This window comes from Amycolatopsis anabasis, from assembly GCF_009765355.1.
Classification (GTDB): domain Bacteria; phylum Actinomycetota; class Actinomycetes; order Mycobacteriales; family Pseudonocardiaceae; genus Amycolatopsis; species Amycolatopsis anabasis.
The window spans coordinates 1-55,733 of record NZ_VTHK01000052.1 but is presented as its reverse complement, the minus strand read 5'-3'; the positions used below and the strand labels follow the sequence as shown (position 1 = coordinate 55,733).

At 70.0% G+C, this 55,733-nt stretch carries 54 protein-coding genes (1 of these 54 running past the window's edge); 34 read left to right on the top strand and 20 right to left on the bottom strand.

Going from position 1 to position 55,733, the window contains the following annotated elements; translation table 11 throughout:
* On the top strand, nt 1-278 hold the end of the coding sequence (locus FXO23_RS40730; protein ID WP_158892510.1) for a dTMP kinase. It extends 370 nt beyond the left edge of the window; only the last 278 of its 648 coding nucleotides appear in the window; its start codon lies off the left edge, out of view; its stop codon occupies nt 276-278.
* A 98-nt stretch (nt 279-376) separates the two neighbouring features.
* Nucleotides 377-619 (top strand): DUF6221 family protein, encoded by a 243-nt coding sequence (locus FXO23_RS40725; protein ID WP_158892508.1) that lies wholly within the window; start codon nt 377-379, stop codon nt 617-619.
* Here FXO23_RS40725 and FXO23_RS40720 read toward each other — a convergent pair.
* The 4 genes from FXO23_RS40720 to FXO23_RS40705 form a co-directional block, all read right to left on the bottom strand.
* Nucleotides 574-1,734 (bottom strand): aromatic ring-hydroxylating oxygenase subunit alpha, encoded by a 1,161-nt coding sequence (locus FXO23_RS40720; protein ID WP_158892506.1) that lies wholly within the window; start codon nt 1,732-1,734, stop codon nt 574-576. The genes FXO23_RS40725 and FXO23_RS40720 overlap by 46 nt on opposite strands.
* Before the next feature lie 169 nt (nt 1,735-1,903).
* Nucleotides 1,904-3,040, bottom strand: coding sequence for an N-methyl-L-tryptophan oxidase (gene solA, locus FXO23_RS40715; RefSeq protein WP_158892504.1), 1,137 nt, complete (start codon nt 3,038-3,040; stop codon nt 1,904-1,906).
* A gap of 1 nt (nt 3,041) precedes the next feature.
* On the bottom strand, nt 3,042-5,492 hold the full coding sequence (locus tag FXO23_RS40710; protein ID WP_158892502.1) for a GcvT family protein: 2,451 nt from the start codon (nt 5,490-5,492) through the stop codon (nt 3,042-3,044).
* A 134-nt stretch (nt 5,493-5,626) separates the two neighbouring features.
* On the bottom strand, nt 5,627-6,421 hold the full coding sequence (locus FXO23_RS40705; protein ID WP_158892500.1) for an IclR family transcriptional regulator: 795 nt from the start codon (nt 6,419-6,421) through the stop codon (nt 5,627-5,629).
* Between the two features lie 159 nt (nt 6,422-6,580).
* On the opposite strand from FXO23_RS40705, the gene FXO23_RS40700 reads away from it, so the two are divergent.
* The 8 genes from FXO23_RS40700 to secA all read left to right on the top strand — a co-directional run bounded on the left by FXO23_RS40700 (nt 6,581) and on the right by secA (nt 17,433).
* Nucleotides 6,581-6,898 carry a bifunctional 3-phenylpropionate/cinnamic acid dioxygenase ferredoxin subunit gene (locus FXO23_RS40700; RefSeq protein WP_158892498.1) on the top strand — a complete coding sequence of 106 codons (318 nt, stop codon included), beginning with the start codon at nt 6,581-6,583 and terminating at the stop codon, nt 6,896-6,898.
* Nucleotides 6,895-8,040 carry an NAD(P)/FAD-dependent oxidoreductase gene (locus FXO23_RS40695; protein WP_158892496.1) on the top strand — a complete coding sequence of 382 codons (1,146 nt, stop codon included), beginning with the start codon at nt 6,895-6,897 and terminating at the stop codon, nt 8,038-8,040. Before FXO23_RS40700 ends, FXO23_RS40695 begins: the two co-directional genes overlap by 4 nt.
* Nucleotides 8,041-8,101: 61 nt before the next feature.
* On the top strand, nt 8,102-8,779 hold the full coding sequence (gene mtrA / locus FXO23_RS40690; protein ID WP_094862327.1) for an MtrAB system response regulator MtrA: 678 nt from the start codon (nt 8,102-8,104) through the stop codon (nt 8,777-8,779).
* A gap of 7 nt (nt 8,780-8,786) precedes the next feature.
* Complete coding sequence (mtrB, locus tag FXO23_RS40685) at nt 8,787-10,502, top strand: MtrAB system histidine kinase MtrB (protein ID WP_158892494.1); 1,716 nt, start codon at nt 8,787-8,789, stop codon at nt 10,500-10,502.
* Nucleotides 10,499-12,262, top strand: coding sequence for an LpqB family beta-propeller domain-containing protein (locus FXO23_RS40680; RefSeq protein ID WP_158892492.1), 1,764 nt, complete (start codon nt 10,499-10,501; stop codon nt 12,260-12,262). The genes mtrB and FXO23_RS40680 overlap by 4 nt, the downstream gene beginning before the upstream one ends.
* 155 nt (nt 12,263-12,417) lie before the next feature.
* On the top strand, nt 12,418-13,092 hold the full coding sequence (locus FXO23_RS40675; protein ID WP_158892491.1) for a ComF family protein: 675 nt from the start codon (nt 12,418-12,420) through the stop codon (nt 13,090-13,092).
* A 592-nt stretch (nt 13,093-13,684) separates the two neighbouring features.
* Nucleotides 13,685-14,386: a ribosome hibernation-promoting factor, HPF/YfiA family gene (hpf, locus tag FXO23_RS40670; protein WP_158892489.1), complete on the top strand. Its 702-nt coding sequence runs from the start codon at nt 13,685-13,687 to the stop codon at nt 14,384-14,386.
* A gap of 233 nt (nt 14,387-14,619) precedes the next feature.
* Entirely contained in the window at nt 14,620-17,433 is a 2,814-nt protein-coding gene (gene secA / locus FXO23_RS40665) for a preprotein translocase subunit SecA (protein ID WP_158892487.1), read from the top strand.
* A 414-nt stretch (nt 17,434-17,847) separates the two neighbouring features.
* On the opposite strand, the gene FXO23_RS40660 is transcribed toward secA, so the two are convergent.
* The gene (locus tag FXO23_RS40660; protein WP_158892485.1) at nt 17,848-18,360 is read right to left on the bottom strand and encodes an Rv3235 family protein; all 513 of its coding nucleotides are present in this window, start codon (nt 18,358-18,360) and stop codon (nt 17,848-17,850) included.
* A 166-nt stretch (nt 18,361-18,526) separates the two neighbouring features.
* On the opposite strand from FXO23_RS40660, the gene FXO23_RS40655 reads away from it, so the two are divergent.
* Complete coding sequence (locus FXO23_RS40655; protein ID WP_158892483.1) at nt 18,527-18,910, top strand: HAD-IA family hydrolase; 384 nt, start codon at nt 18,527-18,529, stop codon at nt 18,908-18,910.
* On the opposite strand, the gene FXO23_RS40650 is transcribed toward FXO23_RS40655, so the two are convergent.
* Entirely contained in the window at nt 18,879-19,658 is a 780-nt protein-coding gene (locus tag FXO23_RS40650) for a TrmH family RNA methyltransferase (RefSeq protein ID WP_158892481.1), read from the bottom strand. The two genes, FXO23_RS40655 and FXO23_RS40650, sit on opposite strands and share 32 nt — an antisense overlap.
* Nucleotides 19,659-19,693: 35 nt before the next feature.
* On the opposite strand from FXO23_RS40650, the gene FXO23_RS40645 reads away from it, so the two are divergent.
* The 4 genes from FXO23_RS40645 to FXO23_RS40630 all read left to right on the top strand — a co-directional run bounded on the left by FXO23_RS40645 (nt 19,694) and on the right by FXO23_RS40630 (nt 24,047).
* On the top strand, nt 19,694-21,103 hold the full coding sequence (locus FXO23_RS40645; protein ID WP_158892479.1) for a WS/DGAT/MGAT family O-acyltransferase: 1,410 nt from the start codon (nt 19,694-19,696) through the stop codon (nt 21,101-21,103).
* Nucleotides 21,100-21,597: a DUF6912 family protein gene (locus tag FXO23_RS40640; protein ID WP_158892477.1), complete on the top strand. Its 498-nt coding sequence runs from the start codon at nt 21,100-21,102 to the stop codon at nt 21,595-21,597. The genes FXO23_RS40645 and FXO23_RS40640 overlap by 4 nt, the downstream gene beginning before the upstream one ends.
* A 75-nt stretch (nt 21,598-21,672) precedes the next feature.
* Nucleotides 21,673-23,301: an L-glutamate gamma-semialdehyde dehydrogenase gene (gene pruA / locus FXO23_RS40635; protein ID WP_158892475.1), complete on the top strand. Its 1,629-nt coding sequence runs from the start codon at nt 21,673-21,675 to the stop codon at nt 23,299-23,301.
* 140 nt (nt 23,302-23,441) lie between these two features.
* Nucleotides 23,442-24,047 carry a GNAT family N-acetyltransferase gene (locus FXO23_RS40630; protein ID WP_179957023.1) on the top strand — a complete coding sequence of 202 codons (606 nt, stop codon included), beginning with the start codon at nt 23,442-23,444 and terminating at the stop codon, nt 24,045-24,047.
* Nucleotides 24,048-24,070: 23 nt separating this feature from the next.
* On the opposite strand, the gene FXO23_RS40625 is transcribed toward FXO23_RS40630, so the two are convergent.
* Nucleotides 24,071-24,964 (bottom strand): SCO4651 family lipoprotein, encoded by an 894-nt coding sequence (locus FXO23_RS40625; RefSeq protein WP_158892473.1) that lies wholly within the window; start codon nt 24,962-24,964, stop codon nt 24,071-24,073.
* Between the two features lie 107 nt (nt 24,965-25,071).
* Nucleotides 25,072-26,079, bottom strand: a complete 1,008-nt coding sequence (rsgA, locus tag FXO23_RS40620; protein WP_158892471.1) for a ribosome small subunit-dependent GTPase A — start codon at nt 26,077-26,079, stop codon at nt 25,072-25,074.
* 126 nt (nt 26,080-26,205) lie between these two features.
* On the opposite strand from rsgA, the gene FXO23_RS40615 reads away from it, so the two are divergent.
* Both FXO23_RS40615 and FXO23_RS40610 read left to right on the top strand, forming a co-directional pair.
* Nucleotides 26,206-27,003 (top strand): SOS response-associated peptidase, encoded by a 798-nt coding sequence (locus FXO23_RS40615; protein ID WP_158892469.1) that lies wholly within the window; start codon nt 26,206-26,208, stop codon nt 27,001-27,003.
* Nucleotides 27,000-27,608, top strand: coding sequence for an alpha/beta hydrolase family protein (locus FXO23_RS40610; protein ID WP_158892467.1), 609 nt, complete (start codon nt 27,000-27,002; stop codon nt 27,606-27,608). The genes FXO23_RS40615 and FXO23_RS40610 overlap by 4 nt, the downstream gene beginning before the upstream one ends.
* Before the next feature lie 127 nt (nt 27,609-27,735).
* Here the strand turns inward: FXO23_RS40610 and ybaK are convergent, their stop codons facing one another.
* A complete protein-coding gene (gene ybaK / locus FXO23_RS40605; protein ID WP_158892465.1) occupies nt 27,736-28,212 on the bottom strand; it encodes a Cys-tRNA(Pro) deacylase in 477 nt (158 codons plus the stop codon).
* Between the two features lie 227 nt (nt 28,213-28,439).
* Here ybaK and FXO23_RS40600 point away from each other — a divergent pair, with 227 nt between their 5' ends.
* Both FXO23_RS40600 and rsrA read left to right on the top strand, forming a co-directional pair.
* Nucleotides 28,440-29,078, top strand: a complete 639-nt coding sequence (locus tag FXO23_RS40600) for a sigma-70 family RNA polymerase sigma factor (RefSeq protein ID WP_158892463.1) — start codon at nt 28,440-28,442, stop codon at nt 29,076-29,078.
* Nucleotides 29,075-29,389, top strand: coding sequence for a mycothiol system anti-sigma-R factor (gene rsrA / locus FXO23_RS40595; RefSeq protein WP_158892461.1), 315 nt, complete (start codon nt 29,075-29,077; stop codon nt 29,387-29,389). The genes FXO23_RS40600 and rsrA overlap by 4 nt, the downstream gene beginning before the upstream one ends.
* Nucleotides 29,390-29,451: 62 nt before the next feature.
* Here the strand turns inward: rsrA and FXO23_RS52770 are convergent, their stop codons facing one another.
* Nucleotides 29,452-29,526 carry a 50S ribosomal protein bL37 gene (locus FXO23_RS52770; protein WP_098515123.1) on the bottom strand — a complete coding sequence of 25 codons (75 nt, stop codon included), beginning with the start codon at nt 29,524-29,526 and terminating at the stop codon, nt 29,452-29,454.
* A gap of 176 nt (nt 29,527-29,702) precedes the next feature.
* Between FXO23_RS52770 and FXO23_RS40590 the strand changes: the two genes are divergently transcribed.
* Together FXO23_RS40590 and FXO23_RS40585 are read left to right on the top strand one after the other, a co-directional pair.
* A complete protein-coding gene (locus tag FXO23_RS40590) occupies nt 29,703-29,918 on the top strand; it encodes a biotin/lipoyl-binding carrier protein (protein WP_158892459.1) in 216 nt (71 codons plus the stop codon).
* A gap of 12 nt (nt 29,919-29,930) precedes the next feature.
* Complete coding sequence (locus FXO23_RS40585; protein WP_158892457.1) at nt 29,931-31,427, top strand: sensor histidine kinase; 1,497 nt, start codon at nt 29,931-29,933, stop codon at nt 31,425-31,427.
* A 159-nt stretch (nt 31,428-31,586) separates the two neighbouring features.
* On the opposite strand, the gene FXO23_RS40580 is transcribed toward FXO23_RS40585, so the two are convergent.
* Nucleotides 31,587-31,841: a WhiB family transcriptional regulator gene (locus FXO23_RS40580; protein WP_158892455.1), complete on the bottom strand. Its 255-nt coding sequence runs from the start codon at nt 31,839-31,841 to the stop codon at nt 31,587-31,589.
* 285 nt (nt 31,842-32,126) lie between these two features.
* The gene (locus FXO23_RS40575) at nt 32,127-33,038 is read right to left on the bottom strand and encodes a diacylglycerol/lipid kinase family protein (protein ID WP_158892453.1); all 912 of its coding nucleotides are present in this window, start codon (nt 33,036-33,038) and stop codon (nt 32,127-32,129) included.
* Between the two features lie 323 nt (nt 33,039-33,361).
* Here FXO23_RS40575 and FXO23_RS40570 point away from each other — a divergent pair, with 323 nt between their 5' ends.
* Complete coding sequence (locus FXO23_RS40570) at nt 33,362-33,850, top strand: hypothetical protein (RefSeq protein WP_158892451.1); 489 nt, start codon at nt 33,362-33,364, stop codon at nt 33,848-33,850.
* A gap of 395 nt (nt 33,851-34,245) precedes the next feature.
* Here the strand turns inward: FXO23_RS40570 and FXO23_RS40565 are convergent, their stop codons facing one another.
* On the bottom strand, nt 34,246-34,728 hold the full coding sequence (locus tag FXO23_RS40565) for a GNAT family N-acetyltransferase (RefSeq protein WP_158892449.1): 483 nt from the start codon (nt 34,726-34,728) through the stop codon (nt 34,246-34,248).
* Nucleotides 34,729-34,739: 11 nt separating this feature from the next.
* Complete coding sequence (locus tag FXO23_RS40560) at nt 34,740-35,324, bottom strand: acid phosphatase (RefSeq protein ID WP_158892447.1); 585 nt, start codon at nt 35,322-35,324, stop codon at nt 34,740-34,742.
* Between the two features lie 59 nt (nt 35,325-35,383).
* Between FXO23_RS40560 and FXO23_RS40555 the strand changes: the two genes are divergently transcribed.
* Nucleotides 35,384-35,854 carry a hotdog fold domain-containing protein gene (locus FXO23_RS40555; RefSeq protein ID WP_158892445.1) on the top strand — a complete coding sequence of 157 codons (471 nt, stop codon included), beginning with the start codon at nt 35,384-35,386 and terminating at the stop codon, nt 35,852-35,854.
* Nucleotide 35,855: 1 nt separating this feature from the next.
* Here the strand turns inward: FXO23_RS40555 and FXO23_RS40550 are convergent, their stop codons facing one another.
* Nucleotides 35,856-36,542, bottom strand: a complete 687-nt coding sequence (locus FXO23_RS40550; RefSeq protein ID WP_158892443.1) for a hypothetical protein — start codon at nt 36,540-36,542, stop codon at nt 35,856-35,858.
* A gap of 137 nt (nt 36,543-36,679) precedes the next feature.
* Here FXO23_RS40550 and FXO23_RS40545 point away from each other — a divergent pair, with 137 nt between their 5' ends.
* Complete coding sequence (locus tag FXO23_RS40545) at nt 36,680-38,308, top strand: GMC oxidoreductase (protein WP_158892441.1); 1,629 nt, start codon at nt 36,680-36,682, stop codon at nt 38,306-38,308.
* Between the two features lie 147 nt (nt 38,309-38,455).
* Here the strand turns inward: FXO23_RS40545 and FXO23_RS40540 are convergent, their stop codons facing one another.
* A complete protein-coding gene (locus FXO23_RS40540) occupies nt 38,456-39,058 on the bottom strand; it encodes a dTDP-4-dehydrorhamnose 3,5-epimerase family protein (RefSeq protein ID WP_158892439.1) in 603 nt (200 codons plus the stop codon).
* 396 nt (nt 39,059-39,454) lie between these two features.
* Here FXO23_RS40540 and FXO23_RS40535 point away from each other — a divergent pair, with 396 nt between their 5' ends.
* Nucleotides 39,455-40,639 (top strand): NAD(P)-dependent malic enzyme, encoded by a 1,185-nt coding sequence (locus tag FXO23_RS40535; protein WP_158892437.1) that lies wholly within the window; start codon nt 39,455-39,457, stop codon nt 40,637-40,639.
* 90 nt (nt 40,640-40,729) lie between these two features.
* Here FXO23_RS40535 and FXO23_RS40530 read toward each other — a convergent pair whose 3' ends face one another.
* A complete protein-coding gene (locus FXO23_RS40530; protein WP_158892435.1) occupies nt 40,730-42,211 on the bottom strand; it encodes a bis-aminopropyl spermidine synthase family protein in 1,482 nt (493 codons plus the stop codon).
* A gap of 89 nt (nt 42,212-42,300) precedes the next feature.
* On the opposite strand from FXO23_RS40530, the gene FXO23_RS40525 reads away from it, so the two are divergent.
* From FXO23_RS40525 to FXO23_RS40505, 5 genes are all read left to right on the top strand, one after another.
* Nucleotides 42,301-43,395 (top strand): ABC transporter ATP-binding protein, encoded by a 1,095-nt coding sequence (locus FXO23_RS40525; RefSeq protein WP_158892433.1) that lies wholly within the window; start codon nt 42,301-42,303, stop codon nt 43,393-43,395.
* 2 nt (nt 43,396-43,397) lie between these two features.
* Nucleotides 43,398-44,102: an ABC transporter permease gene (locus FXO23_RS40520; RefSeq protein WP_158892431.1), complete on the top strand. Its 705-nt coding sequence runs from the start codon at nt 43,398-43,400 to the stop codon at nt 44,100-44,102.
* A complete protein-coding gene (locus tag FXO23_RS40515; RefSeq protein WP_158892429.1) occupies nt 44,099-44,806 on the top strand; it encodes an ABC transporter permease in 708 nt (235 codons plus the stop codon). The genes FXO23_RS40520 and FXO23_RS40515 overlap by 4 nt, the downstream gene beginning before the upstream one ends.
* A gap of 8 nt (nt 44,807-44,814) precedes the next feature.
* Nucleotides 44,815-45,696 (top strand): ABC transporter substrate-binding protein, encoded by an 882-nt coding sequence (locus FXO23_RS40510; RefSeq protein WP_425484952.1) that lies wholly within the window; start codon nt 44,815-44,817, stop codon nt 45,694-45,696.
* 291 nt (nt 45,697-45,987) lie between these two features.
* Nucleotides 45,988-47,583, top strand: a complete 1,596-nt coding sequence (locus FXO23_RS40505) for a S8 family peptidase (protein ID WP_158892425.1) — start codon at nt 45,988-45,990, stop codon at nt 47,581-47,583.
* Nucleotides 47,584-47,642: 59 nt separating this feature from the next.
* On the opposite strand, the gene FXO23_RS40500 is transcribed toward FXO23_RS40505, so the two are convergent.
* Together FXO23_RS40500 and FXO23_RS40495 are read right to left on the bottom strand one after the other, a co-directional pair.
* Nucleotides 47,643-47,885, bottom strand: coding sequence for a DUF397 domain-containing protein (locus FXO23_RS40500; protein WP_158892423.1), 243 nt, complete (start codon nt 47,883-47,885; stop codon nt 47,643-47,645).
* Nucleotides 47,848-48,747 carry a helix-turn-helix domain-containing protein gene (locus FXO23_RS40495; RefSeq protein WP_158892421.1) on the bottom strand — a complete coding sequence of 300 codons (900 nt, stop codon included), beginning with the start codon at nt 48,745-48,747 and terminating at the stop codon, nt 47,848-47,850. Before FXO23_RS40495 ends, FXO23_RS40500 begins: the two co-directional genes overlap by 38 nt.
* A gap of 119 nt (nt 48,748-48,866) precedes the next feature.
* Here FXO23_RS40495 and FXO23_RS40490 point away from each other — a divergent pair, with 119 nt between their 5' ends.
* Nucleotides 48,867-49,172, top strand: a complete 306-nt coding sequence (locus tag FXO23_RS40490) for a hypothetical protein (protein WP_179957022.1) — start codon at nt 48,867-48,869, stop codon at nt 49,170-49,172.
* A gap of 144 nt (nt 49,173-49,316) precedes the next feature.
* On the opposite strand, the gene FXO23_RS40485 is transcribed toward FXO23_RS40490, so the two are convergent.
* Nucleotides 49,317-53,039, bottom strand: coding sequence for a multifunctional oxoglutarate decarboxylase/oxoglutarate dehydrogenase thiamine pyrophosphate-binding subunit/dihydrolipoyllysine-residue succinyltransferase subunit (locus FXO23_RS40485; protein WP_158892419.1), 3,723 nt, complete (start codon nt 53,037-53,039; stop codon nt 49,317-49,319).
* A gap of 298 nt (nt 53,040-53,337) precedes the next feature.
* On the opposite strand from FXO23_RS40485, the gene FXO23_RS40480 reads away from it, so the two are divergent.
* The 3 genes from FXO23_RS40480 to FXO23_RS40470 are packed head-to-tail and all read left to right on the top strand — an operon-like array spanning nt 53,338 to nt 55,636.
* Nucleotides 53,338-53,898 (top strand): YbaB/EbfC family nucleoid-associated protein, encoded by a 561-nt coding sequence (locus FXO23_RS40480; protein ID WP_246258317.1) that lies wholly within the window; start codon nt 53,338-53,340, stop codon nt 53,896-53,898.
* A gap of 13 nt (nt 53,899-53,911) precedes the next feature.
* Entirely contained in the window at nt 53,912-54,244 is a 333-nt protein-coding gene (locus FXO23_RS40475) for a type VII secretion target (RefSeq protein WP_158892417.1), read from the top strand.
* An 18-nt stretch (nt 54,245-54,262) separates the two neighbouring features.
* Nucleotides 54,263-55,636: an FAD-binding oxidoreductase gene (locus tag FXO23_RS40470; protein WP_158892415.1), complete on the top strand. Its 1,374-nt coding sequence runs from the start codon at nt 54,263-54,265 to the stop codon at nt 55,634-55,636.
* The last annotated feature ends 97 nt before the right edge of the window (nt 55,637-55,733 follow it).

Below are 55,733 nucleotides of genomic sequence, written 5' to 3'. Positions count from 1 at the left end.
AACTGGAGGTCGGCCGGTTCGCGCTGCCGGTGCCGGACGCGCAGATCCTGCTGCGGGTCGCGCCGGAGGTGGCCGCCGCCCGAGCGGAAGGGCGCGCGAAGACGGAGGCCGATCGGGCCAAGGACGCGTTCGAATCCGATGACGATCTGCAGGCGCGCTGCGCCCGCGTGTACGACGAACTCGCCGCGCGGTCGTGGCTTTCCCGCTGGCACGTCGTGGACGGCGCGAGCGGTGTGGACGCGGTCGCGCTGGCCGCCGACCTCCTCGGCACCGGCTGACCCCGCCACCTGGCGGGGGTGGGGATAGGCCTCCGGGAGTAGCCGTGATCATCAGTTGGGCGGACGGCAGTCCGCCGGTTTCGTCCTAGATTCGTGTCATGGCCTGCATTGTGTCCTTTCTGCGCGCCCGGATCCACGAGGACGAAACCCGTGCGGTCCGGGGAACCACCGGCGGCCCGTGGTCGCCGCAACGGGTGCTGGCCGAATGCCGCGCGAAACGCCTGCTGCTGACCGCCCTCGAGGGTGGGCAGGCGGACGAGCGGATGTCCCGGATGCTGCGGGCCATGGCCCTGCCCTACTCCGCGCACCCCGAGTTCGAACGGGAATGGCTGCCCGGTTGAGCGAGCCGGGTCCGCAGCCAGTCGTGGAATTCGCCGAGGTGGTGTTCGGTCGGCATCAGCACCCCGCCGTTCGCGTAGGCGCGGGAACCCATCGCGGGCTGGCAGCGTTCGCAGGCGTCGAAATCCTGCTGGTTCACCCGGTGGAACAGCTCGACCGAACGGGACACGTCCCGGCCCTGCGCGACGACTTCGTCGGCATAGAGCCAGTCGCATTCGACGACCGTGCGATCGGCCGCCATCGGGAACATCCGGTGGAAGATCACGTGATCGGGCACCAGGTTCACGAACACCTGCGGGCGCACGGTGATCGCGAAGTACCGCCGGTCCTGCTCGTGGGCGACCCCGGCCAGTTTCGCGAACCCCGCGCTCCCGTCCACGGTGAAGCCGCCGATCCCGTCGCCGAACTCCGCCCCGTGCCCGACGAAGTACTGCGCGGCGTAGCCCTCGGCGAACTCGGGAAGCACCTCGGTGAGTTCCGGGTGGATCGTCGCGCAGTGGTAGCACTCCATGAAGTTCTCCACGATGAGCTTCCAGTTGGCGCGCACGTCGTACCGGATCCGGCGGCCGACGGACAGGCGATCGATCCGGTAGGCCTCGATCGCCTCGGGCGCGCCGAGCCGATCGGCGATCGCGCGCACCACGGTGTCCGAAAAGGACGGTGGCTCGGCGGCGAGGCAGAGCCAGGCGTAACCGAGCCATTCGCGCAGCGCCACCGGGTGCAGGCCGTAGGCGGCGCGGTCGACGTCGGGGGTGTTCACCAGGTTCGGCGCGGCGATCAGTTTGCCGTCGAGGCCGTAGGTCCAGGCGTGGTACGGGCACTGGAAGGACCGTTTCACCGAACCGGATTCCGCGGCGCACAGCCGCGCGCCGCGGTGGCGGCAGACGTTGAGGAAGGCCCGCAGCCCGCCGTCACGCGCCCGGCTCACGAGCACGCTCTCGCGTCCGATGTGGACGGTCTGGAAGTCGCCCGGGGACGCGAGATCGGCACCGCGCACCGCGCAGAACCAGTCCGCCTCGAAGATCTTCTCCTGTTCGGCAGCGAAGATCTCCGGGTCCGTGTAGTAGCGACCGGGCAATGTGGACAGCAAGCTCGACGGCAACTCGGTGGCGGTCATGCTCGCTCCTTCGCGGGTCCGCGCGCGTCCGCGATCGTGTCGCCAGGGCGCGACTCGTGTTCGCCTCGCACGTCAGCGGGTGGGGCGCCCTGCCGCCCCGATAGCGGGGCCTGTCGGCCGGGGCGCGCGCTGTGGTCGTCTCGAGTGCCGCGACTTGGCACAGAAGGTGTCATGCCGGAGCCCCCTTGAGGCGGGCGGGATCGAACAGCGAGATCGGGTGCCGGGTGGCTCCCTTGGTCACCAGGTCGGCGACCACCTCGCCGACCACCGGCACGAACTTGAAGCCGTGCCCGGAGAACCCGCACGCCACCACGACCCGCGCGTGCCCGGGGTGGCGCGCGATCACGAAGTGCTCGTCCGGGGTGTTGGTGTACATGCAGGTCGCCGCGCGCCGGAACTCCCCGGGCAGCGACGGCATGCGCGCACCGGCGAATTCGGCGATCGCGCGGACCTCGTGCGCGTGCACGGTCCGGTCGATGGTCTCCGGGGTGCAGGTCTGCCCGCCCCGGAAGAACGCGACCTTCACCTCGGGACCGTGGTGCGCCGGGAATCCGTAGAACTGGCGTCCCAGTTCGTTCTCCCACACGTAGATCGGGTGGTCCACGAACGGCTCCGCGCCGCCGCGGGGCGCGAACCAGTACTGCACCTGGCGCTCGATCCGGAACGGGACGCCCAGCCCGGACAGCAGTTCCGGGGCCCAGGCGCCCGGGCAGACGACGAGCTGGTCGGCGACGTAGTAGTTCCGCGTGGTCCCCACCCGGACCCCCGCGGAGTCCGCCGTCCAGGTCAGCACCTCCTCCTCGTGGTGCAGTTCGGCCCCGGCGCGGGTGGCCAGCAGCAGCTGCGCCGCCACACTCGCCTCCGGGACGACCAGGCCCGCGCTCGCCTCGTACAACGCGATCTCGTCTTCGGCCGGGTTCATGGTCGGGAAGCGCCGCCGGATCTCGGCCGCGTCCAGCAGTTCGTGCGGCAGATCCCATTGCCGGGCGCTGCGCACGCTCCCGGCGACCGTCCGGCTGTCCGGCCGCCCGACCATGATCCCGCCGCACCGGTGGAAGATCGCCCGCCCCGAGTCGCGTTCGATCTGCGCCCACATCTCGTGCGCCCGCAGCAGCAGCGGCACGTACGCGGGGTCCTCGAAATAGGCCTGCCGGGTGATCCGCGAGCCGCCGTGGCTCGATCCGCGGTTGTGCACCGGGGCGTACCGATCCAGGCCCAGCACCCGGTGCCCGCGCTGGGCGAGCCGGTACGCGGCGGCGCTGCCCATCCCGCCGAGCCCGATCACGATGACGTCGTAGCGAGGCATCTCAACTCCTCAGGCGGGACATGTCCGGATCGAACAACGGTTCCGCGGCGACCACCGCGGGCACCTTCTCGCCGAAGTACTCGATCTCGACCGGACGTCCGGGAACGGCGGCCGCGGCGGGCAGCCAGGCGTAGGCGATCCCGCGCCCGATCGTGTAGCCGTAGGCCGCGCTGGTCACGTATCCGCAGGCCCGCCCGTCGACGTACACCGGTTCCTTGCCGAGCACCACGGCGGCCGGATCCGCCACGGTCAGGCAGGTGAGCTTCCGGGTGACCGTCTCGGCGGAACGCCCGGTGAGCGCCTCCCGGCCGATGAAGTAGCCCTTGTCCATCCGCACCGCGAAGCCGACCCCGGCCTCGTACGGATCGTGTTCGGTGGTCATGTCGGCGCCCCAGGACCGGTAGCCCTTCTCCAGGCGCATGCTGTTGAACGCGTCCCGGCCCGCGGCGATCACGCCGAAGCGCTGCCCCGCCTCCCACAGCGTGTCCCAGAGCTTGCGGCCGAGATCCGCGCCGGTGTACAGCTCCCAGCCGAGTTCGCCCACATAGGACAGTCGCAGCGCGGTCACCGGCACCTGGCCCACATAGGCGCGCCGGGCCCGGAAGTAGCCCATGGCCTGGTGCGAGAAGTCCGTTGTGGACAGTGGCTGCAGGAGATCCCGCGCGCGTGGCCCCCACAGCCCGACGCAGCAGGTGCCCGCGGTGATCTCGCACAGGTGCACGCTGCCGTCGCCGGGCAGGTGGCGGCGCAGCCAGTCGAGGTCGGTGTTGCCGTTCACACCCACCTGGAACGTCTCCGGGCCGAGCCGGGCGACGGTCAGATCGCTGCGGATCCCGCCGTCCTCGCCGAGCAGCAGCGTGTAGGTGACCGCGCCCGGTTTCCGGGCCAGCTGGTTGCTGGTCAGCGCCTGCAGGAACGCCAGCGCGCCCGGGCCGCTCACCTCCAGCCGTTTGAGCGGGGTCATGTCGAACATCGCCACCCGCTGCCGGGCCACGCACGCCTCGGCCCCGGCGATCGGCGACCAGTACCGCGCCGCCCAGCCGTCGCGGGCGGGGATCCGGTCGACCTCGGGCAGGTTCGCGTTGCTCTGGTACCAGTGCGGCCGTTCCCAGCCACCCGCCTCCAGGAAGTACGCGCCGAGTTCGCGTTGCCGTTCGTAGAACGGGCTGGTGCGCAACGGCCGCGGTTCGGCCATCGGCTGCAGCGGGTGGATGACGTCGTAGACCTCGGCGAACGCCTGGCAGGCGCGGGTGTGCACGTAGTCCGGCGCGAGTTGCACGTCCTCGAACCGGGCCAGATCGCAGCCGTGCAGGTCCAGGCCCGGCTGCCCGTCGACCAGCCATTCGGCCATAGCCCTGGCCACCCCGGCGGAATGGGTGATCCACACCGCCTCGGCGACCCAGAACCCGTCCAGATCGGGATGTTCGCCGAGCAGCGGCATCCCGTCGCTGGTGAAGGAGAACAACCCGTTGATGCCGTGCTCGATCTTCGTGTCCCCCAGCACGGGCAGCAGTTCGGCGGCCGCGGCCCAGGACTCCTCGAAGTCGTCCGGGGTGAACGCCAGTTCCGACGGCATCCCGGGGCCGCCGCGCGGATCGGCGATCTCCCCGGGGCGGACCGGCATCGGCCGGTGGCCGTACGCGCCGATCCCGAGCCGGTCGACGTGCTCGCGGAAGTAGAGGTCGGCCTCCTGGTGCCGCAGGATCGGTTTGCTCGCCTCGGTCAGCTCGTCGTTGTGCCCGGCCAGCACCGGCAGCGGGTTGGTCTTCGCGTACTGGTGGGCCATCGGCACCAGTGGCACGGTCAGATCGACCAGTTCGCCGATCAGCGGGCCCCACATCCCGGCGCAGCACACCACGAGGTCCGCGCGGAAGTGATCGGTCTCGGTGGCGACCCCGGTGACCCGCCCGGCCGCGCGCTCGATCCGGATGACCTGCTGCCGCGCCAGGAACCGCGCACCGCGTTCGATCGCCCGCCGGGCCTGCGCCTCGGCGGCGCGCAGCGGTTTGGCCAGCCCGTCGCTCGGGATGTGGAACCCGCCGAGCAGCCGGTCCGGATCCAGCAGCGGGTGCAGCTGCGCGCATTCGTCCGGGGTGCGCAGGTAGCCGCGCACACCCCACGAGGTCGCCCAGCCGTGGCGGCGTTTCAGATCGGCCCAGCGCCCTTCGGTGGTGGCCACCTCCAGCCCGCCGAGCTGCTGGAAGCACCACTTCCCGTCCAGGGTGAGGCCGGTGTACTTCGCGACGGTGTACTTCGCGAACTCGGTCATGGTCTTGCAACCGGTGGTCTGGAAGACCAGGCCCGGGGCGTGCGAACTGGACCCGCCGGTGGCGAACAGGTCGCCCTGCTCCAGCACGGTGACGTCGGTCCAGCCGCGTTCGGTGAGCTCGTCGGCTAGGGCGCAGCCGACGATACCGGCTCCGATCACGACAACGCGGGGTTTGGCAGCCATCCCTGGGTACCTCCTGTCCACAGTGGACGAATTGAGGTGTGTTGCGGAGAGGGAGACGTGTTCCGTCTTCTGCAACAAAGTGCGGGATGGGAAACCGCGTGTCAATACCTACGCGGCAGTTGCGTCCACGTGGATCAGTCCTGGTAGTAGCCGAGCTGGGCGGAGAGTTCGGCGGCGGCCTCGGCCATCGGCCGCACGACCTGGCGCACCCGCTGCCGGGAGAGCCGGTACGACGGGCCGGACGCGCTGATCGCGGCGACCACCTCGCCGCCGGGCCCGTGGATCGGCACCGCGACCGCGTGCATGCCCAGTTCGAACTCCTCGAAGCACGCGGCATACCCGTCCTCGACGACCCGGTCCAGCTCGGCGGCCAGGTCGCCGGCGTCGGTGACCGTCCGGGGCGTGTACTCCTCGAGCTTGCGGCGCAGCGAGCGGCGCCGCTCGCCGTCGGCCATGTACGCCAGCAGCACCTTGCCGCTGGAGGTCGCGTGCAGCGGGGTGCGCTGGCCGGTCCAGTTCTGCGTGGTGATCGCCGCGGAGCCGCGCGCCTGGCTGATGTTGATCGCGACGCCCTCGTCGGCGACCGCGATGTTCACCGTCTCGCCGAGCGTTTCGGCCAGCACCTGGCAGGTCTGCCGCCCCAGTCTGGCCAGGTCCATCCGGCCGGTCGCGGCGCCCGCGAGGCGCACGATGCCGAACCCGATCGCGTACTTGCCGCGTTCGCCGAGCTGCTCCACCAGTCCGCGCGCTTCCAGGACGCTCACCAGCCGGGAGGCGGTCGACTTGTGCACGCCGAGCTCGCCGGCGATCTCGGTGATCCCGGCTTCTCCGTTGCGGGCCAACAGCTCGAGCACGCTGATCGCGCGGTCCACCGACTGGACCTGACTGGGGGCGGGGTTGCCTGACCGATCTGAATCCTTGTTCCGCACAGCGCAACACTAACGGCTGGCGCCGATTTCGCTCGGCCGTGCGGGCGAATCTCTTGACGTGATCCCGGCACGCGCGGGACTGTTGCGCATAGCACATCGCGTCTCGCATAGCGCAACAACCTTCCCCGAACTTCCGGTAAGTCATTCACGGAGGCCCCGATGATCCGAGCCTGCGCCGTCACCGATCTCCCCGAAGGCGAAGCGATCCGCGTCGACGGCCCGGTGCCGATCGCGGTCTTCCACGCCGAGGACGGCTTCTTCGCGATCGACGACACGTGCAGCCACCAGGACGCCTCGCTGGCCGACGGCTGGCTCGAAGGGTGTTTCGTCGAATGCCCGCTGCACGCCGCGTCCTTCGACCTCCGCACCGGGAGGCCGACCTGCCTCCCGGCGAAGAACCCGGTGCGCACCTACCCGGTCGTCCTCGCCGACGGCGTGGTCTACGTGGACGCCGAGGCGAAAGAAGAAGTCGCATGAGGACTGTGGTGGTGGCGGGCACCGGGCTGGCGGGGTTGCGCGCGGCGCAGGAACTGCGGGCCCAGGGGTTCGACGGGCGGCTGGTGCTCGTCGGCGCGGAGGCGCACCGGCCGTACGACCGGCCGCCGCTGTCCAAGGACTTCCTGCTCGGCCGGGCCGTGGACCTCGAGCTGGCGAGCCCCGAGGAACTGCTCGACCTCAACGCCCACTGGCATCTCGGCGAACGGGCCGAACGGTTCCACGACGGCGTGCTCACCCTTTCCGGCGGCGCCGAGATCGCCGCCGACGGGCTGGTCGTCGCGACCGGCGGCGTGCCGCGCACCCTGCCCGGCGCCCGCGAGGGCGTGCACACCCTGCGCACCCTGGACGACGCGCTCGCCCTCCGCCGCGCGCTCGAGGATGCCGCCCGGGTCGTGGTGATCGGCGCCGGTTTCCTCGGCGCCGAGGTGGCATCCACCTGCCGCGCGCTCGGCCGCGACGTCACCGTGGTCGAGGCGGCGCCGGTCCCGCTGGCCGGGGTGCTCGGCGAGCGGATGGGCCGGGCCTGCGCGCGGCTGCACGCCGAGCACGGGGTCCGGCTGCTGACCGGCGCCGGGGTGGCCGAACTGCTCGGCCGCCCGCGGGTCACCGGCGTCCGGCTCACCGACGGCCGCGAACTCCCGGCCGAAGTGGTGGTCGTCGCCGTCGGCATCCGGCCGGACTGCGAATGGCTTTCCGGTTCCGGCATCGTGGCGGACGACGGTGTGCTGTGCGATTCGGGTTGTGCCACCGCGAATCCGCGCGTGGTCGCGGTGGGCGACGTGGCGCGCCGGCGGGACGGCCGCCGCGGCGAGCACTGGACCTCGGCCGCCGAGCAGCCCCGGGTCGCGGCGCGCAATCTGCTCGCCGGGGCCACGATCGAGCACCACACCCGGCCGGGCTACTTCTGGTCCGACCAATACGGGCACCGGATCCAGTTCGCCGGGACCGCAAACGGTTGCGACGCGGTGCGCGTGGTCGAAGGGGACGTGTCCGAGGCGAAATTCGTAGCCACATATACACGGAGCGGTACCGTGACCGGGGTGCTGGCGATCGACAGTCCCCGGCCGTTCACCCGGATCCGCCGCGGCCTGACCGCTCCGGCGATGGTCCATCCGGGGTAGTTGCAGGTCGGATCGCCGGGTCGTGCGCGCACACGAGGTCAACAGTGCGAACATGTCCTTTATGAAGGCACGTGTCTTGGTGGTCGACGACGACCCTGCCCTTGCGGAGATGCTGACCATCGTGCTGCGCGGGGAGGGGTTCGACACCGCCGTCGTCGCGGACGGTTCCCGAGCCCTGCCCGCGCTGCGCGAGCTGAAACCCGATCTCGTGCTGCTCGACTTGATGCTGCCCGGGATGAACGGCATCGACGTGTGCAAGGCGATCAGGGCCGAGTCCGGCGTGCCGATCGTCATGCTCACCGCCAAGAGCGACACCGTGGACATCGTGCTCGGGCTGGAGTCCGGCGCCGATGACTACGTGGTCAAGCCGTTCAAGCCGAAGGAACTGGTCGCCCGGGTGCGCGCCAGGATGCGGCGCACCGAGGCGGAGCCCGCCGAATCGCTGGCCATCGGCGACCTGACCATCGACGTGCCCGGCCACGAGGTGACGCGGGAGGGCAAGGCCATCCCGCTCACCCCGCTGGAGTTCGACCTGCTGGTCGCGCTGGCCCGCAAGCCGCGCCAGGTGTTCACCCGCGAGGTCCTGCTCGAGCAGGTCTGGGGCTACCGGCACGCGGCGGACACCCGGCTGGTCAACGTGCACGTCCAGCGGCTGCGGTCCAAAGTGGAGAAGGATCCGGAGCACCCCGAGGTGGTGTTGACCGTGCGCGGCGTCGGCTACAAGGCGGGCCCGCCGTGATCCCGAGATGAAACATCGTCTGACCGCTTTGGGTAAGGCGACGGTACGGCTGGCTGGGCGGATCATCGCGTTCGGACGACGGCGCACGGTCGCGTTCGGCGAGTTGTGGCGGCACTCCCTGCAGTTCCGCGTCACCGTGTCGACGCTGGCGCTGTCCTCGGCCGTGGTCTTCGTGCTGGGCATGGTCCTGCAGAACCAGATCACCGAGCGGCTGCTGGACACCAAGCGCCGGGCCGCGCTCGCGCAGACCCAGGCGGTGGTGGGCACCGCCGAGGCCGAACTGGTCGGCATCAGCGATCAGGACGCGCTCGACGACCGGTTGAAGAACGCGCTGAAGAAGATCACCAGCAGCTCGCCGGAGTCGCAGGGGACCGTGGGCTCGGCCGCGGGCGCCTTCGAACCCGTGCTGGCCGGGGGCGGGCCGGACCGCGCGGGCGACTCGACGCCGTCGGCCGGGCCGCTGTTCAAGGTGCCGGAACGGCTGCGGACCTTCGTCGAGGCCAACCAGGTGACCGCGCAGATCCACACGGTCGGCCCGGAGAGCGCGCGCAGCACGTACCTCATCGTCGGCGCGCCGCTGACCAGCACCGCGCGGCCGCTGCAGCTGTACCTGCTGTTCCCGCTGACCGCCGAGCAGAGCACCGTCTCGACCGTGCAGAACACCCTGCTCGTCGGCGGGCTCGTCCTGCTGCTGTTGCTGGCGGGCATCACGAACCTGGTGACCCGGCAGGTGGTGCGCCCGGTGCGCCGCGCGGCCGCGGCCGCCGAGCAGTTCGCCGGTGGCGCGCTCGACCAGCGGCTCGCCGTGCTCGGCGAGGACGATCTCGCGAAACTCGCCTTGTCCTACAACGAGATGGCCGCGAGCATCCAGCGGCAGATCCGGCAGCTGGAGGAGTTCGGCACGCTGCAGCGGCGGTTCACCTCGGACGTCTCGCACGAACTGCGCACCCCGCTGACCACCGTGCGCATGGCCGCGGACGTGCTGCACGCGTCGCGTGAGCAGTTCCCGCCGGGGCTGGCGCGGTCCACCGAGCTGCTGGTCGACGAGCTCGACCGGTTCGAGGCGCTGCTCGGCGACCTGCTGGAGATCAGCCGCCTGGACGCGGGCGTCGAGGAGCTGGCGGCCGAACTGATCGACCTCACCCCGATCGCCGCCCGGGCCGCGGAGCAGGTGCGGGTGCTCGCCGGGAGCGCGGGCAGCGTGATCGAGCTCGACCTGCCGGACGAACCGGCCACCGCCGAGGTCGACGCGCGCCGGGTGGAGCGGATCCTGCGCAACCTGCTGGCGAACGCGGTCGACCACAGCGAGGGCAAACCGGTGCGGCTGCGGGTCGGGGTGAACCGGAACGCGGTCGCGGTTGCCGTGCGCGACTACGGCGTCGGCCTGCGTTCCGGCGAGGCCGATCTGGTGTTCAACCGCTTCTGGCGAGCGGATCCGTCCCGGAACCGGCGCACCGGTGGCACCGGGCTCGGCCTGGCGATCAGCCACGAGGACGCCCGACTGCACGGTGGCGTGCTCGAGGCGTGGGGCGCGCCGGGCGAGGGTGCCTGCTTCCGGCTGACGCTGCCGCGGCGCCAGGGTGAATCGTTCGAGGAGAGCCCGCTGCCGCTGCCGCCGGAGGACGCGCCGCCGACCGGCAACGGCGTGGTGCGCCCGCTGACCGCCGAAACGACGATCCCGGTGGCGGAGCTGACCACCGGGCAGCAGCGGGAGGACCGGTGACCAGGCGCTCGATCCGGCTCCTCGCGGCGCTGTGCTGCGTGGTGTTCGCCGCGGGGTGCGCGAACATCCCGGACGAGTCGGTGCCCGAGGTGATCACGCCGCAGCAGCTCGGCCAGCTCATCAAGCCCGAGGTCCAGGAACCGGCGAAGGATCTGGACGGGCTGACCGTGGTGCGCGATTTCGTGCACGCGAGCGCGCAGCCGATCGCCAACAACGCCTCCGCGCGGATGTACCTGGACGAGACCGCGCGCAAGACCTGGGATCCGGCGCAGGGCCTGACGGTCATCGACGAGACGTTCGGCACGGTGTACGGCACCGGCGGCCAGCAGCCGCCCGATCCGAACGAGCAGCTCGTCATCCTGCGCGGCTTCCAGGTGGGCACGCTCGGCTCGGACAGCGCGTTCATCCCGCGCCGGGATTCCTACGAACTGCCGTTCCGGCTGCGGCGCCAGCCCGACGGGCAGTGGCGGATCGTCAACCCGCCGACCAACCTGGTGATCACCGAAAGCGATTTCAGCACCAACTACTTCCGGGTGCCGGTGTACTTCTTCACCCCGGACTCGAGCGCGCTGGTGCCCGATTTGCGTTATGTGGCGGCGAAACCGCAGTCCGGGCTGCCCGCGCGGGTGGTCCAGCTGCTGCTCGACGGGCCGTCCGACGGGCTGTCCGGCGCGGTGAAGAACCCGTTGCCCGACCAGGCGGGCACCGAGCAGAACGTGACCGGGGGCAAGGACGGCGCGCTGGTGGTGCCGCTGACCGGGGTCGGCGAGCAGAGCCTGGACACCAAGAAACTCATCGCGCACCAGTTCGTGCTGTCCCTGCAGAGCGTCACGACGAGCCGGGTCCGGCTCCTGTCCGACGGCAGCGCGCTGGTGCCCGGGCACGAGGACTGGCTGCCCAGTGACGTGCCCTCCTACGGCGCGCAGGCGACGCCCAGTTCGGGGATGATGGTCGTCGGCGGCCGGGTGCGGTCGCTGCTGGACGGCACTCCGGTGCCCGGCCCGGCCGGGGCGGGGGTCTACGACGTGGCCAGCGCCGCGCAGTCGATGGACGGGCGGCAGCTCGCGGTCGTGGAGAACGCGGACGGGAGACAGTTGCTGCGCGCGGGTGATCTCAGCCGCAGCGAGCTGCCCCGGGTGAGCAACGGCGGCAGCGATCTCGGCGGGAGCACGCTGACCCGGCCGACCTGGCGTCCGGCGTCCTCGGCGGGCGGCACGTCGGGGGAGCTGTGGACGGTCCTCGACGGGAGCCAGGTGATCCGGGTGCCGCGCACCGCGGACGGCAAATGGGTGCCGCAGATCGTCAACGCGAGCGACGTGGTCGCGCTCGGCCCGATCAGCGCGTTGCGGCTGTCCCGGGACGGCGCGCGGGCGGCGATGGTCGTGGGCCAGCAACTCGTGGTGGCTTCGGTGGTGCGTGCGCCCGGGCAGGATTCGGTGACCCTGAAGCAGCCGCGGATCCTGCGCGGCGGGGAACTCATCGGCGTGGTGGACGTGGACTGGCTGAGCCAGGACACCCTGGTCGTCGCCACCTGGTCGCAGTCGCTGCCGGTGGCGCGGGTGCCGATCGACGGCCTGCGGATGGACGCGTTCAACAGCTCCAACCTGACCCCGCCGATGCGCGCGATCACCGCGGCGCCCGGCCGCCAGATCGTCGTGGCCGACAGCGGTGGCATGTGGACCGCCTCCGACATCGGCGAGGTGTGGCGCCCGCACCCCCGCTCGATCGGCGACAAGCAGTACCCCTTCTACCCGGGCTGACCGCCCGCCCGCTCACCAGGCCACGGCGGGAGGAAGGGACCTTCGCTCCCGTTGAACCGGAGCGAGGGACCTTTACTACGGCTGAAGCGGAGTAAAGGTCCCTTCCTCCCGCCGCGAGCCCGAAACTGTCGGTGCCCGGGTGGACGCTGTGCGACGTGCTGACCACTGTCGAACGAGCCCTTGACCTGCTGTTACCGCCGAACTGCGCCGGCTGCGGCGCGCTCGGCGCCCCGTGCTGCCGGGATTGCCTGGCCGTCTGGGAAGCGCCGGGGCCGGTGCCCCGCGGGCCCGCCGCCGCGGCCGTCCCGGCGGTGTACGCCCTGGCGCGCTACCGCGGCACCGCGCGGCGGCTGGTGCTCGCCTACAAGGAGCGCGGCCGCCGCGATCTGGCCGCTCCGCTCGGCGCCGCCCTGGCCGCCGCGCTCCCCGGCCTGCCCGAGATCCGGGCGGCGCCGGACGAGGCGTGGTGGCTGGTGCCGGTGCCGTCGCGGAAACCAGCGGCACGGCTGCGGGGCGGGCAGCACGTGCTCCGCCTGGCCCGCGCCTGCGCGGCGACCCTCGCGGCCGCCGGTCACCCGGCCCGGGTCGCGCCCGCGCTGGCGCTGAGCTCCCGCGCCCGGGACGCGGTGGGCCTGGACCGGGCGCAGCGGGCCGCCAACCTCACCGGCCGGCTCCGGCTCGAACCGCGTGGCCTGCCCCCGCCGGCAACCCCGGTGATTCTGCTCGACGACGTGATCACCACCGGCGCCACGGCGTCGCTGTGCGGGCGAATTCTGTCGGAAAATGGCTTTCCGGTGACAGTTGCGCTCGCCCTGACCGCAGCCGGTTGATCAGGTGTTTTTCCGGGAAAGTCATCCGCCGGTTCCCCGGACGTCACTGCCGCGATGTCACCTACACGGGTGACGTTTGCGGGGAACGCGTGCGCCGGGAAGATCGTTCACCGGGTATGAGGGCGCTCATCGGCGGAGCACCGGAGGATCGCCACTCCACCGGGGTGGCGGTCGCGGAGCGCCCGGTGATCACCCTCGGCGCAGACGTCGGGATTTCCGGCGGCTGTCAAGGTGAAAATTCGTCCCCGGCAATGGTCCGAAAGGGGCGGGTTCGTCCGCGGAACGACGGTTCCCGGATGCGCGCAGTAACTGGCTCTCACGGCTTGACATCCCCCGGCTCGGGGGCTGTTGTGATCGCCGTTACCCGGCTAACGTGCTGCGCTATCAGCTATCCCGGCCAGCAGGGAGGTGATCAGCCCATGACCCTGGCGCCGGAGGACTGCTGAGTCCGTGCTCGGTGGTCCCGATGCGAGACGTCGTGATCGTGTCGCCGAGTTCCCTCACCGCCCGCTCCGGGCGGCGCCGTCCCCCAGCAACACCGGCGCCGTAATGATCCAAGAGCTCGCAGTCATCTCAGCGAGGGAGGTCGTGTATGGACATCGTCGTTAAGGGCCGCAACGTGGAGGTGCCCGATCACTATCGGACACACGTTAGCGAGAAGCTGGCCCGGCTCGAGCGCTACGACAAGAAGGTCATCCGGTACGACGTGGAGCTCTTCCACGAGCCCAACCGCAGGCAGGCCAAGAGCTGCCAGCGCGTCGAGATCACCGGTAAGGGCAAGGGCCCCGCGGTGCGCGCCGAAGCATGCGCCGGAGACTTCTACGCCGCGCTCGATTCTGCGGTGAACAAGATGGAGAACCGCTTGCGCAAGCTGCATGACCGGCGGCGCGTGCACTACGGACGACGTTGCCCGGAGTCGGTCGCGGAAGCGACCTCGGCTCAGGCCGCCGGAGGCGGATCCGCCCCGGTCGCCAACGGCAGGCGTCCCGCCGCGAGCACGGCGGTGCTGGAGGCACCCGCCCCCGAAGAACAGATCAATGGCGTAGTGGCCGCCGATCCGGAGGAGATCGAGCTGCCGCAGCAGCGTTGGGACGATGGTGTGACCGAGTACCAGCCCGGTCGCATTGTCCGCGAGAAGCAACATTCCGCGGAGCCCATGACGGTCGACCAGGCTCTCTATGAGATGGAGCTGGTCGGACACGACTTCTACCTCTTCAATGACTCCGAGGCCGGCCGGCCCAGTGTCGTCTACCGCAGGAAGGGATTCGACTACGGCGTGATCCGGCTGGGCTGAGCTGACGACAATCCGGTCCAACCGCTGCCGACGGCCCGTACGCGCATGCGTGCGGGCCGTCGCCGTCGTTCGTACCTGTAGCGTGTACCCACGGTAGGTGCGGCGACGCTTGCGCCTTCCCTACGATGGGGGGCAGCGCGCGACCGGCCCGGCTGGTTGCGTATACCACACTGCCCGGGGCCCGCTCGGGTGTGATCACGCGTAAATCAGACACAGCTAGTGAGGTCGACGGGATGGTTCTGAATCGCCTGCTCCGCGCGGGTGAGGGCAAGATACTCAAGCGGCTGCGTCACATCGCAGACCACATCAACACCCTCGAAGACGACGTCAAGGACCTCTCCGACGCCGACCTGCGAGCCAAGACCGACGAGTTCAAGAAGCGGTACGCCGAGGGCGAATCGCTGGACGACCTGCTGCCCGAGGCGTTCGCCGTGGCCCGGGAGGCCGCGTGGCGGGTGCTCGGCCAGCGGCACTTCGACGTCCAGGTGATGGGCGGCGCCGCGCTGCACCTCGGCCAGGTCGCCGAGATGAAGACCGGTGAAGGCAAGACCCTGACCTGTGTCCTGCCCGCCTACCTCAACGCGCTTTCCGGCGACGGCGTGCACGTCGTCACGGTCAACGACTACCTGGCCAAACGCGACGCCGAATGGATGGGCCGCATCCACCGGTTCCTCGGGCTCGAGGTCGGCGTGATCCTGTCCGAGCTGAGCCCCGAGCAGCGCCGCGAGTCGTACCGCGCCGACATCACCTACGGCACGAACAACGAGTTCGGCTTCGACTACCTGCGCGACAACATGGCGTGGAGCCTGGACGACTGCGTGCAGCGCGGCCACAACTTCGCGATCGTCGACGAGGTGGACTCGATCCTCATCGACGAGGCCCGGACCCCGCTGATCATTTCCGGACCGGCCGAGCAGTCCGCGCGCTGGTACGTCGAGTTCGCGCGGATGTCCCCGCTGATGAAGCGGGACGTGCACTACGAGGTGGACGAGCGGAAGCGGACCGTCGGCGTCACCGAGAAGGGCGTCGCGTTCATCGAGGACCAGCTCGGCATCGAGAACCTGTACGAGTCGGCGAACACGCCGCTGGTCGGTTACCTGAACAACGCGTTGAAGGCCAAGGAGCTCTACAAGAAGGACAAGGACTACATCGTCCGGAGCGGCGAGGTCCTGATCGTCGACGAGTTCACCGGCCGCATCCTGCACGGCCGCCGCTACAACGAGGGCATGCACCAGGCCATCGAGGCCAAGGAAGGCGTCGAGATCAAGGCGGAGAACCAGACGCTCGCCACGATCACGCTGCAGAACTACTTCCGCCTCTACGACAAGCTCTCCGGGATGACCGGTACCGCGGAGACCGAGGCCGCCGAGTTCCACCAGACCTACAAGCTGGGTGTGGTGCCGATCCCGACGAACCGGCCGATGATCCGCGCCGACCAGGCCGACCTGATCTACAAGACCGAGCAGGCCAAGTTCGAGGCGGTCGCCGAGGACATCGCCGAACGGCACGAGAAGGGCCAGCCGGTGCTGGTCGGCACCACGAGCGTGGAGAAGTCCGAGTACCTGTCGAAGCTGCTGCTCAAGCTGCGGGTGCCGCACGAGGTGCTGAACGCGAAGTACCACGACCGCGAGGCGCTGATCGTGGCCCGCGCGGGCCGCAAGGGCGCGGTCACCGTCGCCACGAACATGGCCGGTCGAGGCACCGACGTCGTGCTCGGCGGGAACCCGGACATCATCGCCGACGAGGAACTGCGGGCGAGCGGCCTGGATCCGGTGGAGAACTCCGAGGAGTACGAGGCCGCGTGGCCGAAGGTGCTCGAAGAGGTCAAGGCCGCGGTGAAGACCGAGGCCGAGGAGGTCAAGGAGGCGGGCGGCCTCTACGTGCTGGGCACCGAACGGCACGAGTCGCGCCGCATCGACAACCAGCTGCGCGGCCGGTCCGGGCGTCAGGGCGACCCGGGTGAATCGCGGTTCTACCTGTCCCTCGGCGACGACCTGATGCGCCGGTTCAACGCGACCATGGTCGAGCGCGTGATGACCACCATGCGGCTGCCGGACGACATGCCGATCGAGCACAAGATGGTCTCCAAGGCCATCAAGAGCGCGCAGACGCAGGTCGAGCAGCAGAACATGGAGATCCGCAAGAACGTCCTCAAGTACGACGAGGTCATGAACGAGCAACGCAAGGTGATCTACGCCGAGCGGCTGCGCGTGCTGGAGGGCGAGGACCTGCGCGAGCAGGTCGAGCACATGCTGCGGGACGTGATCGACGCCTACGTCCAGGGCGCCACCGCCGAGGGCTACGCCGAGGACTGGGACCACGACAAGCTGTGGACCGCGCTGAAGACGCTCTACCCGGTGTCGGTGCGGTGGGAAGACCTCATCGAAGAGCACGACGACCTCGACGCGGAGCGGCTGCACGAGGCGTTGCTGGAGGACGCGCTCGCGTCCTACGCGCGGCGCGAGGCCGAGATCGACGCGAAGGTCGGCGAAGGCGCGATGCGCGAGCTGGAGCGGCGCGTGCTGCTGTCCGTGCTCGACCGCAAGTGGCGCGAGCACCTCTACGAGATGGACTACCTCAAGGAGGGCATCGGCCTGCGCGCGATGGCCCAGCGCGACCCGCTGATCGAGTACCAGCGCGAGGGCTTCGACATGTTCAACGCGATGCTCGACTCGCTGAAGGAGGAGGCCGTCGGTTTCCTGTTCAACCTGCAGGTCGAGCAGGCGGAACCGGAGGAGGCCCAGCCCGAGCAGGCGACCGCGGTGCCCGCCGAGGTCGCGGGCGGGCGGCACGCGCAGCCGACCCCGCCGCAGCCGACTTCGCGGCAGCGCGAGACCCAGGTGCCCTCGGCGCTGCGCGGCAAGGGCCTGGAAGGCGGCGGCCAGCAGGGCCTCACGTTCTCCGGCCCGGCCGAAGGCGGCGGCGTCGCATCGCACGGCGACAGCTCGGACGACGACTCCGGCGCCACCGGCGGCAGCACCCGCCGCGAACGCCGCGCCGCGGCCCGAGCCCAGGCGAAAAAGGGCAAAAAGGGCGCCCGCCGCTGACCACGCGCCTGCAGGAAGGGACCTTTACTCTCGATAAACCGGAGTAAAGGTCCCTCGCTGCTGTTGAACCGCAGCAAACCTCCCTTCCTGCCGCCGCGGCCGCCGGGCGACGGGTCGTGAGTGGCTGGGGCGGTTAGAGCGGACTCTCATTTGGTCACCTACTTGTGACCTGGCGTTTCCGTTCGACGAGCCGCACTTGGCCGACAAAGTGCGAAACCGCGCGGGTGGCCCCGCTGGCGCGTGTCCCCCGTTTCGGACGTGCGAGTCCCTCGTTTCGGTAGGCCGAGTGCCCCATTTCGGTAGATGACCCCCGGGCACCCCAACGAGCACAGCCCAAGCGGCACCTGGACGCCCAGGCCGGTCACCTTCTCTCGTAAGGGAACCAAGTCTGGGGGTCGTGAGCGTTCCAGGCGGCTAGAACCGCCCGGAACGTTCACGAGCCCCCAAGACTCGGCGAGGCGGGGCGAGCAGGTCGAATGCGACACAGCGCCAGCCGTGCGGCGACCGCTCGAACCGGGCCGCGAGGGCGACGGCCCGGTCGCCGGTGCGGACCGTGCCGCACGCTTCGACGGTGTCGGCGGACGGTCGGCAGGTGCGCACCGAGCGGAGCACGCGCCGGGCGCCAGGCACGCGGGCGGCGGTGAGCAGCCGCTGGTAGACGTCCGGGAGCAGGAGCGGCTGGAGCTGCGCGGGCGCGCGGCGGCCGTCGGCGACCTCCAGCATGGCCGCGAGCAGCTGGGGAACGTCCAGCGGTGGCCGTTCGGCGCGTGCGGGCCGCCCGGGCGGAACGGACGGTGCGCGCAGGTCCAGTTCGAGCTGCCCCTGCGGGCCCGCGCGCCGGATGCGCGCGCGGAGCTTGCCCGGGTCGGGCGGTTCGTACCGGGTGAGCGGTCTCAGCCGGGTGTCGCGGTGCAGGGTCTGCGTCATCGGATCCCCCCTCGGATCGGTCCGCGCCGCGTTTCGGCGCCATCCGTTAGAGCCTCCGAACGCCCGGATTCGGTCGAAGAACGCCCATGCCGGTGAAACCACCCGGTTCGCCTGCGCGCGCCCGGCCGATCCGCTAGGGCGGCGTGGCGCGACCTAGGCTGGAGCGATGTTGCGGGGGCTGGTGCTGGACTACGCGGGCGTGCTCACCGATCCGGACGCCACCGAGCTCCTCGCCGCGGTCGACGAGTTGCGCGACCGCGGCATCCGCACGGCGCTGCTGTCCAACGCGGCGGGCGGCGGCAGCGCCCGGCGCAGGCTCGAGCCGTACTTCGACGCGCAGGTCTTCTCCGGCGAGGTCGGCGTCGCGAAACCCGACGCCCGGGTCTACCTGCTGACCGCCGATCTTCTCCGCCTGCCCGCCGCCGCGTGCGTCCTCGTCGACGATTCCCCGGGCAACGTGCGGGGCGCGGTGGCCGCGGGCATGGTCGGCGTGCACCACACGTCCGTCGCGGACACCCTCAGCGAGCTCGGCGCGCTCTTTCCCGCCTGACCAGGTCGAAGCACAGGACCGCGGCGGCCGCCGAGACGTTCAGCGATTCCACGTCCCCCGGCATCGGGATGGACAGCCACCCGGTGACCAGCTCCGCGACCTCGGGGCCGACCCCGGCCGTTTCCCCGCCCAGCACGAACGCGACCCGTGCGGGCAGCTCCGCCTCGAACACCGGCTCGCCCGTGTCGGCGCCGAGCGCGTAGAGCCCGTACCCGGCCCCGGCGAGCATCCCGGCGGCCTCCGGCGCGCTCGCGCACCGCAGGACCGGCGCGCGGAACGCCACCCCGGCCGAAGCCTTCACCACCAGCGGATCCAGGGTGGCCACCCCGCGCCGCGGCACCACGACGCCGTCGATCCCGGCGGCGGTCGCCGTCCGCAGGATCATCCCGACGTTCGCGGGCGTGGTGATCCCGTCCAGCAACAGCACCCGGCGCGGCGGCTCGGGCGCCGCGAGCGCCGCGCTCAGCGGGCGCATCCGGGGCGCGACCACGTCGGCGAGCACGCCCTGGTCCTGTTTGCCGTTGCCCGCCAGCACCTTCACCCGATGCGCGCTGGCCCGCTGCACGCGCACCCCGGCGGCCTTGGCCGCGCGCTGGATCTCCCCGACCGCCGGCCCGCGCGCGGTGTCGGCGAGAATCACCTTGTCGACCTCGAGCGAGGGGTCGTCGAGCGCTTCCAGGACCGGCTTCCGGCCGTATACCGTCAGGAATCGGTCTTTCGGGGATACCGCTGAGTTCGCCTCGTGCACAACGCCATTACAACACCGTGTGTCAGGATCACCTCATGCCCGATCGCCTCTCCGCACTGGATGCGTCGTTCCTGTACCTGGAAGACTCCTCGACGCCGATGCACGTGGGCAGCGTGGCGATCTTCGAACGGCCGCGCGCCGGGTTCGACTACGAGCAGATGCTCGCGCTGGTGAGCCACCGGCTCGGGTACCTGCCGCGCTACCGGCAGCGGGTGGTGAGCGTGCCCGGGCACCTGGCCCGCCCGGTCTGGGCGGACGACGTCGACTTCGACCTCAACTACCACGTGCGGCGGTCCGCGTTGCCCGCGCCGGGCACCGACGACCAGCTGTTCGACCTGGTGGCCCGGCTGATGTCGCGGCGGCTGGCGCCGGAGCGCCCGCTGTGGGAGGCCTACTTCGTGGAGGGGCTCGCCGGCGACCGGGTCGCCCTGGTCACCAAGACCCATCAGTCCGTTGTGGACGGTATCGGCACGATAGAGCTCGGCCAGCTGATCCTGGACACCGCGCCCGCCGAGCCGGAGGACCACGACGAGGACTCCTGGGCGCCGCGGCCGCAGCCGAGCCGGGCCCAGCTCGTGCTGGACGCGGTGAGCGAGACCGTGCAGCGGCCGGGGGAGCTGGTGGAGAACGTCCGCTCGTTCGCCGGGGACGCGGCCGCGACGGTCGAGAAGTTCAGCGGCGCCGTCGGCGGGGTCGCCTCCGCGCTGCGCACGATGGCGCGACCGGCGCCCGCCGGTCCGCTCAACGTGCGGATCTCCGGGGGCCGGGTGTTCGCCGTGGTGCGGACCCGGCTCGAGGACTTCCGCAAGATCCGGGCCGAGCACGGCGGCACGGTGAACGACGCCGTGCTCGCGGTGATCACCGGCGCCCTGCGGGAATGGCTGCAGTCCCGCGGCGTCACCCCGACCGGTGAGACCACGATCCGCGCCCTGGTGCCGATGGCGGTCCGGGACGCGGATTCGGTGGGCTTCTCCCCGGCCGGGCTGGTCGGGAACGAGGTCGACGCGTATCTGGTCGACCTGCCGGTCGGCGAGGCGAATCCGCGGCTGCGGCTGCAGCACATCGGGCACGCGATGACCGACCACCTCGACTCGGGGCGGTCGGTGGCGGCCCGCGCGCTGCTGCGGGTCGGCGGTTTCGCGCCCGCGACCCTGCACTCACTCGGGGCGCGCGCCGCGGGCTCGTTCTCCGGGCGGATCTTCAACCTGGTCATCACCAACTCGCCCGGCCCGCAGCAGCCGCTGTACGCGGGGCGGGCGAAGATGACGGAGATGTACCCGGTCATTCCGCTGGTGCGCAACCAGGCGCTGGCGATCGGCGTCACCTCCTACCACGGCGGTGTCTACTTCGGACTCAACGGCGACCGCAAGGCGTTGTCCGATGTGGACGTGCTCGCCGGAATGATCGAGGATTCCTTGGAAGAACTGAAGGGGGTGAACCGGTGAGGGTCTATCTGCCCGCCACCATCGGGATGCTGCGTGAGCTGGTCGCCGGGGGAAAGCTGACCCCGGTCAGCGGTACCGGCTTCGCGCTGACGCCCGCGCTGCGGGAGTCCTACACCAGCGGCGACACCGAGGAGCTCGAGTACGCCGCGCTGCTGGACGCGGCCCGGGCCTCGCTGCGGCTGATCGCCGCCGGGGAAGAGGGCGGAGAACCACCCAGACGAGTGGTCGTGTCCGCGGACGTCGAGAACGCGACCCCGCGACCGGATCTCGACCCGGCCGTGGTGCGCCTCGCCGGGCCGGTGGTGCTCGAGGAGATCGCCGCGGTGCACGTCGACACCGAGGACGCCGAGGAAGCGGTCCGCGCGGCCGCGGACGTGGTCGACGCGGCCGACCTGGGCGACGCGGACGCGGAGTTCGTGCTCGGGGACGCCGAGGATCACGAACTCGCCTGGTACGCCCCGCAGGAGCTCCCGTTCTTGCTCGAACTCCTCTAGCGGCTCTGTCAGGATGGGGTCCTGAGAGCCCGCTCACAAGGCGGGTGCCGAGCAGACCCCAGGAGGCGAGCACTCATGGACGCCGTGACATCCGTTCCCACGCCGGTGAACGAGCCCGTGCACACCTACGCGCCGGGCACCGCCGAGCGGGAGTCGCTGCAGCGCAGGATCGCCGAACTCGAGGCGGAGAAGCACGAGCTGCCGCAGACGATCGCCGGGCTGCGCAGCCTGGGCCGGGGCGAGGCCTTCGACGTGGTGCAGCCGCACGATCACGCCCACGTGCTCGGCGTCGCGGCGCAGAGCACCGAGGAGGACGTCGCCGACGCGGTGGCGGCCGCGAAGAGCGCCAAACGGGAGTGGAGCGAGCTCCCCTTCGACGAGCGCGCCGCGGTGTTCCTGCGCGCGGCCGACCTGATCGCCGGACCGTACCGGGACACGTTGAACGCGGCGACCATGCTCGGCCAGTCGAAATCCGTGCAGCAGGCGGAGATCGACGCGGCCTGCGAGCTGATCGACTTCCTGCGCTTCAACGTGCACTACGCCCGCCGCATCCTCGCCGAGCAGCCGAATTCGGTGCGCGGGGTGTGGAACCGGCTGGAATACCGGCCGCTGGACGGTTTCGTCGTGGCGATCACCCCGTTCAACTTCAGTGCGATCGCGGGCAACCTGCCCAGCGCGCCCGCGATCATGGGCAACACCGTGGTGTGGAAGCCGACGCTGACCCAGCAGCTCGCCGCGCACTACACGATGCAGATCTTCGAGGAGGCCGGGCTGCCGCCGGGCGTGATCAACATGGTGACCGGGCACGGCCAGCCGGTCGGCAAGGTCGCGCTCGCCGACCCGGGGTTCGCCGGGCTGCACTTCACCGGCTCCACCGCCACGTTCAAGGGGCTCTGGCGCACGATCGCGGACAACCTGGACGGCTACGGCAGCTACCCGCGGATCGTGGGCGAGACCGGCGGCAAGGATTTCGTCGTCGCGCATTCCTCGGCGCGCCCGGAGAAACTGGTGCCCGCGCTGGTGCGGGGCGCGTTCGAATACCAGGGGCAGAAATGTTCGGCCGTCTCCCGCGCGTACATTCCGCGTTCGCTGTGGGACGGCGGGGTGCGGGAGCAGCTGGCCGATCTGACCCGCACGGTGAAATACGGCGACATCACCGACTTCTCGCTCTTCGGCGGCGCGGTCATCGACGCCCGCGCGTTCGCGAAGCACCAGCGCCTGCTGTCCAGTGTGGACGGTGACTCGGCGCTGACCACCCTGGTCGGCGGGCACTGCGACGACGCCATCGGCTACTTCGTCGAACCGACCGTGCTGGTCTCCGAGGATCCGGTGCACGACGTGCTGGCCACCGAGTACTTCGGCCCGATCCTCGCCGTGCACGTCTACGAGGACAACCAGTACGAGCGGCTGCTGCAACTGGTGGACGGCACCGCGCCGTACGCGCTGACCGGGGCGGTGTTCGCCGACGACCGGACCGCGATCCAGCAGGCGCACCGCGCGCTGCGCTACACGGCGGGCAACTTCTACGTCAACGACAAGCCGACCGGGTCGATCGTCGGCCAGCAGCCGTTCGGCGGTTCGCGGGCTTCGGGCACGAACGACAAGGCCGGGTCGATGTTCAACCTGCTCCGCTGGACCAGCCCGCGCTCGATCAAGGAAACCTTCGACGCCCCGGAGTCCATCGGCTACCCGCACATGGACTGATCCCCCGGCGCGCGGCGGCAGGAAGGGACCTTTACTACGGCTGAACCGGAGTAAAGGTCCCTCGCTCCCGTTCAACCGGAGCGAAGGTCCCCTCCTGTTTTCTCCGCGACGAGGGGTAGGCGGCGGCGATAGGGTGCGGTGTGGAGCGTGAAATCCGGCCCGCCACCAGGGCGGACATCCCCGAGCTGGCGCGAGTCCTGGCGCTCGCCTTCCACGACGATCCGTTCATGCGGTGGATCCTGCCCGGTGACGAACTGGTTCGCCGCCGGTTGCCGACCCTGTTCGGCGTGCTGATCCGGCACCAGCACTTCCGGCACGGCGCCTGCGAAGTCGCGGTCGAGGGGCGGCGGATCGTGGGCGGCACGCTCTGGGACCCGCCGGGGAGTTGGCGGCAGCCGCTGTGGCGGACCCTGCTCGCCGCGCCCGGGCTGATCCGGGCGTTCGGGCGGCGCACGGCGGCGGCCGCGGAAGTCGCCGCCGCCCTGGAGAAGGCGCATCCGTACGAGCCGCACTGGTTCCTGGCCGTCGTGGGCACCGATCCGGACCTGCGGGGCAAGGGCATCGGCGGCGACCTGCTCCGGTCCCGGCTGGACCGGTGCGACGCGGCCGCGATGCCAGCCTATCTGGAGTCCAGCAAGGAAAGCAACATCGGGTACTACGAGAAGTTCGGGTTCGCGGTGACCCGGGAGATCACCGTGCCCGGTGGCGGGCCGACCGCCTGGGCGATGTGGCGCGAGCCGCGCTGACGCCACACCGCCCGGGCGGGGGACTACCGGGTGGGCTTCGGCGCGCCCGGGATCTCCGGCATCTTCAGTTCCTTGACCTGGTCGGCCGGGGGAACCTGCACGTCGACCGCGCCACCCCAGTCGGTGTACTTGATGGTGGCCTTCATCTCCTGCTGCCCGGCGGGGGCGCCGGCGGCCTTCGCGATCTCGCTGGAGTCGACCACGATCTGCACCGGCAGCTGCTCGGAGTTCAGCCACACCTGCATCGGCATGGTGATCTTCTTGCCCTTGAGCTCCTTGTCGAGCTTGTCCTTGACCTGGGCGACGATCTCCTTCGGCATGCTCTCCAGGGACTGGTCCATGGCCTTGGCCAGGTCCACGTCGAGGTGGTAGAGCGTGGTCGCCTGGCCGTCGAGCTGGGCCGGCTCGCTCTTGGTGATCGTGCCCGCCTTCTGCATCTGGTCCAGCAGCTTGGTCGGATCGCTCTGTTTGGCCGCCTGGTCCATCATGCCGCCGAGCAGCTTGGACAGCGGGTCCTGGCCGTCCAGCGAGAGCTTCGCCCACGGTTTGCCGGGCTCGGCCGCCTCCGGCGCCTTCACGTAGAAGGCCCGGTCGATAAGGCGCACCTCCAGGTTCTGGCCGCCGGCGTCCATGACCATCGCCATCTCGACGTTCTCGCCGGCGATGCGCAGCTGGCCCTGCGCCTTCATCGTCTGGCCGCCGCCACCGGCTTCCATGCTGAACTTCGCGGTCTTGCTCTGCGTGGTCTTGGCGGAAGCCGCGCGGACCAGGTCGGTGGCGCTGGTGAACGGACCGTCGGCGGCCGCTGCGGGCGCGGGTTGCGGCGCGGCCTGCCCGCCGTCGCCGCTCCCGCCACCGCACGCGGTGAGCGTCAGGATCAGGGCGAGCCCGGCACCGGCCAGGGTCGTCTTCCGCATCGGGATACCCCTCTTCGAGTGAGTCATGTCGGCCCCGTCATCGACGTTGGGCTAGCTGGAGTTACCTGAATGGCGGTATCTGCCCCCCGTACGGGGGAGAAACTACCTCACACCTGTTTGCCGGCGTGCGACGCCAGTAGCCGCCGCAGCGACCGCAACCGGCCCGGCCGCGCCGCGCCGGTTGCCACCACGTCGTCCAGCATGCAGCCCGGATCGGCGGGTGGGCCGAGATGGCCGCAACCGGACGGGCACTCCTCGGCGGCCTCGGCGAACTCCTCGAACGAGTTCACGATGTCGTCACTGGTCACATGGGCCAGGCCGAAGGACCGGACGCCGGGCGTGTCGATCACCCAGCCGTCCCGGCCGGGAAGCGGCAGGGCGATCGCCGCGACCGAGGTGTGCCGCCCCTTGCCGACCGCGCTCACCACGCCGGTCGCCAGCTCCGCGTCCGGCACCAGGCGGTTGACCAGGGTGGACTTGCCGACCCCGGAATGCCCCACCAGCGCGGTCACCCGGCCCCGCAACTGCCCGGCCAGCGCCGGGGAGTCCTCGTCGTGCCGGGTGACGATCGCCGGGACGTCCAGGTCCGCGTAGCTGGCCAGCAGTTCGTCCGGGCTGGCCAGATCGGATTTGGTCAGGCACAGCACGGGCTGCAGGCCGCCGATGTAGCAGGCGACCAGGCACCGGTCGATGAACCCGGTTCGTGGCGGCGGATCGGCGAGCGCGGTGACGATCAGCAACTGCTCGGCGTTGGCCACGACGACGCGTTCGTAGGGGTCGGTGTCGTCGGCGGTGCGCCGCAGCACGCTCCGGCGCTCGTCCACCCGGACGATCCGGGCCAGGGTGTCCGCGCGCCCGCTGACGTCGCCGACGATCCCGACCGAATCGCCGACCACGACCGGCGTGCGCCCCAGTTCGCGGGCTCGCATCGCGGTCACGATGCGTTCCGGGTCGGACTCCAGGGCGCAGGTCCAGCGGCCGCGATCGACGGCGGTGACCATGGCGGTGGCGGCGTCGGCGTGCTGTGGACGGCGCTTGCTGCGGGGACGGGTGCCTTTGCCGGGCCGAATCCGGACGTCGCTCTCGTCCAGCCTGCGCCAGTCCCTGCCGCCCAATCCGGCCCGCCTCCCGCGAAAACCTGGAGATATGTCGTGTTCGATGATCCCTCATCCGGCTCGCCAACGGTGCACCAGCCGTGACACGATGGCGAACCAGACCGCTCAAACGAAGGAGGTTGGGCGATGTGCGGCCGCTATGCCGCGACGAAGGACCCGGCCACGCTGACCGCTGAGTTCGACGCGATCTACGAGGTCGGCCCGAACAAGGCCACGGCCGAGGCGCACACCCCGAGGGCCGATTACAACGTCGCGCCGACCAAGAACGTGCTCACCGTGGTGCAGCGGCATCCGCGTGACGCGGACGGGAACGTGCTGAACGACGAACCGGCCGTGCGCAGCCTCCGGCTGATGCGCTGGGGACTGGTGCCGTTCTGGGCCAAGGACCCTTCGGTGGGCAACCGAATGATCAACACTCGTTCGGAGACCGCCAAGGAGAAGCCCGCCTTCCGCAAGGCGCTCGCCCGGCACCGGTGCCTGGTCCCGGCCGACGGCTGGTTCGAATGGCGGCGGGACGGCAAGAAGAAGGACGCCTTCTACATGACCGGCCCGGACGACGCGTCGCTCGCGTTCGCCGGGATCTGGGAGAGCTGGCGCGATCCGAAGGCGGACGCGGACGCGCAGCCGTTGATCACGTTCTCGGTGCTGACCACCGACGCGGTCGGGCAGCTGACCGACGTCCACCACCGGATGCCGCTGTTGATGCCGCGGGACAGCTGGGCGACCTGGCTCGATCCGGACCGGGAGGACGTCACCGAACTGCTCGCCCCGCCGTCGCTGGAGATCGTGGACGGCCTCGAGCTGCGGCCGGTGTCCGACCGGGTGAACAACGTGCGCAACAACGGTCCCGAGCTCATCGAGCGGGTGGACCGGGAACGGCAGGAATTGGACGAGGGGGCCCTGTTCGAGCTGCCGAGCTCATGACCAGCGTCGACATCGAAACCGCTTTCGGCCCGGCCCGGGCCGAACTGCACTGCGCCGAGGAAGGCGTGGCCGCGCTGCTGCTCGGGCACGGCGCCGGGGGCGGGATCGAGGCCAAGGACCTGGTCGCGGTGACCCGCGCGGCGCAACTCGCGGGGGCGCACGTGGCGCTCGTCGAGCAGCCCTACCGGGTCGCCGGGCGGCGGGCGCCCGCCCCGGCCGCGCAACTCGACGAGGCGTGGCTGACGGTCGCCGACGAGCTGTCCGAACGGTTCGACGGCCTGCCGCTGGTGTTCGGCGGCCGGTCCTCGGGGGCCCGGGTGGCCTGCCGGACCGCCGCGCGCGGTCAGGCGGTGGCCGTGCTGTGCCTGGCGTTCCCGGAGCATCCGCCGGGCAGACCGGAGAAGAGCCGGCAACCCGAACTGGACGAGGTGACCGTGCCGACCCTGGTGGTGCAGGGCGAGCGGGACCCGTTCGGGCGCCCGGCCGCGGGGCCGCACCACGAGCTGGTGGTGCTGGCCGGGGACCACAGCCTGACCGCCGATCTGGACGGGGTGTCCCGGGCGGTCAGCGAATGGCTCGGCCGAGTGCTGCGCCCGCTGGCCTGATCCTCCCCGCCGCTGAATGTCCCCCAATGCGGCATTGGGGGCGCTCAACGCCCCGAAAGCCACATTGGGAGCGTTGAACGCCCCGAACGCCACATTGGGGGACGCCCGGCACCGGGGTGGGCCGGGGTCAGGCGGCGATGGGGGCGACGGTGGCCTTGGTGAGCCGGATCAGGTCGGCCGGGGCGAGTTCGACCTCCAGCCCGCGGCGGCCCGCCGAGCAGTGCACGGTTTCGAACTTCTCCGCCGAGGTGTCCACCACCACCGGCAGTCGGCTGCGCTGCCCGAGGGGTGAGATCCCGCCGAGCACGTACCCGGTCGCCCGCTGGGCCGCCGCGGTGTCGGCCAGCTTCGCCTTCTTGCCGCCGACCGCGGCGGCGAGCGCCTTGAGGTCCAGCTGCCCGGTCACCGGCACCACGCCGACGGTCAGCGCGCCGTCGACCTCGGCGACCAGCGTTTTGAACACCCGCGCCGGGTCCAGGCCGAGCGCCTCGACCGCCTCGGTGCCGTAGGACTCACTGCGCGGATCGTGATCATAGGAATGCAGCTTGTGCGCCACCTTCTGCTTGGCCAGCAGCGCGGTGGCCGGGGTGCCCTTTCCCGCCATGGTCGATCACCGTACTCGCCCCGAGGCATCGCGATGTCATGTGTCACAGTGCCGGGAATGTCCCGCACCCCGGCACTGTTGACATGGGCGTGCCGACTCAGCTCGTGAACCCCAGCACCCGCACCACCGGCCGGTCCGCCGTGCCGGGCCCGCGCGTTCGCACCCGCGTATCCTCGGGGGCGTCGCATGCGCAGCCGCGCATTGACGCCGACTGGGAAGGGAACGGTTTGCCGAGCACGGAGAACCCGGCAGTGCCCGAATCGGGCGCCGAGCAGGAGCAGGCCGAGGCGCGCGCCGAGCGCTTCGAGCGGGACGCGATGCCCCTGCTGGACCAGCTCTACTCGGCCGCCATGCGCATGACGCGCAACCCGGCCGACGCCGAGGACCTCGTCCAGGAGACCTATCTGAAAGCGTACGGGGCGTTCTCCTCCTTCAAGGAGGGCACGAACCTCAAGGCCTGGATGTACCGGATCCTCACCAACACCTACATCAACGGCTACCGCAAGCGGCAGCGACAGCCCGTGCAGCAGCCGACCGACGAGATCACCGACTGGCAGATCGCCAAGGCCGAGAGCCACACGTCGAGCGGGTTGCGCTCGGCCGAGGTCGAGGCCATGGACAACCTGCCCGACGCCGACGTGAAGGCGGCCCTGCAGAAGCTGCCGGAGGAGTTCCGGCTCGCGGTGTACCTCGCCGATGTGGAGGGTTTCGCTTACAAGGAGATCGCCGAGATCATGGACACCCCGATCGGCACCGTGATGTCCCGGTTGCATCGTGGTCGTGGTCAGCTGCGTGACCTGCTCGCCGACGTGGCGCGGGAACGCGGATTCATCCGGGGTACCAAGCAGGAGGTGGCCGGTCGATGAACGCCTGCGGCGATTCCGACAAGGTCAACTGCGACGAGGCGCTGGCCGAGATCTACCTGCTGCTGGACAAGGAGTGCAGTCCCGAGCACGAGATGCTGCTGCGCAAGCACCTCGACGACTGCCCGCCCTGCCTCGAGCAGTACGGCATCGACGAGCAGCTCAAGCAGCTCCTGGCCCGCAAATGCGGGGGCGAGCACGCGCCCGCGGACCTGAAGAGCCGGTTGCGCGCGTCGATCCGGAAGACGGTCGAGGAGCGCGGCGGCCTGACGGTCGAGCGCACCGAGATCAGCATCGAGAAGCGGACCGAATAGGGTCCGGCGGACGTGCGAAGGGCCCCGACACCGCGTCGGGGCCCTTCGATTTCACACCTGGATCAGGCGTTGGGCTTCTTGCCGTGGTTCGCGCCGTTCTTCTTGCGGTCGCGGCGTTTGCGGGCTCGCTTCGACATGTCATCTCCTCGCACGTAGGGGTGGCCCACCCTGGTCGGACCGGCGCCGACGGGGCCAGGGGCAACCTGTTCAGTGTGTCATGCACCCGAGTAGGGGTGTCTCCGGGCTGTCCGTGGCGCGATCGCTCTGGTTGGATTGAACCGGCACCTTCGCCGCTGTTCGCCGGGAGGACACCATGGCCGAGGAGATCCGGGCCGAGATCGTCGCCAACGTGCTCAAGGTCGTCGCCAGGGAGGGGACGTCCCTCAGCGACGGGGACACCGTGGTGATCCTCGAGTCGATGAAGATGGAGATCCCGGTGCTCACCGAGGCGTCGGGCAAACTGGCCAGGATCGCCGTGAACGAAGGTGACGTCGTCCAGGAGGGCGATCTGCTCGCCGTGGTGGAGTAACTAGGGAGCCGCGTGTCCACTCTGTCCGACCTGCTGGCCGAGAACACCGGGCTGTCGGGTGAGGCGGCCGACCACCTGCAGGCGGTGGTCGCCGAGTGGCAGCTGCTGGCCGATCTGTCCTTTGCGGACTTCCTGCTGTGGGTGCCGGTCGCCAAGGAACTGCATCCCGACGGCGGTGACTTCGTCTGCGTCGCGCAGGCGCGGCCGACCACCGCGCCCACCGCGCATCCCGAGGACGTGGTCGGCGCCCGGTTCACCGTCGACGAGCACCCGCAGCTGGTCAAGGCCATGCGCGAGGTGCGGATCTGCCGCGAGGAGGATCCGCACTGGTACCGCGACCTGCCGATGCGCCGGGAAGCGATCCCGGTGAAGTTCGGCGAAACGGTCATCGCGGTGCTGAGCCGGGAGACCAATCTGGCCGCGCCGCGGGTGCCGAGTCCGCTGGAGATCGCCTATCTCGGCAGCGCGGGCGATCTGTGCCAGATGATCGCCGACGGCACGTTCCCGAGCCCGGACACGCAGACCGACGTGCACACCAGCCCGCGGGTCGGGGACGGCCTGATCCGGCTCGACCCGGCCGGTTCGGTGGTGTTCGCCAGCCCGAACGGGTTGTCCGCGTACCACCGGATGGGGCACGAGTCCGATCTCGTGGGCACGCGGCTGGCGCCGCTGACCCGGTCGCTGATCCGCGATCCGTTCGACGCGACCGAGGTGTCGCACCGGATCCTGGACGCGCTCGACGGCAAGCCGGGGAGCCGGACCGAGGCGGATTCGCGGCGCGGGGCGGTGGTGCTGTTCCGCGCGCTGCCGTTGCGCCCGGCCGGGCAGCCCGCGGGCGCGCTGGTGCTCGTGCGGGACGTGACCGAGGTGAAGCGGCGGGACCGCGCGCTGCTGTCCAAGGACGCGACGATCCGCGAGATCCACCATCGGGTGAAGAACAACCTGCAGACGGTCGCCGCGTTGCTGCGGTTGCAGTCGCGCCGGACGCCGAGCCCGGAGGCGCGGCAGGCGCTCGGGGAGTCGGTGCGCCGGGTGTCCTCGATCGCCATGGTGCACGAGGCGCTGTCGGTGTCCGTGGACGAGCGCGTCGACCTCGATCAGTTGCTGGACAACGTGTTGCCGATGGTCGGCGAAGTGGCGACGGCCGAGGCGCACGTGAGCTTCTCGCGCACCGGATCGTTCGGGGTGGTGGTCGCCGAGATCGCGACACCGCTGGTGATGGTGCTCGCCGAACTGGTGCAGAACGCGGTGGAGCACGCGTTCCCCGGCGGGCGCCCGGGCAAGATCGAGATCCAGGTGGAGCGCTCGGCCCGGTGGCTGGACGTGCTCATCAAGGACGACGGGCGGGGCCTGCCCGCGGGTTTCTCGCTGGAACGCACGGACGGACTGGGCCTGCAGATCGCGCGGACGCTGGTGGAATCGGAACTGCGGGGTTCGCTTTCGCTGCGCGGCCCGCGATCCGGCGGAACCGAAGCCGCCCTGCGCATCCCGCTCAGCCGCCGCCTGTAGCCCGGGGTTCGCGAAATAGACATCGGAACACGTTTAGGGCCGACACCGTAAATTGGTGTCGGCCCTTCAACGCGTTTGAGCTTGGGGACTGATAAATCCCCTAACGCTACGGGTCAACCTGGCCGCGCGGGGCCACGAGAACCGTTTGTTCGTGCTGTCTCAGGCGTTGCTACGCGTACCGATGTGAGCACGGCGGCGCTTGAGGGCGCGACGCTCGTCTTCGCTCATTCCGCCCCACACGCCGGCGTCCTGCCCGCTGGCCAGAGCCCAGGCCAGGCAGTCGGAAGCGACGGTACAGCGGTGGCACACAGCTTTCGCCTCGGCTACCTGCAGCACGGCAGGACCACTGGTTCCCACGGGGAAGAACAGCTCGGGGTCCTCGTCTCGGCAGGCCGCGTCGTGGCGCCAGTCCATCTCTGTGAGCTCCTTTATGACGGCGCGAGACTCGCGCCGCAGTCGTCATGGCGGTCGTTTTTTGGGGTGCTTGTGAATGCTTTCACGAAGCACCGCGTTCGACAAGAGTTTTCCGGAGATCGGTGAGTCAGCTCACCCGGCCGAGCTACCGGCCTGACCTGCGGTTTCTGTCCGAAACGACACTTTGGGCGGAAGAGCCGATGCGGTGAGTGGAGCTTCTCGATCGACGAGCGGCAAGTCGGACTTTGCCGCGGGCGATCAGCCGATGGCCCTCGCAGGGGTCCGTCAGACCATCACGGTCAGCGCGTCCGGCACGCTCACGAAGTCCACCCTGGTCCGCTGGCCCACCAGGTCTCCGTCAACCTGAAAGTTTACCGGTTGTTCGGACTCGATGCTGAGGTTCGGCAGGTCGTCGTGCCGCACGAGACGGCGTCCGCGCTGGTCACCGCCCTCGCGCAGGGCCTGGCGGACGTGCCGGAAAACGGTGCCCAGCCCCAGGCCGCGCAGGGCGAACAGGCCGAGGCCGGTGTCGAACGAGCAGCCGTTGTTCAGGTGCACCGGGCGGGAGCCGAGGTAACTCCACGGATCGGTGTTGGAGATGAACGCGGTGCGCACTTCGACCGGTTCCTCGCCGGGGATCCGCACGGTGAGCGGCGGCCTGCCGAGCGGTGGCCGCAGGTGACACGCGACCGCGGCCCGCAGGTAGAGCGCCGGGCTGGTCTGCTTGCCGCGCCTGCGGGCGACCCCCGCCACCACGTCGGCGTCCCAGCCGAGGCCCGCGTTGAAGGTGAACCAGAGCCCGTTCGCGCGGCCCAGGCCGACCCGCCGCCCGCCGCCGTGCTCGATGGCGAACAGCAACTGGTGGGTGGCTTCGACGGGGTCGTGGGAGATGCCGAGGGCACGGGCGAACACGTTCGCCGAGCCGCCGGGCACCACGCCGACCATCGTCCGGGCTCCGTGGTCCTCGCCGGTGAGGACGCCGTTGACCACCTCGTTGACCGTTCCGTCGCCGCCGTGGGCGACCACGAGCTCGATCCCGTCCCGCGCGGCCGCCCGGGCGATCGCCATCGCGTGCCCGCGGTAGCCGGTCTCGACGACCTCCAGTTTCACCTGGCTGGCCAGTGCGTGCGCGAGGACGTCCCGACCACCGGCCGTGGTCGAGGTCGCCTGCGGGTTCACCACCAATACTGCGCGCACAACCGCAGGGTAAGTGACGGGAACGCCGTACCGGCACGTCTGAACGCGCAAGGTGACGCGAAGCTCACCCGTGCGTTGTCGCGCTGAGGCGCGCCCTGGGGAAACGCGGTACGAGCCCTGTGCCGGTCGGTCCTCCGTTCGGTAGGAGATTGCCGCTCGTCGTGACAAGTTGCACCCCGGGCGACCGCCCGCTCATCGACGACACTCAGATCTTGACCCGGGTGGCGGTCGGGGGAAAACGGCCGACCGGGTGGCATACCATCGAAAGTGTTCACGCACGGTCATCCGTGCCCCAGAACCCCAGTTGGGAAGGCCTTTCACCCGTGCCGTTCGCCGACAACATCTCGCCCGCCCCGCGCGAGGTCCGGGTCGCCGGAGCGATCACCGCGCTACCCGGGGTGGCGCTGCTCGTGCTCGCCGTGCTGCTGCTCGCGAACTCCGGGAACTCCTCGGTGCCGCGCAACAACATCTGGGCCGAGGCCGGGTTCTACGTCGTGCTCGGCGCGGGCACGCTGGCCTGCGCGGCGGGGCTGCTGCTCGGCAAGTTGTGGGCCCGCTCCCCGGGCGTGGTCGTGGCGCTGATCCTGGTCGGGGTCGGCTGGTACGTGCTGGGCCCGTCCGGGCAGGTGGCCTTCGGGGTGCCGCTCATCGTGCTCGGGCTGGGCACGCTGGTCCTGCTGTTCCGCCGCCCCTCCCGGGCCTGGGCACTCGGCATGACCGACGGTGAAACCGAGGAGGAAGCCGCCGAACGCGACGGCGCCGCCGGCCGGTCCGCCCGCCGCACCCAGCAGGATCCCGGCCCCCACGACTGACCCGGCCACGCTCCGCCCCGAAAGTCCCCCAATGCGGCATTGGGGGCGCTCAAGGTACCCAATGCGGCTTTCGGGGCGTTGAAGGTACCCAATGCGGCTTTCGGGGCGTTGAAGGTGCCGAAGGCCGCATTGGGGGTTTCTCGGTGTGTGGTGTGGTGCCGTGTTCGTGGGGTGCCCGGGTGTCGGGCTCGCCTACCGAGATGGGGAACTCGGTGTGCCGAAACGGGGGACTCGCACGTCCGAGACGGGGGACTCGCGGCAAGTGGAGGACCTGCTGCCGCGAGTTCCCCGTTCCGGGAGGAGGCGAGCATCACTGCGGCCTTCGGTGCACGCGGGAAGGCAAGGTTCCCCCACGCCGCATCGAGCGAGAAAACCCCATTTGGGGGGTTCGAGGTTCAGGCTTCGGCGGCGAGGGCGCGCAGGGGTTCGTCGGTGAGGCGGTAGACCGTCCACTCGTCCATCGGCACCGCGTCGAGTGCCTTGTAGAACTCGGTCGCCGGGTTCCAGTCGAGCACCCACCACTCCAGCCGGGCGTAGCCGCGCCGCACGCATTCGGCGGCCAGTTCGGCGAGCAGTGCCTTGCCGAGCCCGGAGCCGCGCTGCTCGGGCCGCACGTAGAGGTCCTCCAGGTAGATCCCGTGCACCCCGCGCCAGGTCGAGAAGTTCAGGAACCACAGGGTGAAGCCGACGACTTCGCCGTCCACCTCGGCCACGTGGCCGAACAGCGCCGGGTGCTCGCCGAACAGCGCGGCGTGCAGCTGCGGCGCTTCCAGGTGGCATTCCCGCGGGGCCTTCTCGTATTCGGCGAGGTCGTGCACGAGGCCCACGACGGCGTCCACATCGGACTCGCGGATGCGCCGGATTCTGCTGTCGGTCAACGGAAAGCCTCTCAGGATGCGGGGACGTTGAGGTGTTTGAGCTGGGGTTCGCCGCGTTCGTCGCCGAGGACGGTGACGCTGGCCGGATCGAGTCCGAAGTGGACGCCCGAGGAGGCGGGCAGGTCGAGCCAGCGGGCGATGAGCACGCGGCTGAAATGACCGTGGCCGACCAGGATCACGTCGGTTTCGGCGAGGAGCGCGGTGACCCGGCCGAGCAGCTTGTCGGCGCGCGCGGCGACCTGGTCCGCGCTTTCGCCGCCGGGCACGGGGTGCGACCAGACCGTCCAGCCCGGGACCGTTTCGCGGATCTGCGGGGTGGTGATGCCCTCGTAGTCGCCGTAGTCCCATTCGGCGAGGTCCTCGGTCACCTCGTCCGGGCGGAGCCCGGCCAGCTCGGCGGTCGCCCGTGCCCGCTGCCGGGGGCTGACCAGGACCCGCGCGGGCGCCGGGCCGCGCAGGTTCGCCAGGACCGCGCCCGAGGCCCGGGCCTGCTCCTCGCCCGCCGGGGTCAGCGGGATGTCCGTGCGACCGGTGTGCCGGCCGTTCGCCGACCATTCGGTCTGCCCATGTCGCAGGAGGTAGAGAGCGTGATCCACGTTTGCGAATATAGCGGGCGGTCTGATTAGCTACTCCCGAGTAGCTTAGGGAGTGGGACATGGCACAGAACCCGACATTCGCGATGTGGCGGCGGCTCGCCGCCAAGCCCGGCGGGAAGGCGTTGTTCTCGGCGGCGATGTGCCTGCGGGTGCCGTATTTCCGGACCGTGCTGCCGTCCGTGCGGGAACTGCGGCCCGGACGGTGCGAGGTGACCGCGCCGAAGTGGTGGGGTGTGCACAACCACATCGGCACCTTCCACGCGATCGCCGCCTGCAACCTGGCCGAGATCGCCATGGGCATGCTCGCCGAGGCGACCGTGCCGGCCACGCACCGCTGGCTGCCGAAGGGCATGACGGTCGAGTACGTGGCGAAGGCGGAGACCGGCCTGCGCGCGGTGGCCGAGTTGCCGGAGATCCCGGAATTCGGGGACGAGGGCGTCGAGTTGCCCGTGCCGGTGACCATCACCGACACCTCCGGCAAACCCGTGGTCACCGGCACGATCACCATCTGGGTGACCCGGAAGAAGTAGGTCAGCCGTAGCTGCGGAGTTTCACGTAGGTCGTCTGCGTCAGCACGTTCGTCCCGGACGGGGACGGCAGGCCCAGGCGGTGGTTGAGCGGCCGGGTCAGCGGGCCGCAGCCGCGGGCGGACGGGATGTTCAACTGCCGGTCGACCGTGTGGAAGACGTGGACCGACGGGTCGTCCGGATGGGTTTCCAGCCCGCCGACCTGCTGGATCACCGAGTGGATCGGATCGTCGTCGCCGCCGATCGCGCAGCCGCGCGCCAGCAGGGGGCCGCGGAGCGAGCCCTTCAGGTCGATCTCGCCCTTGCGCTGGTCGTTGGACTGGAAGTCGGAGTATCCGGCGTAGCGCAGTTCCAGGGTGCCGCCGAACGTGCCGGGCACGCGCGTCGGTTCGGCGCGCAGCGCGCCGAACACCTGGGCGTACTCGCCGTTCAGCCGGCCCTCGGCGAAGGTCAGCCGCATCCGGTTCAGGCGCAGGTCGCGCACGGTGCCGAAGGAGAGCGTCCCGTCCGAGATCAGGACCTCGCACCGCCACTTCGCGGGATCCGCCCCGGCGGGCAGTGTCTTCGGGCAGTCGGCGAAGTCGAAAGCGGGAACAGGTTCGGCCGCCGAGGCCGGGATCGCGCTCGTCGCCACCAGGGCCGCGGCACCGGCCGCCACGAGGCCCGCCTTGCGGAGAAGTCGTTTCGTCATGGCGGAAGCCTGCCCAAACGCGGCATCGCGGACATCCGGGATCGCCCCCAGGGGAACCCGGGAACTTACCTCGAACGGGTAACAATTAGAACGTGTTTCACTTTGCTTCTTGTCAGCTTGACTGGCGAGGCGGAAACATGCCGAGCATGGTCTCTCCCATGTCTCGCAGGCGTTTCCTCGGTATGGCCGCGCTGAACTCGGCGGCGGCGCTCGGTGTCACGGCGGTCTCCGCCCGCCCGGCCTCGGCCGAACCGCCGGTGCTGCCCGAGTTCTCGCCGGCGGTGGTGATCGGCACCGGGTACGGCGCCGCGGTGACCGCGCTGCGCCTCGGCGAGGCCGGAATTCCCACGGTGATGCTGGAGATGGGCCGGCTCTGGAACACCCCGGCCGGCGACGGGAACGTGTTCTGCAGCATGCTCAAACCCGACGAGCGGTCGATGTGGTTCAAGAACCGCACCGAGGCGCCGCTGGCCACGTTCCTGTGGCTGGATCTGGCCAACCACGACATCCGCCCGCATGCCGGGGTCCTCGACCGCGTGCACTTCGGCGACATGTCCGTCTACGTCGGCCGCGGAGTCGGCGGCGGCTCGCTGGTGAACGGCGCGATGGCGGTCACCCCGCGGCGCGACTACTTCGAGGAGATCCTGCCCGAGGTCGACGCGGACGAGATGTACGGCAAGTACTTCCCGCGCGCCAACGCGGGCCTCGGCGTCAACCACGTGGACCCCGCGTGGTTCGAGACCTGCAAGTCCTACGGCTACGCGCGGGTGTCCCGCAAGGCCGCGCAGAAGGCGGGATTCGGCACCGCGTTCGTGCCGAGCGTGTACGACTTCGACTACCTGCGGCGCGAGGAACTCGGTGAGGTGCCGCGGTCCGCGCTCGGGTCCGAGGTGATCTACGGCAACAACCACGGGAAGCGTTCGCTGGACAAGACCTACCTGGCGGCCGCGCTCGGCACCGGCAACGTGACCATCCAGACCCTGCACGAGGTGCGGGAGATCCTCCGCCAGCCGGACGGGACGTACACGCTCGTGGTCCGGCAGACCGACGCGGACGGCACGGTGGTCGGGACCCGGCACCTCGGAACCCGGCACCTGTTCCTCGGCGCGGGCAGCCTCGGTTCGACCGAGTTGCTGCTGCGCGCGCGGGACACCGGGCGGCTGCCCGAGCTGGGCGAGGAGATCGGGCGCGGCTGGGGCACCAACGGCAACGTGATGCTCGGGCGGGCCAACCACATCTGGGACACGACCGGCACGCTGCAGTCCGCGATGCCCGCGCTGGGCATCGACAACTGGTCCGATCCGGTGCACCCGGTGTTCGCCGAGATCGCGCCGGTGCCCGCCGGGCTGGAGACCTGGGCGAGCCTGTACCTGGCGATCACCAAGAACCCCGAGCGCGGGCACTTCACCTACGACGCGGCCACCGACTCGGCGCGGCTGCAGTGGTCGGTGTCCCAGGGGCAGCCGTCGATCGACGCGGCGAAGGCGCTGTTCGACAAGATCAACCGGGCGAACGCGACGATCTACCGGTACGACCTGTTCGGCGGCACCAGGACGTTCGAGAACCGGTTCACCTACCACCCGCTCGGCGGGCTGGTGCTGGGCAAGGCCACCGATCTCTACGGCCGGGTCAAGGGGTGCCCGAACCTGTACGTGACGGACGGTTCGCTCATCCCGGGCAGCACCGGCGTGAACCCGTTCGTGACGATCACCGCCCTGGCCGAGCGCAACATCGAGCGGGTGCTCGCCGAGGACGTCCCGCGCTGATCTGGCGGCGGAAAAAATAGCGAGGGACCTTTGCTCACGTCTAACTGGAGTAAAGGTCCCTCGCTGCTGTTCAACCGGAGCAAAGGTCCCTTGCTGCCGCGACGGATCGGGATCTCTTAGCTGTCGAGATGTTGTGGTGGGTCAGCGTCACTCGGCGCGGTTGAGTTCGTACTGCTTGAGGCAGTCGTCGTAGTGCGGCAGCAGGCCCAGGCGCTCGGCCTCGGCGAGCGTCGGCGCCTCGATGTCCTTGGTAGACATGATGAACTCGATGTCGTCCGGCCACGGCAGGCTGAGATCCGGGTCGAGCGGGGTGATCCCGTGCTCGGCCGCCGGGTTGTACGGCGTCGAGCACAGGTAGCTCATCGCGGTGTCGTCCTCCAGCGCGATGAACGCGTGGCCGAGTCCCTCGCAGAGGTAGAGCGCGCGGTGCTCGGTGGAGTCCAGGCGCACCGCGTCCCACTGCCCGAAGGTCGGCGAGCCCACGCGGATGTCCACCACCACGTCGATCATGCTGCCGCGCGGGCAGTGCACGTATTTCGCCTGGCCGGGTGGCGTGTCCGCGAAGTGCACCCCGCGGATGGTGCCCTTGCGGGACACGCTGTGGTTGGTCTGGGCGGTGCGCAGCGGATGCCCGAGCGCTTCGGTGAACGCGGGCCCCTGGAACGGCGCCACGAAGATGCCCCGGTCGTCCGGAAACACCGGGGGAACGAACTCGTAAGCGTCGGGAACCGCGAGCTGGCGCACGTGCATGAGATCACCCTATCCAGTCGTCTGCCAGTCCAAAAAAGCCGAACGGTCGTCTTGCGTAAACCCCTAGTGACCTGCGGAGAAGACCCCTCAATTTGTGACCTCAACCGCACCTAGGGATCGCAACCCGCACCCGGCCTGTCACACTGGTTTGACCGCCGCGCCCGCGGCCGTCGCCTCACCCAGGGCACCGACGACCGAAAACGGGCGCCTCACCTGCGAAACGCGCTACCGCGCCCGGCATTCGCAGGGGAAAGCAAGAGTGTCACTGGGGAATGTGTGGGCCACGCCGTCGCGGCCCCACTCACAGTCCCGAAGGGATTTGGAGTGTCTTTCGCTCAAACCTCAAGGTCAACGGCCGATGCTGGGCCGATGGCCGAGTCGATGACAGGAAAAAGAATGAATCAGGGTACAGGCGGTGACACCACGCCGGTTACCGACGAGGAGATCTTCACCGGGCACGAGGGCGGCAAGCTGGGCGTCGCCGCGACCCGGCCGATCTCCGACCCGCGAGACCTCTCCATCGCCTACACGCCGGGTGTGGCGAAAGTGAGCCGGGCCATCGCGGAGAACGCGCGCCTCGCGGAGCGGTACACCTGGGCGGATCGGCTGGTTGCGGTGGTCAGCGACGGGACCGCGGTACTCGGCCTCGGGGACATCGGCGCGAGCGCTTCGCTGCCGGTCATGGAGGGCAAGTCGGTCCTGTTCAAGACCTTCGGCGGGCTGGACTCGATCCCGCTGGTGCTGGACACCACCGACGTGGACGAGATCGTGGAGACCCTGGTCCGGCTGCGCCCGTCCTTCGGCGCGGTCAACCTCGAGGACATCTCGGCGCCGCGCTGCTTCGAGCTGGAGGACAAGCTCAAGGAGGCGCTGGACTGCCCGGTCATGCACGACGACCAGCACGGCACCGCGATCGTGGCACTGGCCGCGCTGCGAGGTGCCAACCTGGTGCTCGACCGCGACATCACCACCGAGCGCGTGGTGATCTCCGGTGCGGGGGCCGCCGGGGTCGCCTGCGCGAAGATCCTGCAGGCCGCCGGGGTCGCGGACGTCACCGTGCTCGACTCCAAGGGCATCATCCACCCGGGCCGCCCGGGCCTGAACCCGGTGAAGGAGGCGCTCGCGGCGACCACCAACTCGGCGGGCCTGCGCGGCGGGCTGGCCGACGCGCTGCGCGGCGCGGACGTGTTCCTCGGGCTGTCCGGCGCGACGATCGACGAGACGCTGCTGCGCGAGATGGCGGACGACTCGATCGTGTTCGCGCTGTCCAATCCGGACCCGGAGGTGCACCCGGAGGTCGCGGCGAAGTACGCGTCGATCGTGGCCACCGGGCGCAGCGACTTCCCGAACCAGATCAACAACGTGCTGGCGTTCCCCGGCGTCTTCCGCGGCGCCCTGGACGCGGGCGCGCGGGCGATCACCGAGAACATGAAGCTGGCCGCCGCCGACGCGATCGTCGCGGTCGCGCAGGACGACCTGGGCCCGGACCGGATCGTGCCCAGCCCGCTCGACCCGCGGGTCGCCCCCGAGGTGGCCGCCGCGGTCGCCAAGGCCGCCGAAGCGGACGGCGTGACCGCCTGACCGACACCACGCGATAGCGAGGGACCTTTACTACGGTTTATCTGTAGTAAAGGTCCCTCGCTATCGTTCTGCCGTAGCGAAGGTCCCTTGCTATCGCGCCAGCGCGGCGAGGAGGGTCGCGACGCGGTGGCGGGGCAGGTCGATCAGGCGGTGGGCCAGGTCGGGGTGGTCGCCGATCCGCTCCCGGGCCTCGTTCTTGGTGAGGGTGCCGCCGGAGGCTTCGATCAGGGCTTCCCGCCAGACGTTGCCCAGTTTGCCGTGCGCCTTGGCCAGCACCGTGCCCGCCGCGCTCGGGGCGGCGGCGGCTTCGGCGACGACGACGGCGTGGGTGTTGTCCGGGGTGCTGCGGAGGTAGCGGAGGCGATATTTCGCGTCGACCAGCCGCGCGAGCGCTTCCTGCGCGGCGGCGTCGGCCAGGTCCGGGTGGGAGTTCGGCACGAGGAGCGCCACCCGGGGCGCGTTCACCGCGAGCAGGGCGCGCAGCAGCCACGGACCCGGGTCGGCGGTCAGGTCGAGGGCCACCGGGGTGCGGGAAGTGATCGGGGACGACCAGTCCGCCCCGCGCGGCCGCGCTCCGTCCGCGAGTTCCGACAACCGGTTCAGCAGGCTCGCCGGAGTGCCACCGGTCTCGACCGACTGCGGGCCGTGCGTGTAGATCCCGGTTCCCCGCTTTCCGGCTTTCCGCGCCTGCGCGGTCGGCTGGCAGACGTAGAGGTCCGCCGCGCTGCCGATCGCCTGCGCGCCGTAGTACCGGTTGAACTCCGGCAGGATCGCTTCGAAGGTCAGGCCGAGCGACAGCAGTTCCCGCTGCACCTGGCGGCCGAGTTCGGGATGCCGCGCGCTGTACCCGTAGGCGAGCACGATCCGTCCCAGCACCGGCTCGGCGAGCGCCTGCACCGCCCGCGACGCGAACAGCCCCATGCCTTCCGGGGTGTACGGCGGATCGCTGAACACCAGATCCGCCTGCCCGGTGACCGATCGGGGCAGGCCGAAGCGCAGATCCGCGTGCAGCGTGGTGATCGAACCCCCGGAATGCTCGTCGATATACGCCAGCAGGCGGTCGTCGACGTCGACCACGGTGATGCCCGCGGGCCACGGGTGCAGTTCGCGGATGGCGAACGAGGTGAGGTCGTGATCACCGAGGAACAGCAGGCGCGTACGCGCGAGATCGAAATGGGTGTCCAGCCACAAACCCCGGCGCAGCACCGTTTCGGGGGTCGCCTGAACGTGGTCCAGCGCGGCCAGCGGGGGCGGAACGTCGTCGATGAGCCGCGCCAGCGTGGCGTAGTCCTCGTCGTGCGACTCCAGCAGGCGCCCGAACGGATCGGCGAGCCGCCGCACCAGGTACTTCGCGTAGCCGGTGCTGTCCCGCCGCAGCTGCACCCGGTCGCCGTCGCGATCGAGATCGTCGCCGAGCGCGTCGAGCAGTTCCTCCACGCTGCGGCGCGGCGCGGCCGATCGGCGCACGAGTTCGTCGAAGGGAATCCAGCCGTGGTAGAGCACGGTGATCACCGTGTACAGCGGGCGGGTGTACGCGCCGTTCGCGGCGATGACCTCGTCGAGTGGGCTCACCCGGGCCAGCCTAAATCGTGGACTGTGGTGCCAAGCGGGGAGATGTGGGCTACGGTCTTTTGACCCGGACTCGGCAAGGGGAGCAAGGCGTGGCAATCGAGTTCCAGAGCGTGACCAAGCGCTACCCGGATGGAACCGTCGCGGTCGACGAACTGAGCCTGACCGTGGAGGACGGCACGATCACCGTGTTCGTCGGCCCGTCCGGCTGCGGCAAAACGACATCCCTGCGCATGATCAACCGGATGGTCGAGCCGACCGCCGGCACGATCCTGCTCGACGGCAAGGACGTCCGCGACTCCGATCCGGCGTTGCTGCGCCGGGGAATCGGCTACGTCATCCAGCACGCCGGGCTCTTTCCACATAGGACCGTGCGGGACAACGTGGCCACCGTCCCCCTGCTCTCGGGCTGGGACAAGGGCAAGGCCCGTGATCGCGCGGCCGAGCTGCTGGAGACGGTCGGGCTCCCGGCCGCGCTCGGCAAGCGGTATCCCGCGCAGCTGTCCGGCGGGCAGCAGCAGCGCGTCGGCGTGGCCCGCGCGCTCGCCGCGGATTCGCCGGTGCTGCTGATGGACGAGCCGTTCTCCGCGGTCGACCCGGTGGTGCGGGAAGAGCTGCAGGACGAACTGCTGCGGCTGCAGTCCCAGCTGGGCAAGACGATCGTGTTCGTCACCCACGACATCGACGAGGCGGTCCGGCTCGGCGACAAGATCGCCGTCCTGCGGGTCGGCGGGAAGCTCGCGCAGTACGGGACGCCGTCGGAGGTGCTCCGGCATCCCGTCGACGATTTCGTGGCCTCCTTCGTCGGCAAGGATCGCGGTTACCGGGGACTGTCCTTTTTGTCCGCGGAAGGGGTCGAGGTGCATGAGATCGACCGCGTTGTCGTGGGCAGCGCGGTTCCCGGCGCGAACGACGACTGGAAGCTCGCGGTCAACGAGGCGGGCGAACCGCGCGGCTGGCTCGCTCCGGGGTCTACTGTGGACGGTGAGCTGACCGAGGCGCAGCTGCTGGCGGGCGGTTCGCTGTACCAGCAGGGCACGCCGATCCGCGGCGCCCTGGACGCGGCGCTGTCCTCCCCGGCGAGCCTCGGCGTGGTGGTCGACGACGCGGGCGCGGTCACCGGCGTGGTCACCGCGCAGCAGGTGCTCGAAATCATCGAAGGAAAGTCGCGAAGGGGAGGCGGCTAGCCATGGGCGAGTTCTTCGACGAGCTCGGCCGGTACCTCGGCAGTGCCAACAACCGCGCGGAAATCCTCGGCGACCTCGGCGAGCACGTCTACCTCGCCCTGCTGCCGCTGGTGCTGGGCATCGTGCTGGCGATCGCCGCGGGCTGGCTCGGGTGCCGCTGGCAACCGGCGCGCAACGTGCTGCTGGTGGTGTCGAACCTGCTCTACACGATCCCGTCGCTGGCGTTGTTCGTGGTCATCCCCGGCATCATCGGGTCGAAGATCCTGGACAGCGTCAACGTCATCGTCGCGCTCACCATCTACACCACCGCCCTGCTCGTGCGCCCGGTGCTCGACGCGCTGGACGCCGTGCCGCCGCACGTGATCGCGGCGGCGACCGCGGTCGGCTACCGCCCGGCGCGCCGCTTCTTCGGCGTCGAACTGCCGCTGTCGGTCCCGGTGCTCGCGGCCGGGGTGCGGGTGGCTTCGGTGAGCAACATCAGCCTGGTCAGCGTCGGCGCGCTGATCGGCACCGGCGGGCTCGGCGTGCTGTTCACCGACGGGTTCCAGCGCGAGTACTTCTCGCCGATCGTGGTGGGCATCGTGCTCACCCTGCTGCTGGCCCTGGTGGTGGACCTGCTGCTGGTGCTGCTGCGCAACGTGGCGACCCCGTGGGAACGGGCGTCCCGGGCGAAACCCGCCACCGCGGCGCGGGAGGTGACCGCGTGATCACGGATCTGTGGCACTGGTTCGGGGATCCGGCGAACTGGACCGGCGCCGACGGCGTGCCCAACCGGCTCGGGCAGCACCTCGGCTACACCGCGCTGGCGCTGGCCATCGCGCTGGTGGTCGCGGTGCCGCTCGGCCTGTTCGTCGGGCACACCGGCCGCGGCGGCGTCGCGCTGGTGAGCGTGGGCAACGCGATCCGCGCGCTGCCGACCCTGGGCCTGGTGACCTTCCTGTTCCTGATCTTCACCGAAAGCGTGACGGCGACCGTGATCGGCCTGGTGGTGCTGGCGATCCCGCCGATCCTCGCCGGGACGTACGCCGGGCTGCAGGCGACCGATCACGGCGTGGTGGACGCGGCCGAGGGCGTCGGCATGACCGGCTGGCAACGGCTGTGGCAGGTCGAGGTGCCGATCGCGCTTCCGTTGGTGCTGGGCGGAATTCGCAACGCCGTGCTGCAACTGGTGGCCACCGCCGCGGTCGCCGCGTACGTGGGTCTCGGCGGGCTCGGCCGGTTCCTGCTGGATGGACTGGCCATTTTGGACTACACCGAGGTGGTCGCCGGCGCGCTCCTCACCGCGCTGCTGGCCATCGTGCTCGACCTGGTTTTCGCCGCCCTGCAACGGGCCGTGGTGCCCCGGGGCGTGCGCCTGGCCGCCGCCGCGGCTTCGGGCCGCAAGGTCTCCGTCGCGGGAGGAACGGCGTGAAACGGACCCTGGCCGCACTGCTCGCCGTGCTCGCGCTCACCGCGACCGCGTGCGGGAACCCGCTCGAGGGCGGCGCCGAGGGCGGCTCGACTGGCGAGATCGTCATCGGCTCCTCCGATGTCGGCGAAAGCCTGCTGCTGGCCCAGATCTACGCGGGAGCGCTGCGCAACGCGGGCGCGGAGAACGTGATCGTGCGCCCGCCGGTCGGCGGCCGCGAGGTCGTGGTCAAGGCGCTGCAGGACAAATCGCTGTCCGTGGTGCCGGACTACAGCGGGAACCTGTTGCGGTACTTCGACAAGAACACCGAGGCGACCCGGCCCGCGGACGTGTACGCCGAGCTCCAGCGGAAGGTCCCGGACCGCTTCGCCGTCCTCGACCAGGCGCCCGCCGAGGACAAGGACGTGCTCGTGGTGCGCAAGGAACTCGCCGACGCGGGCGTGCGCACGTTCTCCGATCTCGGCGCGCGCTGCCAGGATCTCGTGTTCGGCGGCCCCGGCCAGTGGAGCGACCGCTGGAAGGAGAAGATCAAGAAGCTCTACGGGTGCGAGTTCAAGGAGATCCGCACCACCGACACCGGTGGTCCGGTGACCGTGGCCGCCCTGCGGTCCGGCGAGATCCAGGTGGCCGATCTGTTCAGCACCTCGTCGAGCATCGAGACCAATGGATTCGTACCTCTGGTCGACGACAAACAGATGTTCCCGGCGCAGAACATCGTGCCGCTCGTCGCGAAGGGCACCTTGTCGGAACGGGAGACGCTCGCGTTGAACCGTTTGTCCGCGGTGCTCACCACCGACAAGCTGACCGATCTCAACGTCGAGTTCACTTCCGAGAAGCGCAATCCGTCGGACATCGCCGAGGATTTCCTGCGCGAGAACGGCCTGGCGACCTGAGGCTGCCCGACTTTCGGCCTCGGCCAATCGGGTGTTTTCGGTTAGGGACCGCAACAGGTGAACGTCCGCTCACGGTCACCAGGAGTTTCCCAAGGCGTCGCTTCGCGTCACCACCGGCCCACATGCTGACGCTTTGCCGCCCGTTCGGCCGCGGGAACCGGTGACATTGTCGTGCTTTACCGTTTCGCTCCCGTCGAAGCAAGACCTTCCTTCCCGGGAAAAGCGGATCTATTCTCAGCGAACATTCATGTGAATGTATTTCACCCCTAGTGATCCGGGCGGGCCACCGATATGGCTCGATCGGATCGACCCTGCCCTAGGAGGAATGAAACGGTGCGGAAAACTGGCGGAAACAAGCGCAGACCGCTGGCCGGTCTCGGGATCGCCGCGGCCGTCGCGGCGCTCACCGCGCTGAGCGGTAACACCCCGGCGGCGGCCCAGGAAGGCACCGTGCTCGGCGCCGGCGAGGCGGGGACGGTCCAGGGCAGCTACATCGTCGTGCTGAAGGACGGCGCCTCCGCGGACGGCGTCAAGGCCCGGCACGGCGGCACGGTGCAGCGCACTTTCTCGGCGCTGCACGGGTTCTCGGCCGCGATGACCGAGAAGCAGGCCCGCCGCGCGGCGGCGGACCCGGCGGTGGCGTACGTGGAGCAGAACAAGGTCGTGCACGCGAGCACCGATCAGCTCAACCCGCCGTCCTGGGGGCAGGACCGGGTGGACCAGCGCGACCTTCCGCTGGACAGCAAGTACAGCTACTCGACCACCGCGTCGAACGTGACCGCGTACATCATCGACACCGGCATCAACCTCACGCACACCGAATTCGGCGGGCGGGCCAAATCCGGTTACGACTTCGTGGACAACGACGCCGACGCCACCGACTGCAACGGCCACGGCACGCACGTCGCGGGCACCGTCGGCGGCGCGACCTACGGCCTGGCCAAGGAGGCCAAGCTGGTCGCGGTGCGCGTGCTCGACTGCGGCGGCTCGGGCACGTATGAGGGCGTCATCGCCGGGATCGACTGGGTCACCCAGAACGCGGCGAAGCCCGCGGTGGCGAACATGAGCCTCGGCGGCGGCGCGTCCAGTTCGGTCGACGACGCCGTGCGCCGCTCGATCGCGGCGGGCGTCACCTACGGCCTGGCGGCGGGCAACGACAACGGCGCCAACGCGTGCAACACCTCCCCGGCACGCACCCCGGAGGCCATCACCGTCGGCTCGACCACCAACACCGACGCGCGGTCCAGCTTCTCCAACATCGGCACCTGCCTGGACATCTTCGCGCCCGGCAGCGGCATCAAGTCGGCGTGGATCGGCGGTAACACGGCGAGCAACACGATCAGCGGCACCTCGATGGCGACCCCGCACGTGGTCGGCGGGGCCGCGCTGTACCTGGCCGCCAACCCGGCGGCCACTCCGCAGCAGGTCCGCGACGCGCTGGTTTCGGCCGGGACCAAGAACAAGGTGACGAACGCGGGCAGCGGTTCGCCGAACGTGCTGCTCTACACCGGCGGCGGTTCGACCCCGCCGGACCCGGCGACCTGCGGCACGGTCACCAACGACGCGGATGTGAACATCCCGGACGCGGGCACCGCGGTGACCAGCCCGGTGAACGTGGCCAACTGCGCGCGCAACGCCTCGGCGACCACCAAGGTGGACGTGCACATCAAGCACAGCTACCGCGGTGACCTGGTGATCGACCTGATCGCCCCGGACGGCACGGCGTACCGGCTGAAGAACTCCAGCAACGACTCGGTCGCCAACCTGGACACCCAGTACCCGGTCAACGCCTCGGCGAAGTCCGCGAACGGCACGTGGAAGCTGAAGGTGCAGGACGTGTACTCGATCGACACGGGGTACCTCGACAGCTGGTCACTGACCGTGTGACCCGTTGACCAGGGCCGTGAGCGATCGGTGGTGGCAACCCTGCTGGCTACCACCGATCCTCACGGCCCTACCAGTACCTGGGTGACGAAGGCTCGCCACTGAGCCCGCGAAAAGCTGAGACTCCCGCCCACCCGATCCTTGGTGTCCCGCACGTGCACCCGATCAGCAGCCGCCACCTCGACACAGCCACCATTGCTTGCGCTATGGGTGCTCTTGCGCCAGCCCACCTCGACACAGTCGCCATTGCTCGCGCTGTAGGTGCTCTTACGCCAGTAGATCCCATCCCATTTGGGTGTGTTCATGGCGATCCTCTCGGTCCCTGTACAGCTCGATCACCACACGGCGAATCAGCTCCCTCGATTGTTCCTCACCGAGGGCGGTACTCGCCAGAACCTCCAGTATGCGCCGGTAGGCCGCAATCTCTGCCTCCGATTCGAGGAACAGAGTAGAAGTCTCGCTTTCCAGATACACCACCGGTTTGATCGTCGCGAACTCCATCAATCTGAATGAACCCGCGATGCCAGCGTGAGCACCTACCGAGGCGGGCACCACCCTGATCGAGATGTTCGTGCGCACCGACATGCGCAGCAGGTGGTGTAGTTGATCCGACATCACTGTCTCGCCGCCGACCGGGAGCCGCAGCACGAACTCATGGATGAAGAACGTGTAGCCGGTCGGAGTGGCACGGCCGAAGATGTTCTGCCTCGCCAGCCGCGCCGCCACTCGCTCATCGATCTCCTCCTGCGGAACCGCACCAGCGTCGCGCAGGAGTGCACGTGCATAGTCGCCGGTCTGGAGTAGTCCTGGAACCAGGGTTGCCTGATAGTCGCCGATCGTCAGGGCGTTGTCTTCGTGGTCGATCAGGGTGCGGAGTTGCCGGGGTAGCCGGGAGCCGTGCTGTTGCCACCAGCCCGGCTTGTTGGCTTCTCTGCACAGTTGCAAAATCTTCTCACGTCTGTCCGGCTTCGCGCGGCAGACGCCGAGCAGGGTGGCTATATCGGTTTCCTTGATCCCGCGTTTTCCGTGCAGCAGACGGGAAAGGTCGCTCTGCGACCAGCCGAGCGCCTCGGCCGCCTGTCTACCGCTGAGCCCGGCTTCTTCCAGCAACGCGCGCACCTCGTCGCCGAGCTCCCGGCTGCGCACGGTGGGTTCGTACTCTGCCATGCGATCCAAAGTAGAACCGCCGACCCGCGTTGCCTCCCCGCGACGCAACGGCTTCGCCGGAAAGGAGCATTGTTTGCCCCGCGTGGAATCGGTTTCCTGAGTTTCGGAGGAACTATCTGATGACTACGCTTTCCCCTGCGCATTCCCACGCATTCTGGTTGCTGCGCAACGAAATCTACGGCCACCTGGACAGCGCCGAGTTCCTGGCGATGGACTCGGACGCCTGGCGCGATGCGGAAACCACGTCCGCCCGGAAACTCATCTGCGACCTGGTGACCGTGATCCGAACCGTGGTCGCCCAGCATGAGGACGACACCACCGGCCGCTGCCGCTTCTGCCACGCCCCCTGGCCCTGCCGCAGCATCCAGTCCATCCACCAGGTGCTCAAAGACCCCGCCCGCGAATTCACCCTGCTCACCTCCTGACCCGCGAATTACACGTTCAGGCACGCGAGTTACACACTCGCGCACGCGAACTACACACTCAGGTAAGCGAGTCGCACATTCGGAAAAACGGAACCCCCGGCTGGGAGGGGATCCCGGCCGGGGGTTCGGTCACACCGAAGAGGCTTACTCGAAGGCCTTGGCGATGATGGCTTTCTGCTCGACCTCGTGCACCTTGGAGGAACCGGCGCTCGGGGCGGCCATCGGGCGGCGGGCCACGACCTGCAGGCCCGCGAACACCTCGGGCAGCTTCCGCGGCAGGTTGAGCCCGAAGAACGGCCAGGCGCCCTGGTTCTCCGGCTCCTCCTGCACCCAGACGATCTCCTTCGCCGACGTGTACCGCTCGAGCGCGGCGAGCAGCTTCTTCTTCGGCAGCGGGTAGTACTGCTCGATCCGCACGATCGCGACGTCGTCGATGCCCTGCTTGGCGCGTTCGGCGACCAGCTCCCAGTACATCTTCCCCGAGGTCAGCAGCACCTTCCGGGCCTTGGCCGGGTCCACGTCGTGGTCGTCGATCACGGAGAGGAACTTCGACTGGTCGGTGAACTCCTCGACCGAGGACTTGACCGCCTTGTCGCGCAGCAGCCGCTTGGGCGTGAACACGATCAGCGGGCGCTGCACGCCGTCGAGCGCGTGGCGGCGCAGCAGGTGGAAGTAGTTCGCCGGGGTGGACGGCACCGCCACGGTCATCGAGTTCTCCGCGCACAGCTGGAGGAACCGCTCGATCCGGCCGGAGGTGTGGTCCGGGCCCTGGCCCTCGTGGCCGTGCGGCAGCAGCAGCACCACATCCGAGAGCTGGCCCCACTTCGCCTCACCGGACGAGATGTACTCGTCGATGACGGTCTGCGCGCCGTTGACGAAGTCGCCGAACTGGGCCTCCCACATGACCAGCGCGTCGGTGTTGGCCACCGAGTAGCCGTACTCGAAGCCGACCGCCGCGTACTCCGACAGCGCCGAGTCGTAGATCATCACGCGGCCCTGGGTCTCGGCCAGCTGCTGCAGCGGCGAGTACTCCTGCCCGGTCTTGCGGTCGATGAGCACCGAGTGCCGCTGGGTGAAGGTGCCGCGGCGGGAGTCCTGCCCGGACAGCCGCACCAGCTTGCCCTCCAGCGCCAGCGTGCCGAACGCGAGCAGCTCGCCGAACGCCCAGTCGACGCCGCCCTCGCGGGACATCTTGTGCCGCCGCTCCAGCACCGGCTTGACCCGCGGGTGCGGGGTGAAGCCCTCGGGGAGGTCGACGAACGCGTCGCCGATCCGCTCGATCACCTCGCGCGGGACCGCGGTCGGCACCTTGGCCGGGACCTGCTGCTCCTCCTCGACCGACGGGCTCGGCGCGATCGGGTGCTTCTCCAGCTCCCGCACCTCGTTGAACACGTGCTCGAGCTGGCTGGAGAAGTCGCGCAGCGCGGCCTCGGCCTCTTCGACCGAGATGTCCCCGCGGCCGATCAGCGATTCGGTGTAGGTCTTCCGGACGCTGCGCTTGGTGTCGATGATGTCGTACATCGCGGGCTGGGTCATCGACGGGTCGTCGCCCTCGTTGTGGCCCCGGCGCCGGTAGCAGATCAGGTCGATGACCACGTCCTTGTTGAACGCCTGCCGGTAGTCCACGGCCAGTTTGGCCACCCAGTGCGCGGCCTCCGGGTCGTCGCCGTTCACGTGGAAGACCGGCGCGCCGATCATCTTCGCGACGTCGGTCGCGTACTGCGAGGAGCGCGAGTGCTCCGGCGCGGTGGTGAAGCCGACCTGGTTGTTGATGATCAGGTGCACGGTGCCGCCGGTGCGGTACCCGCGCAGCAGCGCCAGGTTCAGCGTCTCGGCGACCACGCCCTGACCGGCGAACGCGGCGTCGCCGTGCAGCAGCACCGGCAGCACGGAGAAGCCCCCGGTGCTGCTTTCGCCCTTGTCCAGGATGTCCTGCTTCGCGCGGACGATGCCTTCCAGCACCGGGTCCACGGTCTCCAGGTGCGACGGGTTCGCGGTCAGCGAGACCTTGGTCTCCCCGTCGCCGAACATCCGGAAGTACTTGCCCTCGGCGCCGAGGTGGTACTTCACGTCACCGGAGCCGTGCGCCTGGCCGGGGTCGAGGTTGCCCTCGAACTCGCGGAAGATCTGCGAGATCGGCTTGCCCACGATGTTGGCCAGCACGTTCAGGCGGCCGCGGTGCGGCATGCCGATGACGACCTCGTCCAGCTCGTGCTCGGCGGCCTTGTCCAGCACGGTGTCCAGCAGTGGGATCGCGGTCTCGCCGCCCTCCAGGGAGAACCGCTTCTGGCCGACGTACTTGGTCTGCAGGAACGTCTCGAACGCTTCGGCCGCGTTCAGCTTGGACAGCACGTACTTCTGCACGGCCGGGTCCGGCTTCTCGTGCGGGACCTCGACCCGGTCCTGGATCCAGCGCCGCTCGTCCGGGTCCTGGATGTGCGTGTACTCGATGCCGACCGTGCGGCAGTAGGAGTTGCGCAGCACGCCGAGCACGTCGCGCAGCTTCATCCGCTCCTGGCCGGCGAACCCGCCGACCGCGAACTCGCGGTCGAGGTCCCACAGGGTCAGCCCGTGGGACAGGATGTCCAGGTCCTCGTGCCGCCGCTGCCGGTAGTTCAGCGGGTCGGTGTCGGCCATCAGGTGACCGCGGGTGCGGAACGCGTCGATGAGCTCGATCACCCGGGCGGTCTTGTCGACCGCGCCTTCGGGGATGTCGGCGACCCAGCGGATCGGCTCGTACGGCAGCCGCAGCGAGGTGAAGACGTCGTCGTAGAAGCCGTCCTCGCCGAGCAGCAGCTCGTGGATCCGCTTGAGGAACTCGCCGGACTCGGCGCCCTGGATGATCCGGTGGTCGTAGGTCGAGGTCAGCGTCATGATCTTGCTGACACCCAGCTCGACCAGGGTCTTCTCGCTCGCGCCCTCGAAGTGCGCGGGGTACTGCAGGGCGCCGACGCCGATGATCGCGCCCTGCCCGGCCTGCAGGCGGGGCACCGAGTGGTTGGTGCCGATCCCGCCCGGGTTGGTCAGCGAGATGGTGGTCCCGGCGAAGTCGTCGGCGGTGAGCTTGTTGTTCCGGGCCTTCTTGACGATCTCCTCGTACGCCTGCCAGAACTGCAGGAACGTCATGGACTCGGTGTTCTTGATCGACGCGACGACCAGGGTGCGGCCGCCGTCCTTGCCCTTCATGTCGATCGCGAGGCCGAGGTTGACGTGCTCCGGCGTGACCGCGAACGGCTTGCCGTCGATCAGCTGGTAGTGCCGGTTCATGTTCGGGTAGTTCTGCAGGGCCCGAACCATCGCGTACCCGATGAGGTGGGTGAAGGAGATCTTCCCGCCGCGGGTCCGCTTGAGGTGGTTGTTGATCACGATGCGGTTGTCGGCCATCAGCTTCGCGGGCACCGCGCGCACGCTGGTGGCGGTCGGCACGCTCAGCGAGGCGTCCATGTTCTTCGCGATCGCGGCGGCGGCGCCGCGCAGCTGCTTGCTGTCCGGCTCGGCGGTCTTGGTCTCGGTCTTCGGGGCCGCGGGCTTCGGCGCGGGCTTCGGGGCCGGGGCGGCGGGCTTGCTCGGGGCCGGGGCGGACTTGCTCGCGGCGGTCTGCTCGGCGGCCGAGGCGGCGTTGCGCCGCGCGGTCGGGGTCGGCGGGCTGGCCTGGCCGTTGCCCGACGCCTGGTCCCGGGCTCCTTCGGCGGCGGCTTCCCGGGCGTTGTCCGCCTTGGCCTGCGCCGCCTGCGTCGGCTTGAAGTCCGCGAAGAAGTCATGCCATGCGGCGTCTACTGAAGAGGGGTCGGCGAGGAACTGGTCGTACATTTCTTCGACCAGCCACTCGTTGGGGCCGAACTGTGACGCAGGGCTAGTGCTGGACACGGCAGGGACTCGCCTCTATCCATCTCGATCTGGTTGTCCGTTGATGCGCCTACCAGGCTAACCCCCTCGGCCGACGCCGTGTGATCGAACTCGACACAGCGGCCTCTTGACGAGTGGGGCGTCGATCACTCTTTCGGCCGTATCAGCGCGAACGGCTCATAACTGCCTGTCCGTGACCGGTCAATCACCTCTTGTGGTGGTTTGGCGGAGGGTGCCGGGCGCGCTTCAATGAGGTCGGGCGAGGCGGAACCATGACAGGGTCGTGGCCGTCTGTGCCTAGGAGCGAAAGGGGCGTCCGGTGGAGTTGTCCGATGTCGAGCGGATGGTGGACGACTGGGAACGCAACGCGGTCGAGAAGTCGCAGCGGTACCAGGCGATGCAGCAGCAGGTCGAGCAGATCTCCATCACCGAATCGGTTGCCGGGGGCGCGGTCAGTGTGACGGTCGGCAACAACGGAATCCCGACGAACGTCGCGATGACCGAGGGCGTGCGCAAGATGAGCCCGGACGAGATCGCGGCGAACGTCCTGAAGGCCATGCAGAAGGCGCAGTCGAAGTATCCGCAGAAGATCCAGGAGATCGTCGCGGCCACCGTCGGGGACGACGACACGACCCGGCACATCGTGGAGACCGCCGTGGACAACTTCCCACCCGCCCCGGAGGAGCCCGAGGAGCCGGTGCGCGAGGCCGCGCCGCGGCAGCTGCAGGTCGAGACCGAGGCGGACGACGAGCCCGCCCCGCCCCGCCGCCCCACCCCGCCCCGGCCGTCGACCCCGCCACCCGCGACGCGGCGGCGGCCCAGCTCGGACGATGACGACGGCGAGGACTTCGGGGACCAGACGTTCCTGCGGCGCGACTGACTAGGGGGAAGCGATGCCAGACGGCGGTGGCGGCAAGGGCTACGAGGTCCTGCACGACGAGCTGGGCACCCACGCGGGCAAGGTCGACGGGCTCGCGCAGCGCCTGCAGACCGCGGTCGACGCCGCGCAGCAGGTGACCATGGACAACAGCGCGTACGGCGTGATCTGCCAGCCGTTCGCGCTGATGCTGGACCCGTTCGAGAAGATGGGCGTGGACGCCCTGCGGAAGGCGCACGAGGCGGTGACCGACAGCGCCGGGAAGGTCCGCGACGCCGCGAAGCAGTACGAGGGCAAGGAAAAGGACACCATCCAGACGCTGAAGTCGACCGGCGGCGCCGAAATCTGAGGGCGGTAGCGTCGGCTGATGGACGTGGTGGCGGGGCTGGGCCGGGTGCTTCCGGCGGATCGGGTGCTCGCCGATCCGGACGCGATGCGGCGGTACCTGCACGACGAGGCGGAATGGGCCGAATACGCCCCGGCCGCCGCGGTGGTCCGGCCGCGGAGCACCGCGGAGGTCCAGGCGGTCGTCCGGTTCGCCCTGGAGCACCGGATCGCGGTGGTGCCGCGCGGCGCCGGGACCGGATTGTCCGGGGGAGCCAACGCGCTGGCGGGCTGCCTGGTGGTCTCGTTCGAGGCGATGGACTCCGTGCTCGAGATCGACCCGGCCGAACGGCTCGCGGTGGTGCAGCCCGGGGTGGTCAACGACGACCTGCGGGCCGCCTGTGCGGAACGGGGCCTGTGGTACCCGCCGGATCCGGCGAGCTCGCCCTGGTCGACCATCGGCGGCAACGTGGCCACCAACGCGGGCGGCGTGTGCTGCGTGAAGTACGGGGTGACCAAGGACTACGTGCTCGGGCTCGAGGTGGTCACCGGGCGCGGGGACGTGGTGCGGCTGGGCCGCCGGACCGCGAAGGGGGTCGCCGGGTACGACCTGTGCGCCCTGCTGGTCGGTTCGGAGGGCACGCTCGGGGTGATCACCGAGGTGACCGTGCGGCTGCTGCCCCGGCGCGCGGCCGAGCGGACCATCGCCGGGTACTTCGACTCGGTGGTCGCCGCGGGCGAGGCGGTCAGCGCGGTCGCCGCGGCCGGGGTGGTGCCCTCCGCGCTCGAACTCGTCGACCGGCACTGCCTGGAAGCCGTCGACGCCTGGAAGAACATGGGCCTTTCGGTCGAGGCGAACGTGGTGCTGCTCGGGCGGACCGACACCCCCGGGGACGACGAGGCCGCGACCATGCTGGCGTGTTTCGAGCAGGCGGGCGCCTCCTGGGCCGCGGTGTCCTCGGACGAACACGAGGCCGAGGCGTTGTTCCAGGCGCGCCGCCTCGCCTACCCGGCGCTGGAGCGGCTCGGCCCGGTGCTCACCGAGGACGTGTGCGTGCCGCGGTCGAAGGTGCCGGAGATGCTGGCGCGGATCGGGAAGACCGCGGCCGCCCACGACACCCGGATCGCCAACATCGCGCACGCCGGCGACGGGAACCTGCACCCCTTGCTGATCACGCCGATCGGCGACGAAGACGCCCGGCGGCGCGCGCAGGCGGCGTTCGAGGACATCATCGCCGACGCGCTCGACCTCGGCGGCACGGTCACCGGCGAACACGGCGTGGGCCTGCTCAAACGGCCCGGGCTGCGCCGGGAGCTCAGCGAACCGGTGCTCGACCTGCACCACGCCGTCAAGGCCGCCCTGGACCCGTCCGGGATTCTCAATCCAGGCAAGGTCTTCAGCCGCGGAACCAGGTGACCGGTCGCACACGTCGTACCGCACGACTAGAGGGAGGGGTGCCGTATGCCGGAGGGGAATCCGCTGGTCGCGCAGGAGAAGTCGCAGACCACGGCGG

Excerpts from the sequence above, each read along its gene's own strand:
- secA (WP_158892487.1), top strand. The coding sequence starts at position 14,620 with ATGGTTCTGAATCGCCTGCTCCGCGCGGGTGAGGGCAAGATACTCAAG.
- FXO23_RS40720 (WP_158892506.1), bottom strand. The coding sequence starts at position 1,734 with ATGACCGCCACCGAGTTGCCGTCGAGCTTGCTGTCCACATTGCCCGGT.
- FXO23_RS40700 (WP_158892498.1), top strand. The coding sequence starts at position 6,581 with ATGATCCGAGCCTGCGCCGTCACCGATCTCCCCGAAGGCGAAGCGATC.
- FXO23_RS40475 (WP_158892417.1), top strand. The coding sequence starts at position 53,912 with ATGCCAGACGGCGGTGGCGGCAAGGGCTACGAGGTCCTGCACGACGAG.
- FXO23_RS40695 (WP_158892496.1), top strand. The coding sequence starts at position 6,895 with ATGAGGACTGTGGTGGTGGCGGGCACCGGGCTGGCGGGGTTGCGCGCG.
- FXO23_RS40545 (WP_158892441.1), top strand. The coding sequence starts at position 36,680 with ATGCCGAGCATGGTCTCTCCCATGTCTCGCAGGCGTTTCCTCGGTATG.
- hpf (WP_158892489.1), top strand. The coding sequence starts at position 13,685 with ATGGACATCGTCGTTAAGGGCCGCAACGTGGAGGTGCCCGATCACTAT.
- FXO23_RS40710 (WP_158892502.1), bottom strand. The coding sequence starts at position 5,492 with ATGGCTGCCAAACCCCGCGTTGTCGTGATCGGAGCCGGTATCGTCGGC.
- FXO23_RS40470 (WP_158892415.1), top strand. The coding sequence starts at position 54,263 with ATGGACGTGGTGGCGGGGCTGGGCCGGGTGCTTCCGGCGGATCGGGTG.
- rsrA (WP_158892461.1), top strand. The coding sequence starts at position 29,075 with ATGAACGCCTGCGGCGATTCCGACAAGGTCAACTGCGACGAGGCGCTG.
- solA (WP_158892504.1), bottom strand. The coding sequence starts at position 3,040 with ATGCCTCGCTACGACGTCATCGTGATCGGGCTCGGCGGGATGGGCAGC.
- FXO23_RS40725 (WP_158892508.1), top strand. The coding sequence starts at position 377 with ATGGCCTGCATTGTGTCCTTTCTGCGCGCCCGGATCCACGAGGACGAA.
- FXO23_RS40490 (WP_179957022.1), top strand. The coding sequence starts at position 48,867 with ATGACTACGCTTTCCCCTGCGCATTCCCACGCATTCTGGTTGCTGCGC.
- FXO23_RS40645 (WP_158892479.1), top strand. The coding sequence starts at position 19,694 with ATGCCCGATCGCCTCTCCGCACTGGATGCGTCGTTCCTGTACCTGGAA.
- FXO23_RS40520 (WP_158892431.1), top strand. The coding sequence starts at position 43,398 with ATGGGCGAGTTCTTCGACGAGCTCGGCCGGTACCTCGGCAGTGCCAAC.
- pruA (WP_158892475.1), top strand. The coding sequence starts at position 21,673 with ATGGACGCCGTGACATCCGTTCCCACGCCGGTGAACGAGCCCGTGCAC.
- FXO23_RS40610 (WP_158892467.1), top strand. The coding sequence starts at position 27,000 with ATGACCAGCGTCGACATCGAAACCGCTTTCGGCCCGGCCCGGGCCGAA.
- FXO23_RS40535 (WP_158892437.1), top strand. The coding sequence starts at position 39,455 with ATGAATCAGGGTACAGGCGGTGACACCACGCCGGTTACCGACGAGGAG.
- FXO23_RS40555 (WP_158892445.1), top strand. The coding sequence starts at position 35,384 with ATGGCACAGAACCCGACATTCGCGATGTGGCGGCGGCTCGCCGCCAAG.
- mtrB (WP_158892494.1), top strand. The coding sequence starts at position 8,787 with ATGAAACATCGTCTGACCGCTTTGGGTAAGGCGACGGTACGGCTGGCT.
- FXO23_RS40615 (WP_158892469.1), top strand. The coding sequence starts at position 26,206 with ATGTGCGGCCGCTATGCCGCGACGAAGGACCCGGCCACGCTGACCGCT.
- FXO23_RS40660 (WP_158892485.1), bottom strand. The coding sequence starts at position 18,360 with ATGACGCAGACCCTGCACCGCGACACCCGGCTGAGACCGCTCACCCGG.
- FXO23_RS40580 (WP_158892455.1), bottom strand. The coding sequence starts at position 31,841 with ATGGACTGGCGCCACGACGCGGCCTGCCGAGACGAGGACCCCGAGCTG.
- FXO23_RS40655 (WP_158892483.1), top strand. The coding sequence starts at position 18,527 with ATGTTGCGGGGGCTGGTGCTGGACTACGCGGGCGTGCTCACCGATCCG.
- mtrA (WP_094862327.1), top strand. The coding sequence starts at position 8,102 with ATGAAGGCACGTGTCTTGGTGGTCGACGACGACCCTGCCCTTGCGGAG.
- ybaK (WP_158892465.1), bottom strand. The coding sequence starts at position 28,212 with ATGGCGGGAAAGGGCACCCCGGCCACCGCGCTGCTGGCCAAGCAGAAG.
- FXO23_RS40550 (WP_158892443.1), bottom strand. The coding sequence starts at position 36,542 with ATGACGAAACGACTTCTCCGCAAGGCGGGCCTCGTGGCGGCCGGTGCC.
- FXO23_RS40495 (WP_158892421.1), bottom strand. The coding sequence starts at position 48,747 with ATGGCAGAGTACGAACCCACCGTGCGCAGCCGGGAGCTCGGCGACGAG.
- FXO23_RS40500 (WP_158892423.1), bottom strand. The coding sequence starts at position 47,885 with ATGAACACACCCAAATGGGATGGGATCTACTGGCGTAAGAGCACCTAC.
- FXO23_RS40540 (WP_158892439.1), bottom strand. The coding sequence starts at position 39,058 with ATGCACGTGCGCCAGCTCGCGGTTCCCGACGCTTACGAGTTCGTTCCC.
- FXO23_RS40625 (WP_158892473.1), bottom strand. The coding sequence starts at position 24,964 with ATGCGGAAGACGACCCTGGCCGGTGCCGGGCTCGCCCTGATCCTGACG.
- FXO23_RS40505 (WP_158892425.1), top strand. The coding sequence starts at position 45,988 with ATGGCTCGATCGGATCGACCCTGCCCTAGGAGGAATGAAACGGTGCGG.
- FXO23_RS40590 (WP_158892459.1), top strand. The coding sequence starts at position 29,703 with ATGGCCGAGGAGATCCGGGCCGAGATCGTCGCCAACGTGCTCAAGGTC.